General features: G+C 63.5%; 38 protein-coding genes and 1 tRNA gene. 16 read left to right on the forward strand and 23 right to left on the reverse strand.

Translation table 11 applies throughout. The features are described from left to right. Positions 1-65 precede the first annotated feature (65 nt). The 7 genes from UU9_RS00515 to UU9_RS00545 all read right to left on the reverse strand — a co-directional run bounded on the left by UU9_RS00515 (position 66) and on the right by UU9_RS00545 (position 7511). Positions 66-824 (reverse strand): DUF1499 domain-containing protein, encoded by a 759-nt coding sequence (locus UU9_RS00515; RefSeq protein ID WP_040669838.1) that lies wholly within the window; start codon positions 822-824, stop codon positions 66-68. 164 nt (positions 825-988) lie between these two features. Continuing rightward, positions 989-1717 carry a TIGR04282 family arsenosugar biosynthesis glycosyltransferase gene (locus tag UU9_RS00520; protein WP_007079745.1) on the reverse strand — a complete coding sequence of 243 codons (729 nt, stop codon included), beginning with the start codon at positions 1715-1717 and terminating at the stop codon, positions 989-991. After that, positions 1714-2457, reverse strand: a complete 744-nt coding sequence (locus UU9_RS00525) for a glycosyltransferase (protein WP_007079746.1) — start codon at positions 2455-2457, stop codon at positions 1714-1716. Before UU9_RS00525 ends, UU9_RS00520 begins: the two co-directional genes overlap by 4 nt. Then, complete coding sequence (locus UU9_RS00530; protein WP_050982347.1) at positions 2457-3533, reverse strand: methyltransferase domain-containing protein; 1077 nt, start codon at positions 3531-3533, stop codon at positions 2457-2459. Before UU9_RS00530 ends, UU9_RS00525 begins: the two co-directional genes overlap by 1 nt. Positions 3534-3650: 117 nt before the next feature. After that, positions 3651-4634: an arsenosugar biosynthesis radical SAM (seleno)protein ArsS gene (arsS, locus tag UU9_RS00535; protein ID WP_007079748.1), complete on the reverse strand. Its 984-nt coding sequence runs from the start codon at positions 4632-4634 to the stop codon at positions 3651-3653. Further along, positions 4627-5373: a DUF3047 domain-containing protein gene (locus UU9_RS00540; protein WP_156804139.1), complete on the reverse strand. Its 747-nt coding sequence runs from the start codon at positions 5371-5373 to the stop codon at positions 4627-4629. The genes arsS and UU9_RS00540 overlap by 8 nt, the downstream gene beginning before the upstream one ends. After that, entirely contained in the window at positions 5370-7511 is a 2142-nt protein-coding gene (locus tag UU9_RS00545; protein WP_007079750.1) for an FAD-dependent oxidoreductase, read from the reverse strand. The genes UU9_RS00540 and UU9_RS00545 overlap by 4 nt, the downstream gene beginning before the upstream one ends. 436 nt (positions 7512-7947) lie before the next feature. Between UU9_RS00545 and serS the strand changes: the two genes are divergently transcribed. From serS to UU9_RS00590, 9 genes are all read left to right on the forward strand, one after another. After that, positions 7948-9228: a serine--tRNA ligase gene (gene serS, locus UU9_RS00550; RefSeq protein ID WP_007079751.1), complete on the forward strand. Its 1281-nt coding sequence runs from the start codon at positions 7948-7950 to the stop codon at positions 9226-9228. After that, positions 9225-9605 (forward strand): hypothetical protein, encoded by a 381-nt coding sequence (locus UU9_RS00555; protein WP_040669840.1) that lies wholly within the window; start codon positions 9225-9227, stop codon positions 9603-9605. Before serS ends, UU9_RS00555 begins: the two co-directional genes overlap by 4 nt. Before the next feature lie 458 nt (positions 9606-10063). After that, positions 10064-10153 (forward strand) — tRNA-Ser (locus UU9_RS00560). 532 nt (positions 10154-10685) lie between these two features. Beyond that, positions 10686-13166, forward strand: a complete 2481-nt coding sequence (gene rpoD / locus UU9_RS00565; protein WP_007079753.1) for an RNA polymerase sigma factor RpoD — start codon at positions 10686-10688, stop codon at positions 13164-13166. Positions 13167-13210: 44 nt separating this feature from the next. Next, a complete protein-coding gene (locus UU9_RS00570) occupies positions 13211-14680 on the forward strand; it encodes an ATP-binding protein (protein WP_007079754.1) in 1470 nt (489 codons plus the stop codon). Positions 14681-14693: 13 nt separating this feature from the next. Then, positions 14694-17579: a Z1 domain-containing protein gene (locus UU9_RS00575; protein ID WP_040669856.1), complete on the forward strand. Its 2886-nt coding sequence runs from the start codon at positions 14694-14696 to the stop codon at positions 17577-17579. After that, positions 17563-18567 carry a PD-(D/E)XK motif protein gene (locus UU9_RS00580; protein ID WP_007079756.1) on the forward strand — a complete coding sequence of 335 codons (1005 nt, stop codon included), beginning with the start codon at positions 17563-17565 and terminating at the stop codon, positions 18565-18567. Before UU9_RS00575 ends, UU9_RS00580 begins: the two co-directional genes overlap by 17 nt. A 2-nt stretch (positions 18568-18569) precedes the next feature. After that, on the forward strand, positions 18570-20339 hold the full coding sequence (locus UU9_RS00585) for an AIPR family protein (protein WP_007079757.1): 1770 nt from the start codon (positions 18570-18572) through the stop codon (positions 20337-20339). A 9-nt stretch (positions 20340-20348) separates the two neighbouring features. Next, the gene (locus tag UU9_RS00590; protein ID WP_007079758.1) at positions 20349-20813 is read left to right on the forward strand and encodes a very short patch repair endonuclease; all 465 of its coding nucleotides are present in this window, start codon (positions 20349-20351) and stop codon (positions 20811-20813) included. Here UU9_RS00590 and UU9_RS00595 read toward each other — a convergent pair. Beyond that, positions 20782-22350: a DNA cytosine methyltransferase gene (locus tag UU9_RS00595; RefSeq protein ID WP_007079759.1), complete on the reverse strand. Its 1569-nt coding sequence runs from the start codon at positions 22348-22350 to the stop codon at positions 20782-20784. The two genes, UU9_RS00590 and UU9_RS00595, sit on opposite strands and share 32 nt — an antisense overlap. Before the next feature lie 357 nt (positions 22351-22707). Between UU9_RS00595 and UU9_RS00600 the strand changes: the two genes are divergently transcribed. After that, positions 22708-23121 (forward strand): helix-turn-helix transcriptional regulator, encoded by a 414-nt coding sequence (locus UU9_RS00600; protein ID WP_007079760.1) that lies wholly within the window; start codon positions 22708-22710, stop codon positions 23119-23121. 158 nt (positions 23122-23279) lie between these two features. Here UU9_RS00600 and UU9_RS00605 read toward each other — a convergent pair whose 3' ends face one another. Further along, positions 23280-23750 carry a DUF2269 family protein gene (locus UU9_RS00605; protein ID WP_007079761.1) on the reverse strand — a complete coding sequence of 157 codons (471 nt, stop codon included), beginning with the start codon at positions 23748-23750 and terminating at the stop codon, positions 23280-23282. After that, a complete protein-coding gene (locus tag UU9_RS00610) occupies positions 23747-25039 on the reverse strand; it encodes a complex I NDUFA9 subunit family protein (RefSeq protein WP_007079762.1) in 1293 nt (430 codons plus the stop codon). The genes UU9_RS00605 and UU9_RS00610 overlap by 4 nt, the downstream gene beginning before the upstream one ends. 382 nt (positions 25040-25421) lie before the next feature. Between UU9_RS00610 and UU9_RS00615 the strand changes: the two genes are divergently transcribed. Beyond that, on the forward strand, positions 25422-26279 hold the full coding sequence (locus UU9_RS00615) for a hypothetical protein (RefSeq protein WP_007079763.1): 858 nt from the start codon (positions 25422-25424) through the stop codon (positions 26277-26279). 156 nt (positions 26280-26435) lie between these two features. On the opposite strand, the gene ubiM is transcribed toward UU9_RS00615, so the two are convergent. Together ubiM and UU9_RS00625 are read right to left on the reverse strand one after the other, a co-directional pair. Beyond that, complete coding sequence (ubiM, locus tag UU9_RS00620; RefSeq protein WP_007079764.1) at positions 26436-27677, reverse strand: 5-demethoxyubiquinol-8 5-hydroxylase UbiM; 1242 nt, start codon at positions 27675-27677, stop codon at positions 26436-26438. Positions 27678-27868: 191 nt separating this feature from the next. Beyond that, entirely contained in the window at positions 27869-28981 is a 1113-nt protein-coding gene (locus UU9_RS00625) for a LysR family transcriptional regulator (protein ID WP_202799790.1), read from the reverse strand. On the opposite strand from UU9_RS00625, the gene UU9_RS00630 reads away from it, so the two are divergent. The 3 genes from UU9_RS00630 to UU9_RS00640 all read left to right on the forward strand — a co-directional run bounded on the left by UU9_RS00630 (position 28940) and on the right by UU9_RS00640 (position 32292). Further along, the gene (locus tag UU9_RS00630) at positions 28940-29953 is read left to right on the forward strand and encodes a zinc-binding alcohol dehydrogenase family protein (protein ID WP_007079766.1); all 1014 of its coding nucleotides are present in this window, start codon (positions 28940-28942) and stop codon (positions 29951-29953) included. The genes UU9_RS00625 and UU9_RS00630 overlap by 42 nt on opposite strands. Positions 29954-30100: 147 nt before the next feature. Beyond that, positions 30101-30520, forward strand: a complete 420-nt coding sequence (locus UU9_RS00635) for a GlcG/HbpS family heme-binding protein (protein WP_007079767.1) — start codon at positions 30101-30103, stop codon at positions 30518-30520. A 173-nt stretch (positions 30521-30693) separates the two neighbouring features. After that, on the forward strand, positions 30694-32292 hold the full coding sequence (locus UU9_RS00640) for a GGDEF domain-containing protein (protein WP_237710189.1): 1599 nt from the start codon (positions 30694-30696) through the stop codon (positions 32290-32292). 57 nt (positions 32293-32349) lie between these two features. On the opposite strand, the gene UU9_RS00645 is transcribed toward UU9_RS00640, so the two are convergent. Then, entirely contained in the window at positions 32350-33906 is a 1557-nt protein-coding gene (locus UU9_RS00645; protein WP_007079769.1) for an FAD-dependent oxidoreductase, read from the reverse strand. 80 nt (positions 33907-33986) lie between these two features. Between UU9_RS00645 and UU9_RS00650 the strand changes: the two genes are divergently transcribed. Continuing rightward, positions 33987-34445, forward strand: a complete 459-nt coding sequence (locus UU9_RS00650) for a MarR family winged helix-turn-helix transcriptional regulator (RefSeq protein ID WP_007079770.1) — start codon at positions 33987-33989, stop codon at positions 34443-34445. A gap of 203 nt (positions 34446-34648) precedes the next feature. Here the strand turns inward: UU9_RS00650 and UU9_RS00655 are convergent, their stop codons facing one another. The 10 genes from UU9_RS00655 to UU9_RS00700 form a co-directional block, all read right to left on the reverse strand. After that, entirely contained in the window at positions 34649-35416 is a 768-nt protein-coding gene (locus UU9_RS00655) for an ABC transporter permease (protein ID WP_007079771.1), read from the reverse strand. Then, on the reverse strand, positions 35413-36339 hold the full coding sequence (locus tag UU9_RS00660) for an ABC transporter ATP-binding protein (RefSeq protein WP_007079772.1): 927 nt from the start codon (positions 36337-36339) through the stop codon (positions 35413-35415). Before UU9_RS00660 ends, UU9_RS00655 begins: the two co-directional genes overlap by 4 nt. A 104-nt stretch (positions 36340-36443) precedes the next feature. Next, the gene (locus tag UU9_RS00665; protein ID WP_007079773.1) at positions 36444-37226 is read right to left on the reverse strand and encodes a 3-keto-disaccharide hydrolase; all 783 of its coding nucleotides are present in this window, start codon (positions 37224-37226) and stop codon (positions 36444-36446) included. A 23-nt stretch (positions 37227-37249) separates the two neighbouring features. Then, positions 37250-38152, reverse strand: a complete 903-nt coding sequence (locus UU9_RS00670) for a hydroxypyruvate isomerase family protein (protein ID WP_007079774.1) — start codon at positions 38150-38152, stop codon at positions 37250-37252. Then, the gene (locus UU9_RS00675; protein WP_007079775.1) at positions 38149-39210 is read right to left on the reverse strand and encodes a sugar phosphate isomerase/epimerase family protein; all 1062 of its coding nucleotides are present in this window, start codon (positions 39208-39210) and stop codon (positions 38149-38151) included. The genes UU9_RS00670 and UU9_RS00675 overlap by 4 nt, the downstream gene beginning before the upstream one ends. 3 nt (positions 39211-39213) lie before the next feature. Beyond that, on the reverse strand, positions 39214-39801 hold the full coding sequence (locus UU9_RS00680; RefSeq protein WP_007079776.1) for a gluconate 2-dehydrogenase subunit 3 family protein: 588 nt from the start codon (positions 39799-39801) through the stop codon (positions 39214-39216). A gap of 10 nt (positions 39802-39811) precedes the next feature. Then, a complete protein-coding gene (locus UU9_RS00685) occupies positions 39812-41503 on the reverse strand; it encodes a GMC oxidoreductase (protein WP_007079777.1) in 1692 nt (563 codons plus the stop codon). Positions 41504-41545: 42 nt separating this feature from the next. Further along, the gene (locus UU9_RS00690) at positions 41546-42436 is read right to left on the reverse strand and encodes a sugar phosphate isomerase/epimerase family protein (protein ID WP_007079778.1); all 891 of its coding nucleotides are present in this window, start codon (positions 42434-42436) and stop codon (positions 41546-41548) included. Further along, a complete protein-coding gene (locus UU9_RS00695; protein ID WP_007079779.1) occupies positions 42433-43674 on the reverse strand; it encodes a nucleoside permease in 1242 nt (413 codons plus the stop codon). The genes UU9_RS00690 and UU9_RS00695 overlap by 4 nt, the downstream gene beginning before the upstream one ends. Then, on the reverse strand, positions 43671-44864 hold the full coding sequence (locus UU9_RS00700) for a Gfo/Idh/MocA family protein (RefSeq protein WP_007079780.1): 1194 nt from the start codon (positions 44862-44864) through the stop codon (positions 43671-43673). Before UU9_RS00700 ends, UU9_RS00695 begins: the two co-directional genes overlap by 4 nt. A gap of 434 nt (positions 44865-45298) precedes the next feature. Here UU9_RS00700 and UU9_RS00705 point away from each other — a divergent pair, with 434 nt between their 5' ends. Then, positions 45299-46378, forward strand: coding sequence for a LacI family DNA-binding transcriptional regulator (locus tag UU9_RS00705; RefSeq protein WP_202799791.1), 1080 nt, complete (start codon positions 45299-45301; stop codon positions 46376-46378). Positions 46379-46864: the final 486 nt, after the last annotated feature.

Below are 46864 nucleotides of genomic sequence, written 5' to 3' on the forward strand. Positions count from 1 at the left end.
CCCGAATCCCGAATCCCGCTGCAAAGGCGTCGCGCACAGGGTGCGCTCCTACAAAAACCGTCGCGTCAATGCGCGCCCACGGCCTCGCGCAGCTTGCGGCTGTACGCGCGAATACGCGCCGCATTGGCGCCCACGTCGCTGCCGCCCACGCGCGACTCGGAGCGCACATCCACGCGCGTACCACCGGCCTCTGGCCGCAGGCGGATCACCACGTCATCCTTGAAGCCGAACCAGAACGTGGTGGCGGTGGCCTCGATGCGTCCCTCGTCCGGCGCCTGCGCCGCGATCGTCCAGCCCATCGACTTCGCACTGTCCAGCGCTGCCTTGAAGACCGTTGCCGGCGGTGCGTCGAACTGCAGCGGCTGGATGTCCGGATACGCCGCGTGCTGTTTGGCCGCCACTTCCGCGCCGCCGTAGACGGCCGAATTGGGTGCGTCCGCGCGCTGGGCCAGCAGCGTCTGGAACGGCGGCGGGTTGGCCGTGTCGGTGGTGATGTCGTGGATCGCCGGTACCGAGCCGGCCTTGTGCTTGAACAGCATCGGCGGCACGAAGGCGATCACGCCCAGCACGATCGCGACCAGCGCCCGCACCAGGTAGCGCCGGGGCTGACCGAACAGCGTCAGCAGCAGCGCGACAACGCCGAACAGTGCCGCCAGCAGGCCCAGCCAGTAACCGAAGAACACGCTTGAGAAGGCGGCGCCCAGGCCGATCATTCCGGCCCGATAAAGCGGCCCGGCCAACATCGCCAACAGTGCGACGATGCCGGCCAGCAAGCCGAGCGAGGCGATGCGGCGAGTCCAGGGGAAGGGTGGTCGAGTATTCATGCGATGGCTCCAGACAGGTTGGCGTACGGGTTCTCGGGCGTGGCGTTCAATCAGACATCGTGGAAATCGGCACTTTCCATTTCCTTCCCCCGCAACGCGGGGGAAGGTGCCGAAGGCGGATGGGGGCGCTCTTGATCTCGTTTTGCGTGACGAAGAGCGCCCCCTCAGCCCTTCGGGCAGCTCCCCCCGCCAAGCGGGGGGAGCAATCTTTCGGGACCTCTCGGGGCGTCCATGCATTCCTCCAGCAGCCAGTCGAGAAGTTCGCGTTGTTCCGGCAGCGGCGCGGGCAGTGCCTTCAAATCGACGACGAGCGACGCCAGGTCGTCGCCGTCATCGACATCGTTGAGCAGCGGCAGCGGCGCGATGGCGCCGTCGCTCGACAAGGCATCGATCAACACGCTGGCGGTGTCGGCGCACGAGTAACGCGGCGCCAACCATGCGGCCTCCGCCACCGGCTGGCGCGTGCCGAACAGCCAGAATCCGCCATCGTGCGCCGGTGCCAGCACGAAGGGTGTGGCGGGATCGTCCAGCGCCCCGAGCGCCGCAGACAGCAGGTCGACGCGGATCTGTGGCGCATCGGCGCCGATCAGCAGCACGCGCCCGTGACGCTGTTGCAGCGACGCACAGACGTGGTGCAGCCGCGCGCCGAGCGTGCCTTCGCCCTGCCACAGCGTGGGCAGCGCGCTCCACATCGGGTCGTCGAGGGCCTCACGTTCGGCCACCGCCCAGCACGGTTGAATGCCGGGCATCGCGGCGCAGGCCACGGCGGCGACGGCCGCGGCGGCCAGGCGGTGGAAATGTTCGGCGCGTCGTTGCCCGATGCTCGCCGCCAGGCGGGTCTTCACCGGCGAGTGGCCGGGCGTCTTGACGAAGATGGCCAGTGCCGCGCTCATCGCCGTTCCCGCCGCAGGCGGCGCCATTGCGGCCACGCCTGGATCAGGGTCAGCCAGAGGTGTCGCGAGGTGGTTCGCCACCAGCCATGCAGCGCGTACTTGCGGGCGCTGGTTTGCAGGGCCGCGCCGACGCCGACGATGGGCAGGCCGGCGCGGCGCGCGGTCCATACCAGCAGGTGATCCTCGCCGTAGCGCACGTGTTCATCGAAGCCGCCCAGCGCGGTGAAACAATGCGCCGGCAACAACAGCCCCTGGTCGCCAAACGGCATCTTCAGCCAATGCGAACGCAGGTTGGCGCCGCAGGCGTTCAACGCCGCCAGCCGCGGGCCATCGCGGTCGAACGCGAGCTCGAAGAAACCCAACGCATCGTCACGGCGTTGCAGGAAGCGCCATAGCGAGGGCAGTGTTCCTGGCTGCAAACGCGAGTCGGCGTGCACGAACCACAACCAGCGCCCGCGTGCGGTGTGCGCGCCGGCGTTCTGTTGCCGCGCCCGACCGGGCGCGCTGTTGAGCTGGCGAAACAGCGGAGGCCCCGGCGGAGGCACCGGCGCCGGCAGCGGCGATGAAGCGTCGGCATGCACCAGGATCAGTTCGGCATCATCAGGCAGCACCGCGGCCAACTCGTCGACCAGACCGCGCCAGGCAGTTTCACCGGGCGCCAGCGGCACGATCACCGACAGGCGCAGCAAACCCGCGGCCGCCGTGTTCCGATCGATGTCGCTGGCCGCAGTGGCGTCCATCAGCAGCAGGCGCCGCCCGTGCCGGTGGCAGTGGGCGTGGCGGGCGCGCAGTCGAACAGCCCGAAGTGGCGCTGCTTGTCGCCGTCAATACGGAAGTGCCCCGCATACCGGCTGGCACCCAGCATGTCGGCGGTGTTGCCGCAGACGGGTAGCGGACGGCCGGTTTCGAAATGGTGGTGGTCATCGAGGTCGAACGCATGCGGCTGGTGCGGCAGCGTGCCGAGATAGGTGGCGACCTGGCCGTAATCCTCGCAGCGATCCTCCAGCGGCAGCTTGAACGCGCGCCAGGTGATCGATTCGAAACGGGCGAAACCAATGCGCTGCTCGACCGCGGGATCGGTCAGGTCGATCGGGCTGCGGGCGCACACGCGCGCGTCAGCCACGCCCAGCGCGCCCAGCAGGCGGCGGAAATCCTCCACGTACAGCGCGCCGGCCAGGCATTCGCCCAGCAACACCGGATCGCGCATCAGCTCCGCGGGCAGCCGGCGGTCGGCGAACACGTCGGAGAAATACAGCTCGCCGCCAGGCTTCAGCACACGCAGGATTTGCGCGAACGCGCGCGCCTTGTCGGGCACCAGGTTGAGCACGCAGTTGGAAACCACCACGTCGACCGAGTCGTCGGCGATGCCCAGCGCATCCAGGTCGGCCAGATCGCCGGCCAGCAGGGTGACATTGCTGCACGCGTGGCCGAACGCTGTGGCGTGGTAATCGCGATGGCGTTCGGCCACGGCCAGTTGCGCCGCCGTCATGTCCACGCCGATCACGTGGCCTTGCTCGCCGACCAGCCGCGACAACAGGTAGACGTCGCGACCAGTGCCGCAGCCCAGGTCCAGCACGGTGGCGCCGGCCAGCGCGGGCGGGATCGGCGAGCCACAGCCGTAGAAGCGCTCGGTGACTTCCGGGTGCAACAACGCGGCGGTTTCGCGCAGGTGCAGCGGCATGGCGCTGGTGCTGCAGCAGGCGGTGGTGCGCAGGTCGGTGCTGCTTTTCAGCGTCTCGCCGTAGTACTCGCGCACGTCGTCGCGGACGCGGGAATCGTCGCCGCAGCAGGTGTTGGTTTGGGTGTCTTCGGTCATGTTGATGCTTCGCTTCAGGTATTTGTTGTAGGAGCGCACCCTGTGCGCGAATGCTTTTGTCGCTGCGGGTCATTAAACGGGCGGGCGATGCCCGCCGTTCGCGCACAGGGTGCGCTCCTACGCGGCCAGGGCGCCGCCGCAGGAGCTGCCGGCGCCGGCGGTGCAGCCGTAGCAATGGCTGCCGAAGGCGATGCGTTCGTTTTCGATGTCGGTCAGCGCGTCGATGTCCCACAGCGTGCGTTCGCGGCCGCCCAGCGGCAGCTCCAGCGCCTGGTTGAAATCGCAGTCGTAGAGATGTCCGCGCCAATCCACCGACAACTGGTTGCGGCACATCACGCCCAGTGCCGCCTGCGGATTGAATGCATCCAGCAAGGTCTGCATGTAGCTGTCGTAGCGGCCCTCGCGCTGCAGCAGGTGCAGGAAGCGCTTGATCGGCATGTTGGTGATGGTGAACAGGTGGTTGAAATGGACGTCGAAATGTTCGGCCAGTTCGCGCTTGTAGTCCGCCTCCAGCGACGCCTGCGCGGGCGGCAGGCTGGCGCCGAGCGGGTTGTAGACCAGGTCGATTTCCAGGCCCGAACCCTCGCGGCCGTAGCCCAGCTGCGACAGCATGCGCAGCGCCCGGATGGACGGATCGAACACGTGCTGCCCGCGCTGCTTTTCCACATTCGCCTTGGTGTAGCAGGGTAGCGAGGCCACGATCTTGACGCCCTGGTCGGCCAGGAACTGCGCGGTGTCTTCCTGGCCTTCGCGGAACAGGATGGTGAGGTTGCAGCGGTCGATCACCGTCTTGCCCAGGGCGCGCGATTCGCGCACCAGCTGGCGGAAGCGCGGGTTCATCTCCGGCGCACCACCGGTCAGGTCCACCGTGTGGATCTGCGGCGCATCGGCCAGCAAGGCCAGGATGCGATCGACCGTGGCGGCCTGCATGATTTCCGTGCGCTTGGGGCCGGCCTCGACGTGGCAGTGGTGGCAGGCCAGGTCGCACAGCTTGCCCACGTTGACCTGCAGGATCTCCAGCGGCGTCCGCGGCAGGGCCACGCCGTGCGTGCGCAGCGTTTGCGCGAAGGACGGTCGCACGTCGATGGTGGTGTCATTCATCGGTGGACTCCGGTGCGGCGGCGGGCGCCGAAAAGGTGAGGTCGCCGAACCACGCGTTGACGTGGCCTTTGGTGTTGTCGGTGTCACTGGCGACGGCTACGCCGGTAATCTGCGGTGCCTGGCGGCCGAACGCGGCGCGGAAATCGGCGGCGACATCGCGATGTTCGTTCCGCCATTGGCCGGCAAGGGCATTGCCGCTTTGCAGGACGATGGTGCGTACGGCGCCGTAGTAGGCGTTCGGCGCGATGGTGCCGACCGGGTGTGTGTTGTCCCACACGTAGCACAGCGCGGCGCGCGGCAATTCGTGTCCCATGGCGATGCGGGCCACGCGCAGCTTGAGCCGTTCGCCGAAGGTCAGCGCACTGGTCGGAACGTCGAAGAACACGTAAACGCGCGCCGCGAAATCGTCGCCGTGCTTTTTTTCCAGGTTCGCGCCGGCCACGCTGTGGTCGACCTTCCAGCGCCAGCTCAACACCTGCTCCGGCGACAGCTTCAGCGCGTGGGCGATGCCGCCCGCGCTGCGGTTGGCGTCGATGTGCAGCACGGTGGTGTCGCCGTCGCGCACCAGCCGGATGTCGGCCTTGGCCTTGTGCCGCGACATCGGGTAGTTCTTCCATCCAACCGGCAACTGGCTTCCCGTGGTGCTGTCGGAGAAACGCAGCGACAGCGATCCATCGGCCGCCAGCGCCGGCGACGCGGCAAGGCCGAACATGATGCACAGGGTGAATCGGTTGTTCATCGGCGCCGCCAGCGAAACCATCGTTCCGCCCAGCGTAGCGCGCCCTGCGGCGCATGCGCCTTGCGCCAGGCGCCGGCGGCGTATTTGTTGGCCTCCGCCCAGGTCGGGTAGGCGTGCACGGTGCCCAGGATCTTGCCCAGGCCCAGGCCGTGGGTCATCGCCAGGGTGAACTCGGCCAGCAGCTCGCCCGCCTGCGCGCCCACGATGGTGGCGCCCAGGATGCGGTCCTTGCCCGGCACGGTGAGCACCTTGACGAAGCCGTGTGTGCCGTCCTCGGTGATGGCGCGGTCCAGATCGGCCAGCTCGTAGCGGGTGACTTCGTAGCGGATGTCCTGTTGCGTGGCCTCGCGTTCGTTGAGTCCCACGCGCGCCACTTCCGGATCCACGAACGTGGTGGCGGGGATCGCCTCGTAGTTGGCCTTGAAGCGCCACAGCCCGCCCAGCAAGGCGTTGACGGTGGCGTACCAGGCCTGGTGGGCGCCCACGTGGGTGAGCTGGTAGGGGCCGGCCACGTCGCCGCAGGCGTAGATGTTCGGGTACAGCGTCTGCAGGTGGCGGTCGGTGTCGATGGTTTTTGGCGCCGGGATGCCCAGTGCTTCCAGGCCGTAGCCCGCGACGCGCGGGCGACGCCCCACGGCCACCAGCAGCGCATCGAAGGCCAGGGTGACGGTTTCGCCGTTGTGCTCGCAGCGCAGGGATTTTCCCTGCGCATCGGACTCGACCGCCAGCGCCTTGTGCCGCGTGCGCACATCGACGCCATCCTCGCGCAAGCGTGCTTCCACGAACGCCGATACGTCGGCGTCCTCGCGCCCCAGCAGATGCTCGCCCAGCTCCACCTGGGTGACGCGCGAACCCAACCGCGCAAACGCCTGCGCCAGTTCGCAGCCCACCGGCCCACCGCCCATCACCACCAGCCGCGGCGGCAGCTCGCGCAGCGCCCACAAGGTGGTGGAGGTGAGGAAGCCGGAACCGGCCAGCCCCGGCAAGTCCGGTACCAGCGGCTCGGCGCCGGCGGCAATCACGATGGCGCGAGTGGTCAGGGTTTCGTCACCGATGCGCACTTCCCACGGCGACACGATGGTGGCGTGACCGTTGCGCACATCCACGCCCATGTCGCGGTACCGCTCCACCGAATCGTGCGGCGCCACGTCGCCGATCACCCGCTGCACACGACTCATTACCGCGGAGAAATCGACGGTGACCGCGCCGACGTCGACGCCGGCCGCGGCAGCATCGCGCGCCCGCGCGACCAGCCGCGCGCTGTGGATCAGCGCCTTCGACGGCACGCATCCCTCATTGAGGCAGTCGCCGCCCATCGCGCCTTTTTCCACCAGCGTGACCCGGGCCTTCACCGTGGCGGCGATGTACGCACTGACCAGCCCCGCCGCGCCCGCGCCGATCACCACCAGGTTGCGATCGAACCGCCGCGGCTTCTTCCAGCGCGCGTAGAGCTTGCGCCGCCGCACCAGCGCCACCAATGCGCGCGCGATCCAGGGAAAAATGCCCAGCAACACGAAGGAGCCGATCAGCAGCGGCGAAAAGATGCCCGACGCCGAATCCAGCTGTGCCAATTGCGTGCCCGCATTCACGTAGACAACGGTGCCAGCCAGCATGCCGACCTGGCTGACCCAGTAGAACGTGCGCGTCGGCAGCGCGGTCACGCCCATCAGCAGGTTGATCACGAAAAACGGAAGCGCGGGCACCAGCCGCAAGGTGAACAGGTAAAACGCGCCATCGCGCTTCAGGCCTTCATCGATGGTGGCCAGGCGTTTGCCGAAGCGGCGCTTCACCGCATCGCGAAACAGGAAACGACTGGCCAGGAACGCCAGCGTCGCGCCGATCGACGAGGCAAACGAGGCCAGCAGCGTGCCCTCCACCAGCCCGAACACCGCGCCGGCGGCAATCGTGGCCAGTGCCGCGCCGGGCAGGGATGCCGCCGCCATCACGATGTAGCCCACCAGAAAACCCGCCGCCAGCAACACGGGGTGCTCGGCGCGCCACGCCTGCAGCGACTGCTGCTGCTCCTTGAGCGCATGCAGGCTGAGGTAATGCGACAGGTCGAACGCGAAAAAGCAGACGATCGCGGCGACGATCAGCAGCGCGATGAACAGGCGGGGCAGCAGGCGGCGCCAAGTCATGGATGCCGCGCCGGCGTCGCCTTGAGGCGGACAGGCGATGGCATTCCGCTATCGCAAATCAAAGTCACGGGTTGTTTCGCCATCGGGTGTCGTCCTCGTGAGTAGTGTCGCGATCGGATACCTGCATCTACCGGCTTGGCAGTATTAGGACGAGCGTTCAGTAAGACGCAAAAGCCTCATCCCCGTCATTCCTGCGAAAGCAGGAATCCAGCGCCTTTCCAGCACCCTAATCCACTGGATCCCCGCTTGCGTGAGGATGACGAGCTCAAGTTCCGCTCGTCCCAAGTCCTTTCGCCCCGAAGCCCGGCAAAGTTACCTGAACCCGACCATCACTCCGTGACGACCACCCGGCACCCCGCCTCGCACCGCAAGCTCGTTTGCGCCCCTTCACCGCCTGCCACGATAATTGCCGGTCTGATCACCCAAAGGAACGACCATGCTCGACCCCACGCTGCTGCGAGCGCATCTCGCCGATACCGCCGAGCGGCTGGCGGCGACGCGCAGCTACGTGCTGGATACGGCGGCCGTCGAGCAGCTCGAAGCCGAGCGCAAGCGCCTCGCCATGGAAACCCAGGAACTGCAGAGCGTGCGCAACACCCGCTCCAAGGCGATCGGCCAGGCCAAGGCCAAGGGCGAGGACGTCGCCGCACTGATGGCCGAGGTCGCCGGCCTGGGCGACAAACTGAAGAGCAACGAGCAGGCGCTGGCCGACGTGCAGTCGAAGCTGGCGCAGATCGCGCTGGGCATCCCCAACATCCCGCATGAATCCGTGCCGATCGGCAAGGACGAGAAGGACAACGTCGAAGTCAGCCGCTGGGGTACGCCACCCGAATTCGCCTTCGACGTGAAAGACCACGTCGAACTGGGCGAGCGCCACGGCTGGCTCGATGGCGACGCCGGCGCCAAGCTCTCCGGCGCGCGCTTCACCGTGCTGCGCGGCCAGCTCGCGCACCTGCATCGCGCGCTTGGCCAGTTCATGCTCGACCTGCACACCGCCGAGCACGGCTACCTCGAATGCAACGTGCCGGTGATCGTCAACGCCGACAGCATGCAGGGCACCGGCCAGTTGCCGAAATTCGAGGAAGACCTGTTCGCCACCGAAGTGGGCGAAACGAAGCGCTACCTGATCCCCACCGCCGAAGTCTCGCTGACCAACCTGGTGCGCGACACCATCCAGGACGCCGACGCACTACCGCTGCGCATGACCGCGCACACGCTGTGCTTCCGCGCCGAAGCCGGCAGCTATGGCCGTGATACCCGCGGCATGATCCGCCAGCACCAGTTCGAGAAAGTCGAGATGGTGCACATCGCCCGCGCCGGCGAGTCCTACGCGCAACTGGAAGAAATGGTCGGCCACGCCGAGGCCGTGCTGCAAAAACTCGACTTGCCCTACCGCAAGCTGCTGCTGTGCACCGGCGACATGGGTTTCGGCGCCACCAAGACCTACGACCTCGAAGTGTGGCTGCCCAGCCAGCAGACCTACCGCGAAATCTCCAGCTGCTCCAACTGCGAGGACTTCCAGGCCCGCCGCCTGCAAGCCCGCGTGCGCAACACGGAAGGCGGCAAGCCCGAACTGGTGCATACGCTCAACGGCTCCGGCCTCGCCATCGGCCGCACCCTGATCGCGGTGATGGAAAACAACCAGAACGACGACGGCTCCATCACCATCCCCGAAGCACTGCGCCCGTACATGGCCGGCCTGGACCGCATCGCATGAACGCGCCCGCGCCAACGGGAAGCTGGAGCAGGGTGGAGTTCTACACCAGCTTCTTCCTGCTCGCCGTGCTGGCCACCGTGATCGGCATGCGCCTCGGCTTCGCCGACGTCTGGCACCTGCCCACCATCGACCTCGACCTCTCCGTCATCGCGCTACCGCTCGTCCTCGCCAGCTTCTGGCTCGCCCGCCACAGCCGCCGCTGGCGCCTGGCCATCGTCACCTTCGCCGCCGCGACCCAACTGGTGCCCATGGTCGTGCGCGAACCCATCTTGCTGGTACCGCTGCTGGGCGCGCTGGTTCCGGTGGCGATCCTGGTGGGCTGTTTGGTGGCGTTGTCGAAGAAGGGCAGCAGCAACCAACCGCCGAAAGGTTCCTGATAGGATTGCGACCCTGCACCTCCAGCCGTTCGTCCTGAGCGTAGGCCCGAAGGGCCGAAGTCGAAGGACAGCCTTCGACTCCGCTGCGCTACGCTCAGTGCGAACGGATGCTGAGTTCGAAAAGTTTGGAGAGATGGCCGAGCGGTTTAAGGCAGCAGTCTTGACGCGTAGGCAGGAAGCCGAAGCGGACGGCGGCGCAGCCGCCGGCCCCGAAGGGGTGAAGGGCAGGATGCCCGGAACAAAACTGCTGTAGTGGCGCGCAACGCGCGCCTTGCCGCAGACAAAGGTTTATGGAGAGATGGCCGAGTGGTTTAAGGCAGCAGTCTTGACGCGTAGGCAGGAAGCCGAAGCGGACAGCGGCGCAGCCGCTGGCCCCGAAGGGGGCGAAGGGCAGGATGCCCGTAGCAAAACTGCCGTAGTGGCGCGCGACGCGCGCCCCGCCGCAGACAAAGGTTTATGGAGAGATGGCCGAGCGGTTTAAGGCAGCAGTCTTGAAAACTGCCGTAGGTGTAAGCCTACCGTGGGTTCGAATCCCACTCTCTCCGCCAGAAACGCAAAGCGCCCCCGAGTGGGGCGTTTTGCGTTTCTGGCGGAGACGACTGGGTGAGAACCCACCGGGTTCGACAAATTCGCCGGGAGCGAATTTGGACAGCCGCAGGCTGGCCCCGTAGCGCGCAATGCAAAGGAGTAAGGCCCATGGACTAGCCGAACAATCCCATCGTCACGCTGCCGCGAGATTCGTAAGTGGCTCTGACCGCTCTGACCGGCTTAGCTGGCAGTCGGCAGTCGGTAGCCGGCTGTCCAGTGGCGAAAATGCTCACTAGAGAGGCGCGTCTGATCCATAGCTGACCGCGTGCGTCACGTGGCGCAACGGATTCCTATGTTTTGTTGCGAATTGCCAAAGGCGAAAGTGGTCTGGTTTGTGCATGAATCTTGATGTTGTCTCTATGGGTGAGATGGACGCGTGCATAATCGTGAGGCGTAGGAATGCACCTACAGCGCTGGAGTGTCATTGGAGTTGAAAGTCGTCGGGGGAACGAAGGGAAGCATTGAGCGTCGGGCGTGCCCGGAGGGCTGCGCATGAGTGCAGTTGCTGGTCCGTTAGCCATCGCACCGCTCAACAAGCTGCTGAAACTGGCCGCTGTTGCTGGTGTGGACACCGCTGTCAGGCTGCACATTGCCCGCGGTGACAACCTGAATGCCTGTGATGGGGCGGGCCTTACGCCTCTGATGCTGGCCGCGCGAAATAACCGCGCATCGACTTGTCGGGTGCTCCTGGACTCAGGGGCGACACTCGAACTGACCGATCCTTCCGGGCTTGATGCCCTGGATATCGCCAAAGCAGCGAATGCATTTGATGCTTTAGAGGTCATGGAAGCGTTTGTTCGGGAGCGAAACGCAGCGGATGCATTCGTAGACCAAGTCAGCGCAGAGCTGGACGTCGTGGATGCAGAAACCCCTTCAAAGGCCACCTTCATTGGCTCTTCACTGGATTTGCTCGAGGGGGAGTCCGGCGCTAGCTGGGAAGAGGAAGATGAAATCGTTGCGCCTGAGGGTGACGAGTCGCTGGCAAACGCCGCGATGGAGCTACATGTTGCCATTGCAAATCACAGGGCGTCGGATGAGCTGGTCGACTGGTCCGATGTTTCCGTCTACTTGCCGGAGAAGTCTGCGCGGCCTGCACGTCTGCTCGATCGCGGGAATCGATGGCCGTTGCAAAGCTTGATCCTGAAGGGCATTCGGGAAGGAAGTATTCCCGATCTGGACGTGCAGGCATTTTTTGAGGACGAGGAAGGTCACCGGGACGAGGAGAGCGAAGCACGGCTTCGATTGGCCCTCGGCGAAATCAACGTCTCAACGGATGAAAGGAAGGTGCTGCGTTCCGAGCCGCTTCAGAACGAGGCGAATGACAGTGAAGAGGAAGAGCTGGAGGATGTGATTGCGTTTTACGACGAAGTGACGTTGTCTGGCGACCGTTGTGCAAAGCTCTATCTCCGTGATGTGGCCTTGTTTGAGTTGTTGACGCGCGAGGGCGAAGTTGTCCTCGCGAAGCGGATCGAGGACGGGTTGGGTCAGGTGCAGGCATCCTTGGCCGGTTTTCCCCAGATTGTCGAATTCCTGCTGGAAGAATATGAGCAACACCTAAGTGGAAAACGCCGTTTAAGCGAGGTTCTTGCAGGTTTTTCTGACGTTGATCTGGCTATCAATGCTGCGGTATCCAAGGGTGATCAAGCCGCGCTCAGTGATGAAGCAGATGCTTTGACTGTTGCGGAAGAGGAAGCCTTGCTCGACGATGAGGCGAGTGCTGGCCTCGATCCCCATGAGGTTGTGCGTCGCATGGCCTCGCTGCGTGAGCGCTACGAGGCTTTCAAGACGGTGGCATCAACTTCGAATGATTTGGCCAGTGAGGAAGTCTCCAGGCTTCGGGGACGAATGGCCGAAGAGTTCCGCACACTGAAGCTGCCGACTGCATTGATTAGCACTCTGGTGCGAATGTTTGGGGAACTGGTGGCTGACATCCTGCGCCATATGTGCGCACTCACCGAGATCATCGTTACGCGCGCAGGAATGCCCAAAGCAGATTTCATCCGAGCATTTCCCGGGAATGAGAGCAACATTCTATGGTCAGGGCAGCTTTCGAGCATCGGACAGCCATGGGCTTCAAGCATCCTTGCTGTTCGCGATGCCATCGAGAGAGAACAGCAGGGTTTGGTCGCCATTGAGCGCAACCTTCTTTTGTCTATTGCAGACATTCGGGATCACCACCGTACGATCAGTGGCAGCTTCGCGCGTGCGAGTCGCGCAAAGAAGGAAATGATCGAAGCCAACCTGAGGCTGGTGTTGTCGATCGCAAAGCGTTACACCAACCGTGGCCTTCAGTTTCTGGAGCTGGTTCAGGAGGGCAACGTAGGCCTCATGAAGGCGGTCGACAAGTTTGAGCATCGTCGCGGCTACAAGTTTTCGACGTATGCCACCTGGTGGATTCGTCAGGCCATCACGCGCGCGATCGCCGATCAGGCACGCACCATTCGCATTCCTGTTCACATGATTGAAACGATCAACAAGCTGGGCGCCGTTTCGCGCCGGATGCAGCAACAGCTCGGTCGCCCAGCGACTCCTGCTGAGCTTGCACCCGAAATGGAGGTCGCCGAGGAAAGAATCCACAAAGTCCTGAAGATCGCGGCTGAACCGATTTCACTCGATACGCCCGAAAGCGAAGACGATCCTACGCCATGGGGTCTGTCTATCGAAGACAAGCAGACCTCTTCTCCGGTCGATCTCGTCGGAGAAAGTGGCCTCAAGCAGTCGGTGAATGCGGCGATTTCGGAGCTCACGGCCCGCGAAGCCGAAGTGCTGCGCATGCGCTTCGGGATCGACATGGACACCGATCACACGCTGGAAGAAGTGGGGAAAAAGTTCGATGTCACGCGTGAACGGATTCGCCAGATCGAGGCCAAGGCGCTGAGAAAACTTCGACATCCAGCACGATCTGGCGCCTTAAGAACTTTCATCGATTCCGAACCACGCAATCTGTCTGAACCGGCGGGGTCAGACGCATGAGCGAGACGACTGGGACTCGGAATCTTCCACCGCGCGCGGGCGTAATGATTGAAGCACTGCGTGGTCTCGGTTACTCGGTGGAAGCTGCGCTGGCGGATATTGTGGATAACAGCATTTCGGCGGAGGCGACCGAAGTGCGGATTGAGTTTTCCTGGGAGGGGACCGCCAGCCGCGTGGCGATCCTCGACAACGGATTCGGCATGACCGATGGCGAACTGGAACGCGCCATGCAGCTTGGTGCGAAGAGCCCGCTGGAAGTGCGAGATCCGCTGGATCTGGGGCGCTTCGGCATGGGTTTGAAGACTGCCTCGTTTTCCCACTGCCGCTCGCTGACCGTCGCGACGGTCAAAGATGGTGACACTGCCTGTCTGCGCTGGGATCTCGATGCCCTTGCAGCAAATCCTTCGGGCGGCTGGATGCTGTTTGAAGGTACTCAACCGGGATCTGAACCGTTTATCTCGCCGCTGGTAGCTCAACGCTCTGGCACGATGGTGCTGTGGGAAATGCTCGATCGGATCGTGACCGCGGGTTATACGTCCGCAGACTTTAGTGATCTGATTGATCGCGTCAGCGCCCATCTGGCCATGGTCTTTCATCGCCTGCTTGAAGGTCAGAGACCTCATTTACGGATTCTTCTAAACGGTCAGCCGGTGTTGCCGTGGGATCCGTTCATGGTGGGACATCCTGCAAAGCCGTGGGCATCCCCCATTGCGAAGACCACCACGAGCGCCGGCCCAGTCGAGGTCGAGTGCCACGTCTTGCCGCACAAGGATCGGCTTTCGCAACGCGAGTTTGACAGTGGCGCTGGCCCGAACGGCTGGACGGCCCAGCAGGGTTTTTACGTGTATCGGAATAAGCGGCTTCTCGTCGCTGGTGGATGGCTGGGGCTGGGGCAGGGGCGAAGGTGGAACCGTGAGGAGTCCCATCGACTGGCACGCATCCGGCTCGACATCACGAATGCAGCCGATGCCGAGTGGAAGATCGACATACGCAAGGCCACCGCCCGACCACCGGTGTCTCTCCGCCCCTGGTTGATGCGCCTTGCCGAGGATACTCGCGAGCGAGCGCGCCGCGTTTTCGCCTATCGGGGCGCGCCAGTCTCGCGGCCGGGGACGGCACCGCTTGAGCAGGCGTGGCGCGTGGAACGCACGAAGTCCGGGATGCGCTATCAAATCGATGAGCGTCATCCCGCAATCAGTGCGGTTCTGGACTTGTCTGTAGAGCACCGCCCGCTGGTGCAGGCGATGTTGCGCGTAATTGAAGAGACCGTCCCTGTCCAGCGGATCTGGCTCGATACGGCCGAGAGCAAGGAGACGCCGCAGACATTATTTACGGGCGAACCATCGGCTGCGGTCATGGGTTTTCTCAACACATTCTTCAAGGACATGGTCGGTCGCCGAGGCATGAGTATCGAGGCGGCCAAACGACAGCTGTTGGTCACCGAACCCTTTCAGAATTTTCCGGAGCTGATTGCTTCTCTTTCTATTGCTGACCCAGCATCAACAAATGCATAGGCCAAGGTTATTCATGTCCGATAACGAAAAAACCGTGACGTTGGTGCTGAATATTGCTCAGCCTGTGCTTCATGCCGAACGCGAGAAGCAGGCGATCACGCCAGCGCTGATCGCTGAAAAGGTCGATTTTGCGGTTGCTACGTTCGCCATCGACCTGTCGGCCAATGACCGCGACACCGTCATTTCTGAACTCATCCGTCGTTTCAGCCACTGGATTGGCAAGGATTCGGCGCTTCATGATTCCGAGGGACATATTCCCTGGCTGGTATCTGCCAGAAAACGAGACTGGCGATACTGGCAACGCTACGAGACCTTTTTGCAAAAACGACTTTCGGTGGATGTTGTAGCGGCACTGGACGAGTCGACCGATGGCATCCTCGGCCGGCTCGAAGATCCGACGCGCGAGGGTGCATGGGATCGTCGCGGTCTGGTGGTCGGTCATGTTCAGTCAGGGAAGACCGGCAACTATTCGGGTCTGGTCTGTAAGGCTGCCGACGCGGGCTACAAGATCATCATCGTACTCGCTGGCCTGCACAACAACCTTCGATCACAGACGCAGATCCGTCTGGAAGAAAGCTTCCTGGGCTACGAAACGTCTGAAAACCGCGATCCCGGCAAGCCGCTGGGTGTTGCCGAAATCGATAGCGATCCAAAGATTCACCCGCATTGCGCAACAACGCGCGCTGACAACGGAGACTTCAACGCCGGTGTTGCAAAGCATTTTTCGATTTCTCCCGAAGAACGGCCTTGGCTGTTCGTCGTCAAGAAACAGAAGACGGTATTGACCCAGCTTCTCAAGTGGATTCGCGGGCACGTTGCGGATGGCACCGATACGAAGACGGGGCGTCGGATCGTGACAAACCTTCCGCTGCTTGTGATCGACGATGAAGCGGACAACGCATCCGTCGACACTGGCGAGCAGTGGTTCAACGCTGATGGAACTCCTGACGAAGAACACCATCCGAAGACAATCAACAGCCTTATTCGTCAGGTTCTCCACGCATTCGAGAAGTCTGCTTACGTTGGATACACCGCGACGCCCTTCGCCAACATTTTTATTCATCGGCGAGGCGCCACGATCGAGGAAGGCCCGGATCTGTTTCCTCAGGCGTTCATCATCAATCTGGCTGCGCCTTCCAACTATGTGGGGCCGACGCGAATGTTCGGTTTGCGCACGCCGGAAGGGCGCCAGGGTGGGTTACCGCTGGCGCGCTACATTACCGATCACGTGCTTAGGGATCAACCTGGTGGCTGGATGCCCGCCAAGCACAAAAAGGATCATGTGCCGGTGCATGATGGCAAGGCGGCCTTGCCACCTTCCCTCGTGGAAGCACTCCATTCGTTCGTGCTGGCTTGTGCTGCACGCGTTTGTCGAGGACAGGGTTCAGAGCACGCGTCCATGCTGGTTCACGTTACGCGTTTCACAAACGTCCAGAAGGAAGTTCACGATCAGGTTGCCCACGCGATGAATCGCATGCGGCAGCAGGTTACCCAGCGGGTCGACCATGAAGGGTTGGTGGATAGCCTTCGTAAGCTCTGGGACACTGATTTCATTCCAACCAGTGAAACGGTGACTGCCGCACTCTCTGATAGCGGTGAGGTCCTGATGATGCCGTCTTGGGCCGACATCATGCTCGCGCTTCCCGACACGATCCGGGACATCACGGTAAGAATCGTCAACGGCACGGCCAAGGATGCACTCGACTACGCCGAGCACGATCAGATCGGCCTGAAGGTGATTGCCATTGGTGGCGACAAGCTTGCGCGAGGCCTGACGCTGGAAGGCCTTTGCACCAGCTACTTTGTCCGCACCACCAAAATGTATGACACGCTCATGCAGATGGGGCGATGGTTCGGCTATCGACCTGGCTATGTGGATCTATGTCGTCTCTACACTTCGGAAGACCTCGTTGAGTGGTTCGGACACATTGCGGATGCGTCGGAGGAGCTGCGAGAAGAGTTCGAAGCCATGGCCGAACGCAATGCCACACCAGAAAACTACGGACTTCGCGTGCAGTCGCATCCGGTGCTTCTCGTGACGTCGCCGCTGAAGATGCGCACCGCCAAAAATCTCCAGCTCTCCTTCAGTGGCGAGCTTCTGGAAACAGTGTCGCTTTTCAAAGATCGCCGGTTGCTGGAACGCAACCTGGGGACTACGAACAAGCTCATGGTCGCCATGGGCAAGCCGAGTGAGAGCAGCCCGATGCGCCTAAGGGGAGGCGTTCAGCAAAACTGGAGCGGCAGCCATCTCTGGAATGCAGTGAGTCCTGACGCTATTGCTGATTTCTTCGAGGCGTATGCCACGCATCCCAACGCGCGCAAGGTCAACAGCAAGTTGCTGGCGGAGTTCGTCTGCAACATGGCGCGGTCCAATGAGCTCACCTCCTGGACTGTGGTGCTGATGGGAGGTGGACGCACCGAGAACAGCCATACGTTCGAAACTGGGTTGACCGTCGATATGCTCAAACGTGTTGATGAATCATCGGGTAGTGACCGCTATTCCATCGGTCGTTTACTGTCACCGCGTGACGAAGCAATCGACCTGGACGAGAAAGCCTGGGACGCGGCACTGGCAATGACCATTCGGGCCTGGGAGACCAAGCAAAAGAGCACACAACCCAAAGCCCCCGAGGTTCCGAACGGCCCTGCTATTCGGCGTGTCCGGGGTAAGGGCGCTGAAGGCGTTGCCCCGGCTCCCGAGCGAGGACTGTTGCTCCTTTATCCGCTGGATCCACGGTCTGCCAACGACGCAGCATCGGCCGCAGGGAAGGGATTCGGCGATTACACCGACCCTGTAATTGCATTCGGCGTCAGCTTTCCCGCCAGTGACAACGGGGTCAAGGTGGAATATGCGGTCGATCACCTCACATGGGAGCAGGAATATGGCTCGGGCGAGTAGTGAGTTCGAGCTTGCATGGGGCTCTCTGGGCAACTCGGAGGATGCGAGCGGCTGGCGCACGATCGCAGTAACACCGTCGGGTTCATGCAAATTAGCTGCAGGACGCCGCTTTCCTGGCAAGGAGGAGGCGCTGCTCGTCGGCTTTTCCAACGTCAGCATACCTGCGGCTGAAAAACTGCCGGATGGTGGTGGCTTCAACGTGGAGCGTGTCGACCCGTTTGGCGATGGCGCAACCTGGCTGGCACTTTCCCGCAAATCTTCCGGCAACGCTGATCTGTTCCTGACGATGGTCTGTGATGTTGCAGGAGCGCTCGACGAAGAAATGGCTTCGTCTGGTCCGCTGCAGGTGAGGCGCTTCCTTGGGCGGGTGCGCGCGTGGCAGGAATTCATGCGCAAGGGAACTCAGTCGCTGAGTCCGGAGGCAGAAATGGGGCTCTTCGGTGAGCTGACAGTTTTGACAGCATTGATTGCATGCGGCCTTGCACCGGCGAGCTGTATCGAGGCCTGGGTAGGTCCGCTGGATGCGGTGCAGGACTTTGAACTTGGAACAGGGGCGCTGGAGGTGAAGACGACCCTGTCTGCTTCTGGCTTTCCAGCAAAGATTGGATCCCTCGAACAACTCGATGATGCGATTCGACAGCCATTGTTTCTTGTCGGCGTGCGTTTGCGTCAAACCGCGGAAGGTCAGTCCCTGCCTGCAGCTGTGGCCGCGTTGCGCATCGCGATCCATGGCGACGCCGAGGCCGAACGTCGCCTGTGTGATCGGCTGATTGCCGTTGGCTTTTTTGACACTCATGCGGATCGTTATCCGCGACAGTTTGCTTTTACAGGGATGCGAACTATGCGGATTGATGAAGGATTTCCAAGGTTGACCAAAGGTGGCGTTCCCGTTGGCATCGTGCGGGCAGCGTATGAAATTGATCTCGATAAAGTTAAAGGCGAAGTCGTGCCCCTTGATCAGGCACTGACTTTGCTGGGAGTGCTCTGAGGGTGGATCTTCAAGAATTTCTGAGCGAAACACAGGCTGACGTTCGCGCTCGCATGCTGGATGGCTCACCGTTCGCCGAGCTCGCATTCTCCGAAATTGTCATGCAGCACATGGCCGATATCGGAATGACTTTTGAGCCGAACGGATGCCCCTATCGGGGCAAGATCGGGAATGCGAACTTCCGACTGAGTGGCTATTCGATTTCGGATGATTGCGATCAGCTGGACCTGTTCGTCAGCCTCTACGATGGCGTCGACACACTTTCGCCCGTCGCGGACGCGGAGACTAAAACGGTCGCCGATCAATGCCTGCGTTTTCTTTTGTTGTGCGCTGAAGGAAAGATGGCGTCCAAGCTTGACCCAACTATTGAAGCGCGCTCGCTGGCCGAGACCATCCAGTCCATCTACAACGGTCTCGATCAGGTTCGGGTATTTGTCCTGACAGACAAGGTTGCCAAGACCAAGAATTTCAAGCCCCGGCAGATCGGCAAGAAAAGCGTCCACCTTGAAGTGATGGACATCGAGCGTCTGTATCGGCACATGTCGGAAGGCAAGCCGCGCGATGAGCTCGTTGTGGACTTCACCCAGATCTCCGGCTCCGCATTGCCATGTGTTTTTGTGCCAGGTCAGGCCGACTACGACTATGCGCTGGCAGCGATTCCAGGTGAAGCGCTTCGCTATCTTTATGAGCGATATGGCGCCCGCCTGCTGGAGGCGAATGTGCGTTCGTTTCTTAGCGTCAGGGGCAAGGGCGTCAATGCAGGTATCCAGAAAACGCTTCGCGAAGCGCCTGATCGGTTCATGGCCTACAACAACGGCATCGTTCTGGTCGCGGACGAAGCGCGGTTGTCGAATGCTCTGGACGGGTCACCTGGTATTGCCTGGTTGAAAGGCATGCAGATCGTCAATGGCGGCCAGACAACGGCATCCCTCTACTTTGCGAAAAAGAAGTATCCGGATACGGATCTTGCGCAGGTGAGGGTGCCGGCCAAAATCATCATCATGAAGATTCAGGATGCCGCCAAGGAGGAAGCCCTGGTCTCCGACATTTCGCGTTTTGCGAATAGTCAAAATGCGGTGCGCCAGTCGGATCTCTCGGCGAACAAGCCGTTCCATGTGGATATCGAGCGGCTATCGCTGACGGTGTATTGCCCTGATGGCGTCGGGCGATGGTTCTATGAACGGGCCGCGGGAAGCTACACGACGATGCTTGCTCGTGAGGGAACCACGCCCGCCAGGTTGCGAGCGCTGAAGAACACGGTTCCACCGGCGCGCAAGCTGACCAAGACCGATCTCGCCAAGTATGTGCTCGCGTGGGATGGCAGGCCCGACGTGGTCAGTCTGGGTGCGCAAAAGTGCTTTGATCGTTTTATGTCTTCGATGCCCTCCCCGGAGGAAGGTGGGGTGGCTCCGGTCCTTGATAGCACTGCCTATAAAGCCATGGTGGCCAAAGCCATTCTCTACAAGGCGGTGCAGAAGTTGGTTCGGCCGATGTTCCAGGCGTTTCAGGGAAATGTCGCTTCCTACACGGTGGCGCTGGTATCAAAGCTCGTGGGTGAGCAGTTCAAGCTTGAACGTGTCTGGATCCGGCAAGGTCTTTCTCCCGAACTGCTGGCCCAGATTGCCATATGGGCCAAAGAGGTTCATGAAGAACTGCAGCGCACGGCTTCTGGTCGCATGATTTCGGAATGGTCGAAAAAATCGGATTGCAGCGAAGCTGTATTGAAAGCCCCGTATTCGAAGGTGATGGAAGGAATCCCCGAACTGGCTTAAGGCAATGTCGTGGATGTGGTCGATTCATTAACGCGAAGTCGCATGATGTCCGGGATCCGGGGCAAGCACACGCGCCCCGAAATCCTGGTGCGAAAGGCATTGTTTGCAGCAGGTCTGCGGTTCCGTCTTCATCGCCGTGACCTGCCTGGTGCTCCTGACATTGTGATGGTCGGCCGGAAGGTCGCGATCTTCGTTCACGGCTGTTTCTGGCATCAGCACGCGGCCTGCAGATTCGCTAAGTTGCCAGCCACCCGCCCCGAATTTTGGGCCAGCAAGTTGTCCGGGAACGTCAGCAGGGATCAGCACGCAATCGAGACGCTGTTGGCCGATGGCTGGCGAGTGCTGACGGTATGGGAATGTGCGACGCGCGACCCGGCCGCGTTTGCGTCACTTCAGGACACGATGGTTTCGTGGATCGCGGCTTCAGAAGCCCGCGGCGAAATCAGAGGGTTTTTGACCCATCCAGAAAACTGAGAACCACTTCGGCGATTTGCCGGGCCAGCCAGGGTGGCACAGCGTTGCCCACCTGTGTGTATTGCTCCGTGCGATTCCCTTCAAAAAAGTAATTGTCAGGGAACGTCTGCAGCCTGGCGGCTTCGCGAACAGTCAGGCTCCGGGCCTGAGAAGGATCTGGGTGAATGTAATAGTGACCGTCTTTGGCAATGTGTGCCACGACGGTTGTTGAGGGAAGATTTGCGCGCTGGACACGGAATCGGTCGGAAAATGGGATGTTCTCTGCATCCACATTGGCATGATCCGGTAGAAGACGAGGCGGGAACAACGAAAGATCGGGTGAGATGCCAATCAGATTTGCATAGCAAGCAGCGAACACATACCGGTGGAGGTCGGAGGGCATGTGCGAGCGTGCCTCATGCTGTAACACGCCACCTAACTTCGGGTCATGGAACCATGAGCGAAGCGCCTTGGGCATCGAGCTGTCGATGGTCACCTGTCGGCGAGCAAACTTTCCGCCATAGCTAGTATGTGCCTGCGCGTTGTGAAACGCGCGGCTCATGGCCTCTTCGATTTCGGTTCGATGCAAGCTCCGCCAGCCTTTCAGTCCCGTCTGCGCAGTTTCGACCACATCGAGCCATCCTTCATGCGAATCCATGCCCCTGGATAGCCGGCTGCGGAGTGGTGGAAGCCCGGACAGTGCCTGAGATACCCCTACGCGTTCCTTGGTGGGGCTGAGCGCATAACGCTTGGGAGTGGGGCTCGCCTCGGCTGCGCGTGCGGCTACATCTGCACGGATCCCAAACAGGATCACCCTGTGGCGGCTCTGAGGGACGCCGTAGCGCTCGGAGTGAATCACGAAGTCGCCAGGATCCAGCTGATCCCCCTCACCGTCAACGACAAAGGAGCGAATGCGGTATTCGAGACCTTTGCCGGGTGATGAAAGGTCGGCAAGGATCCGTTGAAAAATTGATGTGCCTTTGTGAGTTGACGTCAGAATCCCCTTGACGTTTTCCATCACGAATACCGAGGGCGAAAATTCCCGAATGACTCGTAGGTATTCCTTGTAGAGGAAGTGTTTCTCGTCGTTCTCGAACTTTTCCAGGTCTTCCTTGGTGCTGGTGCGTCGCGATCGACCGGCCAGGGAATAGGCCTGGCAGGGCGGTCCGCCGATCAAGGCCCATTCGTTGGCCCCATCCAGCGCAGTGGTGATCCAGGCATCGACGTCTGCCACCGGAGTCTTGCCGAGCTCAGCATGTTTCGCTTCTGAGGCGGCGTAACGAGCTTCGTCAGGAACGGAAGGGTGCGCGAATAGCGCGCTGCGGGAAATGTCCCCGCGCAGATAGTCGTAATAGCAGTCCGGAACGTGGTCCTTGTTGAACGCACGAAACAGGGCGCGCAGTGACAAGGTGCGGTGGGCCACCTCATCTTTTTCGATGGAAACACCAAGCTTGAACCTTCGATTCCCCGTGTCATCAACGAGCGACGAAAAGCCTTCGCCCAGCCCGCCAGGGCCCGCGAACAAATCGATCACCGGAAAGGGAGTTTTGATCACCATCAAGGATGACGATTTTAACCGTTTCCTGCGAGCTAAGTCCCGTTAATTTGGCTAGAGTTGGCACGTCTCGGCTGCGACGCTAAGCCCCTCGTTTTTATTCCCTCAACGTACCTCGTTCGGGGCGGTGTCACTTCGCTGTCTGTTGATGCAAGGGACAGGCAGGCCCTGCGCGCATTCAGGATTTGAATGGTTTCCACCAGTCGCGCAGCTGCTATGGGAGATGTCCCAACGCGGTAACGCTGTTGCGGCCATCAGGGCGAATTTCGCCCCCTCTCCCCGCCGGAAAGCGAGACGGAGGAAATCAAGCTCCTCCGTCTCTTTGATCCACGAAGCCCCGTCCCTGGATACCGACGCGCCATGGTTGAATTCTTCCATCTAACAATGCAAATTAACTTGCATTACACCCAGCCGAAAACTAATTTAATCTACATGTCAAAACGCACCCCGCCGACCCACCCGCAAGCCCGCCGCCAGGTTGTGGCCCTCGGCCAGCGTCTGCGTGCAGCGCGACTGCGTCGCAAGATGACCCAAGCGATGCTTGCGGAACGGGTTGGTATCAGCGTGCCTACCCTGGGCAAGTTGGAGGCGGGCGATCCGTCCACCAGTCTGGCCACCATGCTGCGGGTGCTTAGCGTGCTGGGGATGGCGGCGGACATCGACCTGCTCGCCGCAGAAGACACCCTTGGCCGCAGCCTGCAGGACAACGAATTGAAGCGCCCATCGCCGAAGCGGTCACGCGCGGCGGTACCGTGCAGCGGGGAGCCGACGTGAACGAGGTCGAGATTTGGCTCGATGACGACAGCTTACGGGCACCGGGGTCAGAGTGCACTTCTTCGAGGTCGTCGCCTTGGAAGGTCCACTCAGACTCAGTTTTTGACCCAGTTTTTCGGTCTTTTTACCGCCAGCGAGATGCGCGCACGCGCGCAAGCTCACAGTGCCGGCTTGGCTACCATCAACCAGAAGATCAGCATTACAGCTAAGAATGCCGGCCAGCCCAGCGCGAACCAGATCTGCATGTAGCGATGGTAGGCCGGCGGCAAGGGTGCGCCTTCACGTAGTGCGTCAGCCGCCAAATCTCGAACGCGCCATTGCAGCCACACCACGGGCATCCAGCAGGTGCCGGCAACCACATACAGCACGATGGCTGCCTGCAACCAGCGTGCGTGCAGATCGAAATTCATCAGCCGCATCAACAGATAGCCCGACACCGGCTGGACGATAACCGCTGGCGTGGTGAACAAGAGGTCGGCACGAACGGCAAGTCGCGTTGCCGCTGCAATCGCCTCGATCTGGCCGGTGCGATGGGTGAACCACATGAAGAACGCCGTGCCAAGGCCCGTGCCGAAAAGCAAAGTGGACGAAAGTATGTGCACGACCTTCAGCAGCACATAGTCATTCATCGGCGTTCGTCCGTTGCCAACAGCACCAGCAATACCGCGAACAATGGCAGATTCTTCAGCAAGCCGCCGAGCGGATCCAGCCAGTGACCGGGCCAGCCAATACCGATGCCCAAGGTGTAGCCGAGCAACATCAACAGCATCAGTGTCAACACCAGTCGCGATCGCCAGCGCAGCAGCAACAGCACGCCAAGCACCAGGTCGGCAGTGGCGGTCAGCCGCGCCAGCACCAGCAAGTTTCCACTGGACAGGGAGGCGTCAGGTACCACGGCCACGACCTCAGCTGCTGAGGCCAGCCAGCCAGCAAGGCCAGATCCCATCCACAGTAGTGCAATCGACACTCGCAGCAGCGGCAGCGAAAAGTACAACCGGGCATGCCAGCGATCCTGCACTTCGCTCGGTGTCTCGGTGAGTGCGCGCAGCAACGATCGTGGCGTCAGGCCGAGTGATTCCTGCAGTTGTGTGCTGGCCTGCGCGCCGCCAACGTTGCCGCGTTCAAGCATGCGCGCCATGGTCTGGCCCAATGGCCCGCTACCCAGGCGCTCACCCAGCGCGGCGCCGATGCGCACCAACCAGCCAGGCACTGCCAGTGTGCGCGCCGGCCCGAAACCGAGCCAGCCTCGCCAGGCAAAAAGGTAGTCGCGCAAGGTCAGCACTTCGGGGCCCACAAGTTCCACGAATTCGCGCGCAAATGCCGGTCGCGCCAATGCGGCGACAACGGCTTGCCCTACGTCCTCCGCAGCAATCGGTTGCACCTGCTGCTCACCCTTTCCGGGCAGCAATAGCACCCCCGGCAAGGCCGCCAGGCCACGCAATAGCGACGTGCCTCCATACGAACCGCGTACGCTATAAACCAGCGATGGGCGCAACACCAACCAGTCCAGCTCCAGCGTTGCCAGCGTCGCATCGCTGCGATGCTTGGAAGCAATGAACTCGCCGTCGCTGGCGGCACCGAGTGCGGAAATCTGAATTACCCGTCGAGTACCCAGCTGTTCACAGGCGCGGAACAAGGCCAGCGGTCCCTGCTCGTGTACGGCGGTGAACCGGTCATTCGCGCGCTTTCGTAAAATCCCCGCGCTGTTCACCACCGCATCGATGCCCTTCAGGCGAGGCAGCCAGTCCTCCACGTGCACATCGTCAGCCATATCGCAGGCGATGGCGCTGAGTCCGGGGAAGCGCGAATCGACGCGTCCACCACGTACGGCGCAAACCACTTCATGGCCGGCTGCACCAAGGCCCGCGACGATGTGTGCGCCGATGAAGCCATAGGCACCCGTAACCAGTACACGCATTGCAATTCCCCTGAAAGCGCGGCTAAGAGTACGCGTTTACGACGACGTTCAGGGGCGAAAAATGTGTCAGGGACGAATGGCACTTATTTGAGCTTGCCATCCCCGCGAAAGCGGGGATCCAGCGCCCCTGACAGCTTGAAGCCACTGGATTCCTGCTTTCGCAGGAATGACGAAAAGTGGAGGTTTTTGGCTTAAGTAAGTGCCATTCGTGTCGAGGACAATCGCGAGCCACCCAAAGTAGGCGTATCGTTCGCAGACGGCGCCGACTCGGGGGTGAGGCGCCGCCATGTACTGGAACGCCGCGCCGATGCGCGTGCCACGATGCAGGACGTGGAATCTTCGAAGCATCCCCAGCGAATTCCAAACTACGCGAGGGTTCCACATGTCACGTTTCGATTTTCTCCGCGGCGCCGTCGGCGTGGGGCTGGGCCTGGCTGTTGCCTGCGTATCGCTGCCCGTATTCGCCGACACGCCGGTCAACGTGACCTTTGCGCCAAACAGTGTGTGGGCGCAGGAAGTCGGCAGTCTTGACCGTTTCAACAAGTCGGTCGATTACACGGTCGCCGGTGTGGCGGGCAAGACGTTCAAGCTCAATCTCCTCACCCGCAGCCCGAACGTGCAGCTCAAGGTGAAAGACCAGAACCGCAGAAAAGCGGTACTGGATTCCCAGAAGACTGGCGACACCAGCTGGACAACAGTCAACGCGGCGGACACCACGTATACGATCCAGGTCTACATCGATCCTGTCGCGGTGCCCTCCGGTGAGACCGTGAAATACGCGTTGCAAATCGGCCAATACGGGGTCGAAGACTTTCAGGCGCCGGCGACTGCCGTGACGTTCGAACCCGGCAAATCATGGGCGGTGCAAAGCTGGATACTGGGGGCGGACGCCACGTCGCAGAACTTCAGCGTGGCCATCGCGGCAGGCATGACCGTCAAGGTCAATGTCATCTCCAGCAACGCCAAGGTGCACTTCAAGGTGGATGACCAGACCCATGGCAAGCCGCTGGTCGACACGGCGACGTCCGGAGCGGAGACGTGGTCGCAGTCCGTTGGCGCTGCGACGACTTACAAGATTCAGGTGTACGTCGATCCTGCCGCAGTGGCATCAGGACAAAAAGCACAGTTCACCCTGCAGGTCGGGCAATACGCCTCCGGGGGCGGTCAACCCGAGAAGCTCGCCAGCGCGAGCAGTGTCGCGCCGCCAGCGGGTTCGGTGGTTCCTGAAAGCGGTCACTGAGAAGCGAGTCGGGGAGTCAGTCTCCGTAGGGTGATTTCCCTCGTGATGGCGAACCACCCACGGAAGCCCTTTTCAGATGGCCCGATTTACCGAGGCTGACGAAGGGGCTTTCGGTTCGCTCGCCAGAAAAGGCGTCGGGGACCACTCCAGGAATTATCACTCCCTCACCGCGACCACCCGCTCCGAGCGCCCCAATCGAAAGCGAGAACCCCGCAGCTCCGTCCCACCATCAACCGTAAGCCCGGCCATCACCGCCATCCGGAACGGCCGCAACCGCGCACCGACCCGCAATGCCAGCTTGCGCACCACCCGCGCCGGTCGTCGGTCGTCGGTATACAAACCAGCCAGCATCCGGGTGGCCAGATACAACGGGCGCGTGGCCAATCGATGCTGGCGTTCGTAGCGGTGCAATAACTCGGGGCTGTAGATCGGTTGCCCGGCCGCAACCGCGGCGTGCAGTTCGCGTGCCAGGGTGGCCTGGCCGAGCAGGCCGAAGTTGAAGCCATGGGCGGTGACCGGGTGCATGCCGACGGCGGCGTCGCCGATCAGGGCGAAGCGTTCGGCCACGAAGCGTTTGGCGTACACGCCGACGAGTGGGTAGCTGCAACGCGGGCCGGCTATCCGCATGGCACCCAGGCGTTGCTGGAAACGCGAGGCCATCGCCGCTTCCAGCGCGGTGTCGTCCAGCGCCAGCAAGGTCTGCATTTCCTGCGGTGGCAGGGTCAGCACCACCGACGAGGTGTGGGGATCGTGCAGTGGCAGCAGGGCCAGGGTCTGGCCGACGCCGAACCATTCCCACGCCACCTGGTCGTGCGCCACGTCGTGTTGCATGCGCAATACCAGCATGGTTTTACCGAAGTCGTGCATGCTGGCGGCGATGCCCATGGCACGGCGGGTCTCGGAGTAGCGGCTGTCCGCGGCGACCACGAGCTGGGTGTGCAGGATGTCGCCGGTATTCAGTTCGACCTGGGCGCCGTCGCTGGCGGTGCGCACGGCGGTTACCTGCACGCCGGTGATCCGTTCGGACTCAGGCAGCTCCATCACTTCGGCATACGCCGCGCGGCGGATCGCATGATTGGACAGCAGCCAGCCCAGCTGCGATTTGCCGGTCTCGTCGTGGCGGAAGATCAGGCCGTCGCGGTCGTCGCCATCGATCACCATGGCGTCGCGCAAGGTGCCGATCTCGTTTTCCTGCAGCCGTGCCCACAAACCCAGCTCGCGCATCAGGCGCTGCGAGTGATGGGTGATCGCGATCTCGCGCCCGTCGTCCGCCGGTGCGACCAGCGCCGCCTCGGGCTGCCGCTCGACCAGCGCAATGCGCAAGCCGCTACCCGCCAACGAGCGGGCGAAACACAGGCCGGCGGGGCCGGCGCCAATGATCACGATATCGAACGACATGGGCAGGGTGCTCCGATTGAGTCGCTGCAAGCTACCGTTTGCCGTGCCCGCATGTGTTGACCCTGGTCAGGGGAGCGGCGAGGTGGTCTGTTTCAATTGCCGCGGTTGGCGCGGCTTGCCGTCGGCCGCCGGGCTTCTTGCACGTCCGGCCGTTGAGAACCGCTGGGATGACGGGCAAAGGCGGGCGTTCGTCAGCGACGTGGAGCAGTTCGAAGCGTCTTGTTTTTCCCTGTGCCGGCGCTCGCTGCGACGTGTTGCCAGTAATCGTCGAGCAGGCTCGCGCAGCGTGCTTGCAGGAAGGTTTTCAGTTGCGTGATCGCCGGCGTCAATCGCGAGCGGTCGGCGCAGATGAGGTTGAGCGGTGACGGTTCGCAGTGGGCTGGCGGGAATATCTCGACCAGGCGGCCGGCGCGCAGATCCGGGACGAGGTCGATGCGGGATTTGTAGACCAACCCTTCGCCGGCCACCGCCCAGCGGCGGACGATATCGGCGTCGTCGCTGATGCGATTGCCCGAGACGCTCACGGTCTTGTTGCCGCCGGGCAGGGTGAACAGCCAGCGTTCGTGCAGTTGCTCGCTCCACACGAAGCGCAGGCAGTTGTGGTGCCTGAGGTCGTCCACGCTTGCGGGCTTGCCTGCGCGCTCCAGATAGGATGGCGCGGCGCATAGTGCACGCCGGTTGTTTTCGACCAGCGGAATCGCGACCAGCGACGAATCCGACAACGCGCCGTAGCGCACGGCTGCATCCAGCGGTTCGCGCGTCAGGACGGCGGCGCGATCGCTCATCCGCAGGTGCAGTGAAAGGGCCGGATGCTGGTGCTGGAATTCGTCGAGCCAGCCCAACAGGAGATTCCTGCCGAAATCCGAAGGCACCGAGAGACGAAGGCTTCCGGACAAACTGTCCTGGCCGCTGGCCAGCGCACGCTGGCCTTGCGAGCGTGCATCGAGCATGGCACGCGCATGCGGCAGATACCGCTCGCCCTCCGCCGACAACTGCATGCTGCGGGTGGAGCGCACGAACAGCCGTGTATTCAGCGCCTTCTCCAGCCGCTGCACCGCGGCGCTGGCAAAGCCGGGGGCGATATTGAGCTGACGGGCCGCCTCGGAAAAGCTCTCCGCCTCGACCGTCTGCACAAAGATCTGGATGTCGTCGAGTCGGATCATTTTCTTGAAAATTCGGTAAGTGTTACCGACATTAACCCATTTTTCTGAAAAACGAAGATCGACACAATGGGCGCCTCCACATCGCGCTAGAGCACGCCCATGAAAGCTGTCGGCTTTTTCCAGAACCTCCCGATCGACCATCCCGACGCCCTGCAGGATGTTGAACTGGCCACCCCCGAGTTGCGCGATCACGACCTTCTGGTCGAAGTGAAAGCCGTTTCGGTGAACCCGGTGGACACCAAGATCCGCGCCCACGGCGACGTGCCGGAAAACGCACCGCGCATTCCGGGGTGGGATGCCGCCGGCATTGTTCGGGCGACGGGGCCGCTGGCCACGCGGTTTAAGCCCGGCGACCGCGTCTGGTATGCGGGCGACATCACGCGGCCGGGCAGCAACAGCGAACTGCAGGCGGTCGACGAGCGCATCGTGGGGCCGATGCCCCGGTCGCTGGATTTTGCGGAAGCGGCTTCGCTGCCGCTGACCGCGATCACCGCGTGGGAACTGCTGTTCGACCGCCTGCGAATCCATGAGGCCGATCCCACCGAAAACACCGTGCTGCTGGTGACGGGCGCGGCCGGTGGCGTGGGTTCCATCCTCACCCAGCTGGCGCGTCGATTGACCGGCGTCACCATCATCGGTACTGCCTCGCGGGCCCGGACGCGCGAGTGGGTGCTGGCGCACGGCGCGCACCACGTCATCAACCATCGCGAGCCCTGGGCGCCGCAGTTGCAGGCACTCGGCATCAAGGAGGTCGATTTCGTGGTGGGGCTCAATGAAAGCGCGGGCTACGTGCCGCAGATTGCCGCGGTGATGCGTCCGGAAGGCAAGTTCGCGTTGATCGACGATCCGGTCGCGCTCGACATCGGGCCGTTCAAGACCAAGTCCATCTCGATCCATTGGGAGCTGATGTACACGCGCCCGATCTTCACCACGCGCACCATCGCCCGACAGCATGCCTTGCTGCGCCGCATGGCCGAACTGGTCGATCGCGGCGATGTGGTGCACACGCTCACGCGACGTATCGATGGCCTCGATGCCGCGGGCCTGATCCAGGCCCACGCGCTGGTCGAAGCCGGCAACATGATCGGCAAGGTTGTCGTTGCCGCCCGCTGAGAACGTTTCGATCAAAGCCCTGCTCGTCATTCCAGCGAAAGCTGGAATCCAGTGTCTTCAAGCATTGCCGAGACGCTGGATCCCAGCTTTCGCTGGGATGACGACTTCTTCCGCTATTTGCTAACTCTTCAGTCCCCAGGAATCCCCATGAACGCCATTACCCAACCCACCCTCAGCCTGGAAGCCGCGCACGAACTGCTTGGTCGTGCTCGTTCGGCATGCGCCCAGCGCGGCTTCGCGGCCACTATTGCCATCACCGATGCCGGCGGCCATCTGCGCGCTTTCGAACGCGCGGATGCGGCGCCCTTCCTGACCGCCGAGGTGGCCATGGACAAGGCGTGGACCGCCGCATCGTTCGGCATGTCCACGCATCAGTGGAATGCCTACATGAGCGAGCCGACGGTGGCACCGCTGGCCCAGCATCCGCGGCTCATGGCGGTGGGTGGCGGCGTGCCGATCCTGCTCGACGGCAAGCTTGCCGGTGGCATCGGCGTTTCCGGCGGCACGTCGGCGCAGGACCATGAAGCGGCCGAAGAGGCGTTGCGTGCGCTGGGGCTTCTCGCCTGAGGCTGTTTCGCCGGCGCTTTGATCCGCCGCGCTGCGCACAGCGACAACGGACGCCGAGTTCCAAAAGGATTGGCGAGGTCCCGAGCGATCCACCTGCAAAAACGAAACGCCCCGAGTGGGGCGTTTTTTCTTTTGGAGGGGCAGGGAATGCGAGTCGTCGTTTGCCCGCACCCATGCAGCCGACGATCGGCGCCGATCCGTCCTGCGGGCAACGGTCGCCGCCTGGTTGGGGCGCGGACAGGCCGATCCACTGGATGTCCGCCCGGAGCCGGGTCGTCGATGTGCAGCCCAATGAGTCACTTTGCGCGGTGCCCTGGCCAGAAAAGCGCGAGCCTGGCGAAGTAAACGCGTGCGTTCCGCTGTCTCCGCACCTACCATGCGGAAAATCTGAGCAGGGACAGGCGATGAATATCCAGGGGCCGGTACTCGCGTCGTCGCAGACGGTCGAACAACTGGAGCGCGCCTGCGAGGGCTGGCTACGGGTCGACAATCTGCTGCGTCGGTTGTGTTCCCGCCTGACCTATGCGGCCGAGGGCCGTGCCGCGATCCTCGACGCCACCTTGGGGGAACTGCGTCAGCGCTTGCGTGAGCCGCTTGAGGAGATCGCGCTGGAGTCGTTGCTGCTCAGCCTCACCGATGCCGTGCGCTCGCTCGATGACTTGCCAGTCGAGCCGCCGGTTGCGCCGCTCGGGCCGATGGACGAGGTCGCGGCAGTGGTACCGGCGCCGGCGAGTTCGGCCACCGCTCGGCTGTTGCTGGGATTGATCGACCGACTGGGGCTGGAGGACAGCGCCACCGAGCGCCTGGACAACCTCCGCAAGGCCATCGATCAGGCCAATGACGACGAGTCGATGGCGGTGCAGGCCGAAATTGTCGCCTGCATGGTCAACCGCCATCACCGGCAGCTCGACGAACAGCGTGCGGCTGCCGAGGCGTTGCTGGCCCAGGTCACCCTGCAACTGGGCGAACTGAACCGGTACCTTGACCACGAGAGCACCGACCGCCACGACGGCATGGGCGCACGGCAGGAACTGGACCGTCATTTGTCCACCGAAATCGGCGCGCTGGGCAGCCATTTGGATCAGGCGCAAGACATGAGCAGCTTGCACAGGGAGGTGCAGGCACGACTGGGCGCGATCGCCGGCCACCTGAAGACGTTCCGCGAGCGCGAGGACGCGCGCGAACGCGAATGGCGCCTACAGTCCGAGCAGATGAGCCAGCGCATCGGCGAGCTGGAGCGTTCCGCGCAATCGTTTGAAGTCCGTCTCATGCAGAAACAGCAACTCGCCTCGCTCGACCCGCTCACCGGCATTGCCAACCGGCTGGTGTTCGAGCAGAGCATCGCGCGGATTTGCGAGCAGATAACGCAGGACGGCGGCGAAGCCTGCCTGCTGGTCATTGACATCGATCACTTCAAGAAGATCAACGACCGCTTCGGTCACGCCGCCGGTGATCGCGCCTTGCGCATCGTGGCCGAGCAACTCGCGGCCCGATTGCGGCCCGACGACCTGCTGGCGCGTTATGGCGGCGAAGAATTTGTGGTCGTGCTGCCAGAAACCGGCGCCACGGCCGGCCGCGCCATGGCCGAAAGCCTGCGAACCTGCATTGAAAGTGCTTGCTTTCGCGGCCAGAAGCAGCCTGTGCAGATCACGCTGTCTTGCGGCGTGACCGTACTGAGCAAGGGCGATACGCCGGAAGACGCCTTCGATCGCGCCGATCGCGCGTTGTATCGCGCCAAACACCGCGGCCGCAACTGCTGCGTGGTGTTGTGAGCGGAGTGACTGCGGCAAGCCCTTCGAAAGCGAGCTGGTCAGCCGGAATCCGCCGGTTCATGCGGTCAGCGGTGGCTGGATCTCCTCATTCATGGAGGCGTCCTTCGCGCAGCGGCCGTCCGTGTCCCATCGAATCCCGACGCCGCGCAGATAGGTCCGCATCGGCTCCGCTTGTTCAGCGGCGATGAACGCCCCGATATAGCCGTCCGGACGTATCAGTACCCAGTTGCCCGACGCCAGGCCATAGGCCTCGCGAACGTAGCCTTGCGTATCGAGGACATCGCCGCATTCGCCAAGAACATGCACGCGAAGTTGCGGATGTGGCGGGACGGTCGCGCGGTCGATGGCATGCCCCAACAGCGTCCAGTGCGGTCCGCGGAACAGGTCGAACAGCCGGGCTTGCGTGCCCGAGGCGCGATGGATCGGCGCGTCGGGTGCGCGATGGCCCGCCTGCAGCGCGTGCGATCGAACCGCGCCTTCCAGCGCGAGCGACGAGCCGGCGTAACCCAGGTCGAGCTGGCGTGCATCGCGGCCGCGGCGGTAGTCACCCTTGCGGGCCGCGTCGAGCAGCCGGGTGGACATGCCGAGCACGTTCGCAGCGATGGGGCGGCGTTCTTCCTCATAGCTGTCGAGCAGGGCGTCGGGCGCGCCGCTGAGCACGGCGGCCAGCTTCCAGCCCAGGTTGTAGGCGTCCTGCACGCTGGTGTTGAGGCCCTGGCCGCCGGTGGGCGGGTGGGTGTGGGCGGCGTCGCCGATCAACAACACGCGGCCGATGCGGTAGCGGTCGGCCAGGCGGGCGTTCATGCGGAAGACGGAGGCCCAGGCGACGGCGCTGACGCGGATGTCGTGGCGGCCGCTGCGTTCGGCCACCAGCGCATCGAGGCTTGCGGCAGACAGGTCGACGTCGCCTTCGAGTGGCACCGGCGCCTGGATCTGGAACATCTCCGTGCCTCTCAATGGGCAGATCCCGATCTGACGTTGCGAGCCGTCGCCGAAGCGATGCCAGGCCTCGCGATCCAGGCCGCTGAGTGTCACGTCGGCCACCATGCCGCGGATGTCCAGCGTCTTGCCCGGAAAACCGATGTCCAGCGCCTGGCGCACGAAACTGCGGCCGCCATCGGCGCCGACGAGGTAGCGGGCGTGCACGGTTTCCTTGCCGTCGGCGGCGAGAAGCGTCGCCGTCACGCCTTGTGCGTTCTGCTGCAGTGCTACCAGCTCGCAGCCGAATTGCACCTGATGGCCCAGTTCGGCGAGCCGGTCCCGCATCACCCGCTCGGTGAGGAATTGCGGCAGCATCCACGGGATGCCGTAGGGTTCGGTGGGCGTGGCGACGGCGTCGGCGGGCATCGGCGTATCGGCATGGCTGCCGTCGTCGCGATACTCGCGCTGCGGCGGGTACGGCCCGCCGAGCGCATGGATGCGGTCGGCGATGCCCAGGTCGTCGAACACCTCCAGCGTGCGTGGTTGCAGCCCCTTGCCGCGCGAGCCATGGAAGGGGCTCTCCATTTTCTCGATCAGCCGGAAAGCCACGCCGCGGCGAGCCAGGTCGATCGCCAGGGTGAGGCCGGCGGCGCCGGCGCCGCAGATCAATACATCGACGTTCGATACGTTCATGACGGTCTCCAGGTATGTGTAAAATGCACGCAACTGGAGGGAAGCGTATGGCTACGAAGAGAAATGTGCAAGATGCACATATGTCGGCAAACATCCGCGCGCTGCACGACGCGTTGCTGAGCGTCATCGGCGTGATGAGCCGTCCGGACGTGGACGAGCGCATGGTGCGCGAGGCCGGTATCGCGCTGGACGGTGCGCTGTTTCCGCTGCTGGTGATGGTCGAGCGGTTCGGGCCGATCGGCATCGTGGAGCTGGCGAACCGGGGCGGGCGCGACTACACCACGGTGAGCCGGCAGGTGAGCCGGCTGGAAAGCCAGGGCCTGGTCGAGCGACGCGCGCACGAAAAAGACGCCCGCGTGCGAGCCGTGGTGGTGACAGCCAGGGGCCAGGCCATGACGGATGCGCTGGATGCGGCGCGCGAGCGCATGGCGCGCGCGATGTTCGATGGCTGGAGCGAGTCCGAGGTCGACACGCTGGTCAGCCTGTTGCAACGGTTCGCCCGCGGCATGGAACAGCACGCGGGCGCAGAGCAAGGATAGGCCGCACACGAATGGCCAACGCGTGGTCGCGGTGACGTCTCATCCGTTGCAGCTTGCGCCGGCACCTGCGCAGAGGATCGCTGCCCGACCTTTCCGCCCATCCGAGCCTGCGCCATGCGCAGCGCTTGAAGAGCCGGGGCAGAGAGGGCAGAAGCAGGGGTGCGGCAGCTTCTGTCAGGGTCTGCCGCCTTTTGCATCATTCCTCACGCCTTCAAGCGATAGCCGGTACGGAAAATCCACCACACCCCGACCAGGCACGCGGCCAGAAACAGCAGGGTCATGCCCATGCTGATTTCCACGCTGACGTCGGATACGCCGTAGAAGCTCCAGCGGAAGCCGCTGATCAGGTACACCACCGGATTGAACAGGCTGATCTTCTGCCACAGCGGCGGCAGGATGTGGATGGAGTAGAAACTGCCGCCCAGGAAGGTCAGCGGGGTGACGACCAGCAGCGGCACCAGCTGCAGTTTCTCGAAGCCGTCGGCCCAGATGCCGATGATGAAACCGAACAGGCTGAAGGTCACCGAGGTGAGGATCAGGAACGCCACCATCCAGATCGGATGGGCGACGTCGAAGTCCACGAACAGCCGCGCAGTGACCAGGATGATCAAGCCCAGCAGCACCGATTTGCTGGCCGCGGCGCCCACATAGCCGCCCAGGATTTCCAGGTACGACACCGGCGCCGACAGAATCTCGTAGATGGTGCCGGTGAATTTGGGGAAGTAGATGCCGAACGAGGCGTTGGAGATGCTTTGCGTCAGCAGCGACAGCATGATCAAGCCGGGCACGATGTAGGCGCCATAGCTGACGCCGTCGATGCCGCCCATGTGCGAGCCCATGGCGGCGCCGAACACCACGAAGTACAGCGTGGTGGAGATCACCGGCGACACGATGCTTTGCAGCAGCGTGCGGCGCGTGCGCGCCATCTCGAAGCGGTAGATCGCGCCCATGCCATTCCAGTTGAATCTCATGCGCGGTCCTCCACCAGGCTCACGAAAATATCCTCCAGCGAACTCTGGCGGGTTTGCAGGTCCTTGAAGTCGATGCCCGCTTCGCCGAGGCGACGCAGCAGCGTGTCGATGCCGGTGTTCTCGCCCTGGGCATCGAACGTATAGGTGAGCTGCTGGCCGTCATCGGACAGCGCCAGCGGATAGCCGGCCAGGGCGGCGGGAATCGCCTGCAGCGGCGCCTGCAACTGCAGGATCAGCTGCTTGCGTCCCAGCTTCTCCATCAGCTCGGCCTTGCCTTCGACCAGGATCAGCTCGCCCTTGTTGATCACGCCGATGCGGTCGGCCATTTCCTCGGCCTCGTCGATGTAGTGCGTGGTGAGGATGATGGTGACGCCGGTGTCGCGCAGCGCGCGCACCATCGCCCACATGTCGCGCCGCAACTCCACGTCCACGCCCGCGGTGGGTTCGTCAAGGAACAGGATGGGTGGCTCGTGCGACAGCGCCTTGGCGATCATGACGCGCCGCTTCATGCCGCCGGACAGCGTCATCAGCTTGCTGTCTTTCTTGTTCCACAGCGAGAGGTCCTTCAGCACCTTCTCGATGTGCGCGGGGTTGGGCGCCTTGCCGAACAGCGCGCGGCTGAAACTGACCGTATCCCACACGGTTTCGAACGCGTCGGTGGTGAGCTCCTGCGGCACCAGGCCGATGCGTTCGCGCGCGGCGCGAAAGTCGCGCACCACGTCGTGGCCATCGGCCAGCACGTTGCCGCTGCTGGGGTTCACGATGCCGCAGATGATGCTGATGAGCGTGGTCTTGCCGGCGCCATTGGGGCCGAGCAGGGCGAAGATCTCGCCGCGGCGGATCTGCAGGTCGATGCCCTTGAGCGCACTGAAGCCCGAGGCGTAGGTTTTTGTCACCTGGCGCACGTCGATGATCGATTGCACGGTGCGTGTGTTCCTGTCGCATGCGAAGCGGCCGAGTATAAACACTGCGGCCGTCGGGGCTGTTCGCTTTTCGTTGAGCGGCACTACGCGGCCGCAACGACCGCTCAATCCAGCGGGCGCACCCAGATATTGCGGAAGCTGATGGGCTGCGAGGGATCGCCGTGCGCCTGCAGCTTGATCGGTGCATCGGTGTACGGCGTGTAGGCCGGCTTGCCGACGTAGACGGTTTCGCCGGCCAGCGCGGTATGGTTTTGCACCAGCACGCCGTTGTGCACCACGGTGACGTAGGCCGGCGAGGTGAGCGCGCCGTCGGCGGCGAATACCGGTGCGGTCCAGATGACGTCGTAGGTTTGCCATGCGCCCGGCGGACGCATCGCATTGACCAGCGGCGGCATCTGTTTGTAGACGCTGGCGGCCTGGCCGTTGACGTAGGTGGGGTTGTTCCACGAATCCATGATCTGCAGTTCGTAGCCCGCATCGCCCGACCCGGTCGAGGCGAGAAACAGGCCGCTGTTGCCGCGCGCCTGGCCTTCGCCTGCGATATCCGCGGGCACCTGCCATTCCAGGTGCAGCTGATAGTTCCTGAATCGCTGCCGGGTCTGGATGTTGCCGGCCTTCTTGTCGACCGTCAGCACACCGTCATGGACTTTCCAGCGGGCCGGCGAATGGTCGCTGGTCGATTCCCATCGATCGAGGTCGCGACCATCGAACAGCACGACCGCATCGGAAGGAGGGGCAGCGTCGTGCTTGCCCGGTGTCACCACCTTCGGCACCGGCTGCCATTGTTCGGTGGCCTTGGGGTCGGTCGGTGGGTGATCCGCGGCGGTGGCGAATGACGGCGCGGCGGTTGCCAGCGCGATGAAGATCAACACGGTTCGGCACGTCATGGGCAGCTCCGAAACTGGGGAAATCAGACCGTACACACCCTGATCGCATCGGCGAACGCAGCGAACGGGTCGGGCCCCGCCGGTACGAATTCGTGTGCGATATAGCCGTCGAAACCCAGGTCCGCGATCGCCTTGGCGATGGCGTGGTAGTTGAGCTCCTGGGAGCCGTTGATCTCGTGGCGGCCCGGCACGCCGGCGGTATGGAAATGCCCGATCCAGGCGATGTTGTCGCGGATCGTGCGGATCACGTCGCCTTCCATGATCTGCATGTGATAGATGTCGTAGAGCAGCTTCACGTGGGGCGAATCGACGCCCTTCATCACCGCGACACCGAAGCGCGTGCTGTCGCCCTGGTAGCCGGGATGGTCGACCTTGCTGTTCAGTAGTTCCACGCAGAGGGTGATGCCGTGCTCGGCGGCATACGGCGCGATCTTCGAAAGCCCGGCGACGCAGTGGTCGATGGCGTGGCCTTCGTCGATGCCCGGCTGGCGGTTGCCGAACATCGTGATCAGGTTGGTCACGCCCGCACGTTTGGCCAGTGGGATGGCGGCTTCCAGTTCCTTCAGCAGCACGGCGTGATGGGCCGGGTTGTTGAAGCCCATGGTGAGAAAATTGTCGCGCCTGGCGGGGTAGCCCATGGTGACCGCCAGGCCGCTGTCATTGACCACCGCCCATTCGTCCGCGTAGACCAGATCGACGCCGGCAAAACCGATCCCCTTGAGCCGACGGCACAGTTCCGGCAGTGGCGCTTGCGAGGTCCAGCGGCTCAACGATTGCTTCAGGCGTCCGGGCGTCATCCTCTGCGACTGGAGCGGGCGCGTTCCGCTGTCGGCCGATGCGGCCAGCCATGGCGCGGCGCCCAGCGCAGCGATGGTGGTGCCGAGCCAGGCCAGCGCGTCGCGACGGGTGAGGCCGGCGGTGCTCATGACGGGTCGATCCCCAGCACGCGACGATTGAACGCCGCGTCGGCGCCGGTCGCGGCGAAGTCATCGAACGCGCGCTCGGTGACCTTGATGATGTGCTCACGGATGAAGGCCGCGCCTTCCTTCGCGCCTTGCTCGGCGTCCTTGATGCAGCACTCCCATTCCAGCACCGCCCAGCCCGGGTAGCCGTATTGCGCGAACTTGCTGAAGATCGACCGGAAGTCGATCTGCCCGTCGCCCAGCGAACGGAAGCGGCCGGGGCGATCGATCCAGCTCTGGTAGCCGCCGTAGACGCCGGAGCGGCCGTTGGGACGGAACTCGGCGTCCTTCACGTGGAAGGCGCGGATGCGCTGGTGATAGAGGTCGATGAAGGCCAGGTAGTCCAGCTGCTGCAGCACCATGTGGCTGGGGTCGTACAGGATGTTGGCGCGCGGGTGCTGGTCCACGGCATCGAGAAAGCGCTCGAAGGTGGCGCCGTCGTGCAGGTCCTCGCCCGGATGCAATTCGAAACAGACGTCCACACCGGCGTCATCGAAGGCATCGAGGATGGGGCGCCAGCGCTTGCCCAGTTCCGCAAACGCCTGCTCGATCAACCCGGCCGGACGCTGCGGCCACGGATAGAACAAATGCCAGGCCAGCGCGCCGGAGAACGTCGCGTGCGCGGTGAGGCCGAAGTGCTTGCTGGCCTTGGCCGCCAGCTTCAGCTGCTGCACGGCCCACGCCTGGCGCTCGACCACGTTGCCTCGCAGCGCGGGTGGCGCGAAGCCGTCGAACAGCGCGTCGTAGGCCGGGTGCGATGCCACCAGTTGTCCCTGCAAATGGGTGGACAGCTCGGTCACCGCCAGCCCGTGTTCGGCCAGCATGCCGGCGATGTCGTCGCAATACGTCTTGCTGGCAGCGGCCTGTTCCAGATCGAACAGGCGGGTGTCGTTGGAGGGGATCTGCACGCCGACAAAACCCAGCGACGCCGCCCAGCGGGCGATGTTGGGCAGCGTGTCGAATGGTGCGGTGTTGCCCGCGTACTGGGCCAGGAAGATGCCCGGGCCTTGGAGTGTTTTCATGGGTCAGAGCCTCAAGACGGTTTCGACGGCCCAGGCGCGGCCGTTGCCCGCTTTGGACAAGGGCACGTCGGCCTGGTAGCCGCCGGGGACGGCCACGTACTGCAGCACCTGCGTGCAGCCGGGTTCGGACATGAAGAAGCCCAGCATCGCCAGCTTCTTGGTCATCAGCACGAACGCGGGAGCGGAGCCCGGATCGACGTCGCGGCCTTTGGCGAGCGCTTCGGCATGCAGCCGCGTGACCAACGCCTTGCGCTGCGTGGCGTCGAGTTTCAGGAAGGGCGTGTTGCTGGCGCCACGGAAGCTGGCCATCGCGGCCAGGTAGCGCGCTTGTTCGGCCTTCGAATAGACGTCCTTGAACATCTGGTCGATGAAACGCGGCACGCCTGCATCCACGGCGCCGGGTGTGTCGGTGCGGGGAATGATGATGTCGACCACGGCGGCGATCAGCTCGCCCTGTGGCTCGGTGAAGAAGCGCGGGCCGGCAGCGGGCTTCAGTGCGGCGGCATGCGCATCGAACACGGCCAGCAGCGGCGCGCCCGCCGCGCTGAGCGCCAGCGCGGACATGCACTTCAACCATTCGCGACGATTCATGGCGTTCTCCTCAGATATTGCCGCGCTTGAGTTCTTCCACGGCATGGCTGGCCGCGCGTGCCGTCAACGCCATGTAGGTCAGCGACGGGTTCTGGCAGGCGGACGAGGCCATGCAGGAGCCGTCGGTGACGAAGACGTTCTTGCAGGCGTGCATCTGGTTCCAGCTGTTGAGCACCGAGGTTTTCGGGTCGCGGCCCATGCGCGCGGTGCCCATTTCGTGGATGCCGGCGCCCACGTTCGCCTTGGTCTTGTATGGCGTCACGTTGCGGTAGCCGGCGGCGGTGAGCATCTCCACCGCGTCGTTCATGATGTCCTTCTCCATGCGGATTTCGTTTTCGCCGTGGGCGGCGTCGAAATTGAGCAGGGGCAGGCCGTACTTGTCCTTGCGGTTGCGGTCCAGGGTGACGTGGTTGGCGTGCGACGGCAGCATCTCGCCGAAGCCCGTCATCCCGATGCGCCACTGGCCCGGCGCCTGGGCCGCGCGTTTCAGCTCATCGCCCAGCAACGGCTCGTCGACCAGCCGCGTCCAGTCCTGGCGGCTGGCACCGCCCTGGAAGCCGAAGCCGCGCAGGTAGCCGCGCTTGTCGTTGCCGATGTTGCGGTAGCGGGGGATGTAGAAACCGTTCGGGCGCCGGCCGGTGTAGTAGCGGTCTTCATGGCCATCGACCAGCGCGCCGGCGCCGCTGCCGAACACGTGGTCCATGATGTTGTGGCCCAGCTCGCCACTGTCGTTGCCGAAGCCGTTGGGAAAGCGGCTGGAGGTGGAGTTGAGCAGCAGGTGCGCAGTGCCGAAGGTGGAGGCGCAGACAAAGATGATGCGGGCGAAGTAATCCGTCTGCTGGCCGGTTTCGGCATTCAATACGCGCACGCCGGTGGCCTTACCCTTGGCGTTGTCGTAGATCAGCTCGTGCACGATGGCGTTGGCCACCATGGTCATGTTGCCGGTGCGCTGGGCCGAGGGCAGGGTGGACGAGTTGCTGCTGAAGTAGGCGCCGTACGGACAGCCGCGCATGCACAGGTTGCGGTACTGGCAGGGCGCGCGTTGCGGGCTCTTGTCGTGCTTCAACGGCGCGGACAGGTTGGCGGTGCGGCCGATGATCAGCCTGCGCCCCAGCTTGCTTTGCAGCTTCTCGCGGAAATCCTTCTCGACGGCGTTGAGCTCCATCGGCGGCAGATACTGGCCGTCGGGCAGTTGCGCCAGGTGGTCGGTGTCACCACTCACGCCGATGAACTCCTCGACGTAGTCGTACCAGGGCGCCAGCTCGTCGTAGCGGATGGGCCAGTCCACGCCGACACCATCCTTGCCGTTCGCCTCGAAATCCATCGGGCTGAAGCGATAGCTTTGCCGGCCCCACATCAGCGAGCGGCCGCCGACCTGGTAGCCGCGGAACCAGTCGAACGGCTTGGTTTCCTCGTAGGGGTTGTCCAGGTCGTCGACGAACCAGTGCTTGGTGGATTGCTTGATGCCGTAGAAGGAAGGACGCGTGTGCACCGGATGCCGGCGGATGTCTTCCTGCGTGGGCTCGTCGGCGTAGGGCAGTTCCCAGGGCGCCTTCATGGCGGTGGGGTAATCGCCGTGCTCGACCATGCGGCCGCGGTCCAGGACCAGGGTCTTGAGTCCTTTTTCGGTCAGTTCCTTGGCAGCCCAGCCGCCGCTGATGCCGGTGCCGATGACGATGGCGTCGTAGATGTGGTTGTTCATGCAGCCCTCGGGGAAAAGGCGATCAACGGAAAAAGTCCGCGGTCAGCGCCACGGGCGCAGGTAGTCGTAATCGATGCGCGCGGCGTCGAGCTGGCTGATGCGGGAAAACGGGCCTTCCTGCTCGACGAAGCAATGCTTCAGCCCCGCGCGATCGGCGGCGGCCATGATCGGCTGGTAGTCGATCGTGCCGCGGCCGAGCTCGGCGCCGGGGTAGCTCCCGTTACCGGCGCCAGCCAGGAAATCCTTGGCGTGCATCAGCGGCATGCGGCCGGGGTTGGCCTTGAAATAATCCGCGGGGTTCTTGCCGCCCACGTGCACCCAGCCGCAGTCGAGCTCGAACTGCACCAGGTCGTGTCGGGTTTCCTTCAGCAGCACGTCGTAGAACGTCTGCCCGCCACCCACGTCGGAAAATTCCAGATGGTGGTTGTGATACGCGTATTGCAGGCCGGCCTGCTTTGCTTTTTCGCCCAGCCGGTTCGCGTACTCCGCGGTGCGCTTGGCGCCGTCGAGCGAATAGTCCTGCTCGGCATGCTTGCCCTTGGCCGCCAGCTCTTTCTGCATGATCGCCGGCAGCATGCTGCTGACGATGTAGTGCGAGCCGAGCACGTGCGCCGCCTCGATGCCGGGTTCGAAACCGATGCCGTCGAAGTGCAGGCTGGGACAGCGCAGGCCAGTGGCGTCCAGCTGGCCGCGCAAGGTGGCGGCGGTGCTGGTGATGATGCCCTCGATTTCGGTATAGCCGATGGTCTTCAGCGTTTTCAGCGCGCCGATCGGATCGTCCTGGTAAGCCTTCAGCACCATGTACAACTGGATGCCCATCGGTTTGCCCTGCGAAGCGGCGGCGAACGCCCTGCCGGCCGTGCTGGTGGCCAGAAATGCAGCGGTGCCGCAGAGCGCCGAGCGGGTCAGGAACTGCCTGCGGGACATCGTCATGGGGTTTTCTCCCGGGTGGCCAGGTTGAGGTGAGAAAGCTCGGGGTCCGCGGCGCGTTCGCGGTCCTTGAACAGCAGCAGGAACAGCACCAGCACGGCGGCGGCGAAGCCGGCGGCGGTCAGCCAAATCGGACGCCATTGATGCGCCACGATGCCCTGGGCGTCCGTCGCGGCGTAGGCGTCGACGGCCAGCCCCGACAGCCACGAGCCCACGAACATGCCCAGGCCATAGGTGAGGAAGGTGATGAGCCCTTGCGTGGCGGCGCGCAGCGCGGGCGGTGCCTCACGGTCGATGTAGATCTGGCCGACCACGAAGAAGAAGTCGAAGCAGATGCCGTGCAGGATGATGCCGAACCACAGCATCCACATCAGCTCGCCGGGCGCGCCGAAGGCAAACAGCACATAGCGCACCACCCAGGCCAGCATGCCCACAGCCAGCATGTACTTCACGCCCAGGCGCCGGAAGAACCAGGGGATAAGCAGCATGCAGAGGATTTCCGACATCTGCCCGCCGGTCATCTTGCCGGCCGCGTTGACCACGCCCACCTCGTTGAGGAACAGGTTGGTGAACGCGTAATAGAACTGCAGCGGGATGCAGATCAGGAACGAGGCGAGCGCGAACACCGCCATCGAACGCCCGCGCAGCACGTGCAGCGCTTCCAGTGGCAGCGCCTGGCGCAGTTCGAAGCGCTTGTTCCCAGCCAGCGGCGGGGTGGCGGGAAGGGTGAGGCAATAGCCCGCCATCGCCAGCGACAACCCGGCAGCCAGATACAGCGGCGAGGCGGTGGCTTCCACGCCGGCCGCACCCACGATCAGGCCGACCACGATCCAGCCGATGGAACCGAATACGCGGATGGCGCCGAATTCCTCGCGCGGGTCATCGATGTGCCGCATCGCCAGCGAGGTGGTCAGCGCCAAGGTCGGCATGTAGCAGAGGCTGTAAACCAGCAGCGTGGCGTAGATCAGGCCGAACGCCTGCTGCTGCGCCGTGAACACCAGCAGCGCGGCGCCCAGCACGTGCAGGGCGACCAGCACGCGGCGTGTATCGAACCAGCGGTCCGCCAACAGGCCGGCGAACAGCGGCGAGATCATCGCGCCGATCGCCGTGGTGCCGGCGATGGCGCCGATCTCCTGGCCGCTGAAATGCAGCGTCCTGCCGAGCCAGGTACCCACGGTGACGTACCACGCACCCCAGATCGCGTATTGGAAAAGCATCATCAAGCGAAGGCGCCACTTCATTTCCGTACTCCCCTTTTGCGTGGTGGTTCGCGGTCGTCGTCGACGCGTTGCCATGCGCCGCCCGCGGCGTGGCTCTTGAGCATGGCATCGATCACCAGGGCGTTGCGGTAACCGTCGGCGAAGGTCGGCAGGGCAGCCGGTTTCGTCTGCGGCGTGCCGCCCTTGCGGATCCAGGCGTAGGCATCGGCGATCAGGTTGCGGAAGGCATCGCTCCAGGCTTCCGGATGGCCGGCGGGCAAGTGCGCATAGCCGCGAGCGGCGGGATCGAGCAGGGCCGGGTCACGCGACAGCACGGCATTCGCCTGCGCGTGGTGGCCGATCCACAGCTCGTTGGGATTTTCCTGGCGCCATGCCAGCGAGGCGAGGCGGCCGTTCACTTCCAGCCGCAGATCGTTCTTGTGGCCGGGCAGTACCTGGCCCACGGTGACGCAGCCGCGGGCGCCGTTGTCGAAACGCAGCAGCACGCTGGCGGTGTCCTCGCTGGTGATCTTCACCTCGCGCCGCGTTGTTGCTTTGGCCTTGGCGAAAGCGCGCGTCGGCGCCGCCGCCACATGGCGCACGGGCACCGCCGTGTAGAGGTCGGCCAGCACGGCGGTGATGCGCGCGCCGGTGACGTGTTCGGCCAGGTCGCACCAGTGCGAGCCGATGTCGCCCAGCGCGGAACTGGCGCCGCCGCGCTTGGGATCGAGGCGCCACGAATAGGTGGTGTCGTCGGTCAGCCAGTCCTGCAGGTAGCAGCCGTGCACGAATACCGGTGCGCCCAATTTGCCCTTGGCGATCATCACCCGCGCCTGCTGCACCAGCGCGTGGCTGCGATAGTTGAACGTCACCACGTGCGCCACGCCGGCGTCGCGGGCAGCTTCGTGCAATTCGCGGCTCTCTTGCAGGTTGCTGGCCAGTGGCTTGTCGGAGATCACGTGCTTGCCAGCACGCAATGCCGCCAGCGAAATCTCCCGGTGCAGGTGATTGGGTGTGGTGTTGTGGACCACCTGCACGGCCGGGTCGGCCAGCAGTTCGCGGTAGTCCGCGTAAGCATGTCCAACGCCAAGCTCGCGCGCCCGCTTCTGCGCGGAGGCCAGGCTGGAGCCGGCAAGGCCCACGACCTCGACGTTGCCCAGCCGGCGTACGGCATCGATGTGATGCGCGGCGATGAAGCCCGGCCCGACCAAACCCATGCCGAGGGTCTTCATGGGTTTGTGGTCCACGCGCGGTCGGTGGAGATTCGTTTCAGCGGCCCGCCGAAGTCGGGGGCACGTGAGCGCGGCAGGCTTTGGCCCGTCGCGGCGTTGGCGTTGGCGTTGGTCGATACGGTCTGGCCTGCCATTCCCCCTCCAATCGCAGCTCTGTGGCTTGGTGATGTATTCGATTACATGCGCATGAAACAGGTGCTTTCAGGACACGATCCGGGCAAGCTGGCCTCGCGCAACGGCAGACGCTGTGCCGGAACCGTGCAGACGTATGTAGCAGATGCTGAAATGCTCCTGCAACCATTTCATGTAATCCATTACATTGCGCCGCACAAAACCGGTGTCAGGCCCACAGCGGAGAACCACTTGCGGGGCGCTGTTGCGGGGCCGGGCGGATGCTATCGTGCAGTGCAGCGTCGACGAGGAGACGGCAAATCGTGAGTGCGGATGGAACCAAAACCAGGCGACAGGCAGGCGACGGACAGCGCACCGGCGCGGCACCTCCGGCGCGGGTGAGGACGATCAAGGAGATCGCCGCCATCGCCAATGTTTCGGTGGCGACCGTGTCGCGCGCGCTGCAGCGGCCCGAGGTCGTCAGCGAAGTCACGCGCCAGCGCATCCAGGAAGTGGTCAAGCGGCTCGGCTACACACCCAACGCGCTGGCGCGCAACCTGCGCACGGCGCGAACGCGCCTGATCGTGGCGTTGCTGCCGGACATCGCCAATCCCTTCTTCTCCGAGGTGATCCGCGGCATCGAGCAGGTGGCGCACGAGAGCGGCTACTCGGTGTTGCTGGGGGAAACTCAGAGCAGCCTGGTGCGCGAGCAGGCGTATGCCGACATGATCGCCGCGCGCCAGGCCGACGGCATCATCACCATGTCCCACCGGGTGCCGAAGATCCCGATGCCGGGCCGGCTGCCGGTGGTCAATGCCTGCGAATACGTGAAGGACAAGCAGATTTCCAGCGTCTACGTGGACAACGTCGCCGCCGCGGGCGCCGCCGTCGATTACCTGGTGATGCTGGGGCACCGCGAGATCGCCTTCATCGCCGGCCCGCCATCGAGCCCGATCTGCGTGGACCGCAAACAGGGCTACCGGCTGGCGTTGCAGCGGGCGAAGCTTGCCGTCGATCCGGCGCTGATGGTCAGCGGCGATTTTTCGATCGAGGCGGGCGAACGCGCCGTGGAGCTGCTGCTGTCGCAGGGGCAGTCGTTCAGCGCGGTGTTCTGCTCCAACGACGAAATGGCGATCGGCGCCATGCGCGCGCTGAGTTCGCACGGGCTGCGGGTGCCGGAGGATGTTTCGGTGGTGGGCTTCGACGACATCCGTTTCGCGCGCTATACCTCGCCCGCGCTGACCACCATCGCCCAACCCAAGAATGCACTGGGGCGGGAGGCCATGGCCATGCTGATCGAGCTGCTTGCCGATCCCGAAGTGCCACCGCGCAAGCGCGTGCTGTCGGCGGATCTGGTGGTGCGCGGTTCGACCGCACCGCCGTCGCCGCGAAAGCGGAAATGATGAAGGAATAGTCGAAGGTCGCGACTGCCAAAGTGCTGCGGGGGAGAGTTCTCGATGGCGTGCCCTTCGACTCTGGCCGCTGCGCGGCCGACGCTCAGGGAGAACGGTGGGGGGATGGATTTTTCGGAGCGACTGGGGAGGCCTCTCTCCTCCTCACCCGATCACACTGAGCGTAGCCGTCCACAGGACGGCGAAGTCGAAGTGCTGCGGGGGAGAGTTCTGGATGGCGTGCCCTGCGACGCTGGCCGCTGCGCGGCCGACGCTCAGGGAGAACGGTGGAGGGATGGATTTTTCGGAGCGACTGGGGAGGCCTCTCTCCTCGCCCGATCACACTGAGCGTAGCCGTCCACAGGACAGCGAAGTCGAAGTGCTGCGGGGAGAGCTCTGGATGGCGTGCCCTTCGACTCTGGCCGCTGCGCGGCCGACGCTCGGGGAGAACGGTGGGGGGATGGATTTTTCGGAGCGACTGGGGAGGCCTCTCTCCTC

Origin of the sequence: Rhodanobacter fulvus Jip2 (assembly GCF_000264315.1) — a bacterium.
Lineage (GTDB): Bacteria > Pseudomonadota > Gammaproteobacteria > Xanthomonadales > Rhodanobacteraceae > Rhodanobacter > Rhodanobacter fulvus.

Excerpts from the sequence above, each read along its gene's own strand:
- UU9_RS00515 (WP_040669838.1), bottom strand. The coding sequence starts at position 824 with ATGAATACTCGACCACCCTTCCCCTGGACTCGCCGCATCGCCTCGCTC.
- UU9_RS00520 (WP_007079745.1), bottom strand. The coding sequence starts at position 1,717 with ATGAGCGCGGCACTGGCCATCTTCGTCAAGACGCCCGGCCACTCGCCG.
- UU9_RS00525 (WP_007079746.1), bottom strand. The coding sequence starts at position 2,457 with ATGGACGCCACTGCGGCCAGCGACATCGATCGGAACACGGCGGCCGCG.
- UU9_RS00530 (WP_050982347.1), bottom strand. The coding sequence starts at position 3,533 with ATGACCGAAGACACCCAAACCAACACCTGCTGCGGCGACGATTCCCGC.
- arsS (WP_007079748.1), bottom strand. The coding sequence starts at position 4,634 with ATGAATGACACCACCATCGACGTGCGACCGTCCTTCGCGCAAACGCTG.
- UU9_RS00540 (WP_156804139.1), bottom strand. The coding sequence starts at position 5,373 with ATGAACAACCGATTCACCCTGTGCATCATGTTCGGCCTTGCCGCGTCG.
- UU9_RS00545 (WP_007079750.1), bottom strand. The coding sequence starts at position 7,511 with ATGACTTGGCGCCGCCTGCTGCCCCGCCTGTTCATCGCGCTGCTGATC.
- serS (WP_007079751.1), top strand. The coding sequence starts at position 7,948 with ATGCTCGACCCCACGCTGCTGCGAGCGCATCTCGCCGATACCGCCGAG.
- UU9_RS00555 (WP_040669840.1), top strand. The coding sequence starts at position 9,225 with ATGAACGCGCCCGCGCCAACGGGAAGCTGGAGCAGGGTGGAGTTCTAC.
- rpoD (WP_007079753.1), top strand. The coding sequence starts at position 10,686 with ATGAGTGCAGTTGCTGGTCCGTTAGCCATCGCACCGCTCAACAAGCTG.
- UU9_RS00570 (WP_007079754.1), top strand. The coding sequence starts at position 13,211 with ATGATTGAAGCACTGCGTGGTCTCGGTTACTCGGTGGAAGCTGCGCTG.
- UU9_RS00575 (WP_040669856.1), top strand. The coding sequence starts at position 14,694 with ATGTCCGATAACGAAAAAACCGTGACGTTGGTGCTGAATATTGCTCAG.
- UU9_RS00580 (WP_007079756.1), top strand. The coding sequence starts at position 17,563 with ATGGCTCGGGCGAGTAGTGAGTTCGAGCTTGCATGGGGCTCTCTGGGC.
- UU9_RS00595 (WP_007079759.1), bottom strand. The coding sequence starts at position 22,350 with ATGGTGATCAAAACTCCCTTTCCGGTGATCGATTTGTTCGCGGGCCCT.
- UU9_RS00600 (WP_007079760.1), top strand. The coding sequence starts at position 22,708 with ATGGTTGAATTCTTCCATCTAACAATGCAAATTAACTTGCATTACACC.
- UU9_RS00605 (WP_007079761.1), bottom strand. The coding sequence starts at position 23,750 with ATGAATGACTATGTGCTGCTGAAGGTCGTGCACATACTTTCGTCCACT.
- UU9_RS00610 (WP_007079762.1), bottom strand. The coding sequence starts at position 25,039 with ATGCGTGTACTGGTTACGGGTGCCTATGGCTTCATCGGCGCACACATC.
- UU9_RS00615 (WP_007079763.1), top strand. The coding sequence starts at position 25,422 with ATGTCACGTTTCGATTTTCTCCGCGGCGCCGTCGGCGTGGGGCTGGGC.
- ubiM (WP_007079764.1), bottom strand. The coding sequence starts at position 27,677 with ATGTCGTTCGATATCGTGATCATTGGCGCCGGCCCCGCCGGCCTGTGT.
- UU9_RS00630 (WP_007079766.1), top strand. The coding sequence starts at position 28,940 with ATGAAAGCTGTCGGCTTTTTCCAGAACCTCCCGATCGACCATCCCGAC.
- UU9_RS00625 (WP_202799790.1), bottom strand. The coding sequence starts at position 28,981 with ATGGTCGATCGGGAGGTTCTGGAAAAAGCCGACAGCTTTCATGGGCGT.
- UU9_RS00635 (WP_007079767.1), top strand. The coding sequence starts at position 30,101 with ATGAACGCCATTACCCAACCCACCCTCAGCCTGGAAGCCGCGCACGAA.
- UU9_RS00640 (WP_237710189.1), top strand. The coding sequence starts at position 30,694 with ATGCAGCCGACGATCGGCGCCGATCCGTCCTGCGGGCAACGGTCGCCG.
- UU9_RS00645 (WP_007079769.1), bottom strand. The coding sequence starts at position 33,906 with ATGAACGTATCGAACGTCGATGTATTGATCTGCGGCGCCGGCGCCGCC.
- UU9_RS00650 (WP_007079770.1), top strand. The coding sequence starts at position 33,987 with ATGTCGGCAAACATCCGCGCGCTGCACGACGCGTTGCTGAGCGTCATC.
- UU9_RS00655 (WP_007079771.1), bottom strand. The coding sequence starts at position 35,416 with ATGAGATTCAACTGGAATGGCATGGGCGCGATCTACCGCTTCGAGATG.
- UU9_RS00665 (WP_007079773.1), bottom strand. The coding sequence starts at position 37,226 with ATGACGTGCCGAACCGTGTTGATCTTCATCGCGCTGGCAACCGCCGCG.
- UU9_RS00670 (WP_007079774.1), bottom strand. The coding sequence starts at position 38,152 with ATGAGCACCGCCGGCCTCACCCGTCGCGACGCGCTGGCCTGGCTCGGC.
- UU9_RS00675 (WP_007079775.1), bottom strand. The coding sequence starts at position 39,210 with ATGAAAACACTCCAAGGCCCGGGCATCTTCCTGGCCCAGTACGCGGGC.
- UU9_RS00680 (WP_007079776.1), bottom strand. The coding sequence starts at position 39,801 with ATGAATCGTCGCGAATGGTTGAAGTGCATGTCCGCGCTGGCGCTCAGC.
- UU9_RS00685 (WP_007079777.1), bottom strand. The coding sequence starts at position 41,503 with ATGAACAACCACATCTACGACGCCATCGTCATCGGCACCGGCATCAGC.
- UU9_RS00690 (WP_007079778.1), bottom strand. The coding sequence starts at position 42,436 with ATGACGATGTCCCGCAGGCAGTTCCTGACCCGCTCGGCGCTCTGCGGC.
- UU9_RS00695 (WP_007079779.1), bottom strand. The coding sequence starts at position 43,674 with ATGAAGTGGCGCCTTCGCTTGATGATGCTTTTCCAATACGCGATCTGG.
- UU9_RS00700 (WP_007079780.1), bottom strand. The coding sequence starts at position 44,864 with ATGAAGACCCTCGGCATGGGTTTGGTCGGGCCGGGCTTCATCGCCGCG.